The organism is Caulobacter sp. SRI_008, from assembly GCF_057586355.1.
The window spans coordinates 335834-387397 of sequence record NZ_JBYCZS010000001.1; the positions used below are offsets into that span (position 1 = coordinate 335834).

Below are 51564 nucleotides of genomic sequence, written 5' to 3' on the forward strand. Positions count from 1 at the left end.
GGTGATGTTCTTCTCGGGATCCAGGCCCGGATAGCTGTTGCCGGCCGCGTCCTTGACCAGATAGCCCCAGCCGCCGTCGTTGGTGGCGGCCATGACGCCGGCCATCTCGCTGTTGGCGTAGCTGCGCTTGTCGTAGAAGGCGCTGGCGTAGACGCCGAAGGTCTGGTCCGGACCGAAACGATGGGCCCACTCGGCCGACAGGCCGCCGCCCAGGCCTTCGTCGCCATAGTCGCGGGCGCGGCTCTCGATGCGGCCCGAGGCGGTCATCGAGCCATTGAAGTCGTTATGGAAGTTGAAGGCCGAGGGCGTGCGGAAGTCGACCGTGCCGCCGATGGCGTCGCCGTCCATGTCGGCGGTCGAGGTCTTGTTGAGCACGATGGTGTGCAGGCCCGACGGCGGCAGCAGGGAGAGCTGCACCTGGCGGCTGTAGGGCATGCCCTGGGCCACGTTGACGCCGTTGATCATGTTGACGTTGAACTCGGCGTTCATGCCGCGGATCGAGACGAACATGCCCTCGCCGCGCGAGGCGCCGTCGATGCCGCCGAAGAACGACGAGCCAGTGTTCATGACGTTGACGCTGGGCATCATGCCCAAGGCCTCGGCCACGTTGTGCACCGCCGTGTGCTCCAGGTCCTCGGCCGACAGCATCGAGACCGCGGTCGCGGACTTCAGCTGCGCCTGGGCGGCGTCGTTGCGGTTGGCGACGATGACCACCGAGTCGATCTCGGTGGGATCGGCGGCGGCGGTCTCGGCCGCTTGCGCCTGAGCCCCGGCGGCCACGGCCGCGCCCAGGACGGCGCTGGCCAGCAGGACGCGCTTGAAGCGGTGCGGCGCGGCAAGGCGCGAAAGGTTGAAACGTTGCATGAGGCCCCTCTCGACGTCGCATCGGGCGACGGGGGCCTAGTACGGGGGCCACAACAAGATTCTGTGACGATTCTGCGGAAAATTCACAAAACGCAAAGTTCAGACACATCAATCTCACATTTATCTCGCACAAATCCCACGAACCCAACATAATCCCTCTCAGCCATCGCATCGAAGGAAGCCAGGCTTGAAACGCGAAGACCGCCAGCGCGAGATCCTGAGCCGGCTGCGTCCGGGCGAAAGCCGGGCCCTGGCCCAGATCGCCCACGAACTGGAGGTCTCCGAGGAGACCATCCGCCGCGAGCTGCGGGTGCTGGAGGCCCAGGGCTCGGTGCTCTGGACCCACGGCTCGGTGCGCCTGGCCGCCGCCACGGCAGAGGGGCCGTTCGACCGCCGCCTGCAGGAGAACGTCGCCGAGAAGACCCGCATCGCCGAGGCGGCGGCCCGCTTCGTCGGCGACGGCGACACCATCTTCATCGACGCCGGCACCACCGCCTGCTTCGTGGCTCGGGTGCTGGCCGGCGTGCGCCGCGACCTGACGGTGATCACCAACTCGCTGACCGTGGCCCAGACCCTGGGCGGCCGCAACGGCAACACCCTGTTCCTGGCCGGCGGCGAGCTGGACTACGACTACAAGGCCTTTTCCGACCACGCGGCCCAGGCCTATCTCGCCCAGTTCACCCCGCACCTGGCGATACTGACCGTCAGCGCCATCCACGCCGACCACGGCCTGATGGACCGCCACGCCCGCGAGGCCGCCATGAGCCGCATCGCCTATGGCTGCGCCGACCGGGTGCTGCTGGCCGCCGACCACACCAAGTTCGGCCGCCTGGGCCTGATCCGCACCGCCAGCGCCGACGACGTCGACATCCTGGTCACCGACCAGGCGCTCGACGAAGCCTATGCGGCGATGTTCGCCGGTTCGACCGTGGTGGTCGCGTGATGCGCGCTCTGGGTCTCGCCGCCCTGCTGCTGGTCCTTGCGCCCGCCGCCGTCCAGGCGGGCGCGCTGCGGGTGATGAGCTACAACATCCGCTACGACAATCCCGACGACGTTCCCGACTGGCGCGCCCGGCGAGGACCGATGGGCGAGCAGATCCGCCGCGTCGCGCCCGACGTGCTGGGCGTGCAGGAGGCCCTGCTGCCGATGGTCGACGACCTGGCGCGCGCCCTGCCCGGCTACGACCACTACGGCGTCGGCCGCGACGACGGGGCAGCGGCCGGCGAGAGCACGACGGTGTTCTGGCGCGCCGACCGCTTCGAGAAGGTCTCGGCCCAGACCCAGTGGTGCTCGCCGACGCCGGACGTTCCGGGCAAGGCCTATGACGCCGCCCTGCCGCGCACCTTCACCCGCCTGGTGCTGCGCGACCGGACCAGCGGTGCGCTGCTGGACGTGCGCAACGCCCATCTCGACCACCGCGGCCCGGTCTCCCGCGAGCGCTGCGCGGCCCAGATCCGCGACCTGCCGGCCTGGCCGGGGGCGCTGCTGGTGACCCTGGGCGACTTCAACAGCGGCCCCGCCGACGCCCCGCACCGGCTGCTGACCGCGCCCGACGCCCCCTATGTCGACGCCCGCGCCGTCAGCCCGACGGTTTCGGGACCCGAAGGCACGTTCAACGACTTCTCGCCGAGCCCGCCGCCCGCGCCGCCGATCGACTTCGTTTTCGCCGACCGCCGGCTGGCGGTGCGCAGCTTCGCCACCCTGACCGACACCGCTTCGGGAAAGGTGATCTCGGACCACTTCCCAGTCGTCGCCGACCTGGTCACGCGCTGACGTTCCGCATAACCCCCTTGGGGGGACAACCCAGGATGTTTCGGCTATGACTGCGGCGTGACCCGCCCGAACACCCTTGCGAGATGGCTTGCGCGCGACGCCTTCATGGCGCTCGCGGTGCTGGCGATCGTGCTCAAGGTGCTGATCCCGGCGGGCTTCATGCCGGGCGCCGAGGCCCGCAACGGCCTGCCCTTCGCCCTGGTGCTCTGCACCGCCGACGGGGCCAAGACCGTTTCGCCGGGAGAACTGCTGGACGCTCGCCAGGGCGACCAGCAGCACGACCAGAACGACGGCAAGCAGCAGCATCACGACGGCCCCTGCCCGTTCGCGACCCAGGGTCCGGCCGCGCCGCCGGTCGAGATCGCGCTCGCCGCCGAGACGCTGGTCGCCACGCAATCCGAAGCGCCCACGGCGCTGGCCCGCACCGTCGTTCCCGGCCGGGGCCTGGCCGCCCCGCCTCCGCCGGCCACCGGCCCTCCGTCCCTGCTGATCTGATCCGGCCGCATTCGGCCGGCTAGCGCCCGCGCGTCCTTTGCGACGCGCGCAGATCATCACGGCCGCCGTGCGCGGCCGAAGGACGAACAAACCACCATGAAGTCCCTTTTGCTGGCGTCCGCCGCCATGCTCGCCGTCGCGCCCGCCGCCTTCGCCGCTGACGCCGCTCCAGCCGACGCGGACACCGACGTCTCGTCGGTCATCGTCACCGCCCGTCCCAATCCCGAGGAGCCGGCCGTCGTGGCCGCCGCCCGCCGGCGCCTGTCGGAAACCCCGGGCGCGGTGTCGGTGATCTCCCAGGAATCCTTCGCTTCCCGCCAGTCGCTGGCCCTGGACGACGTGCTGCGCGACGCCCCCGGGGTCTACGCCCAGCGCAAGTGGGGCGGCGACATCCGCATCTCGATCCGCGGTTCGGGGATCGGCAACGCCAGCCACAACCGCGGCCTGCTGCTGGCCCAGGACGGCGTGCCGCTGAACGAGGCCGACGGCTACGGCGACAGCCAGGTCGCCGACCCGCTCAACACCCGCTACGCCGAGGTCTATCGCGGCGGCAACGCCCTGCGCTTCGGCGGCGCCCTGCTGGGCGGGGCGATCAACATGGTCACTCCCACCGGCAAGGACGCCGGCTACGGCGCCCAGCTCCGCGTCGACGGCGGCTCCTACGGCCTGATCCGCGAGCACGTCGCCCTGGCCCGCCAGTCCGGCGACTGGGACGTCTACGCCGCCGCCACCAACCAGACCGCCCAGGGCTGGCGCTCGCAAAGCCAGCAGAACATCCAGTTCGGCAGCCTGAACGTCGGCCGATCGTTCGGCGAGGACCGCGAGGTGCGGTTCATCCTCAACGGCTCGAACGTCAATCAGGAGATCCCCGGCGCCCTGACCCTGGCCCAGTTCGAGGCCAATCCGCGCCAGACCGCCGCCGCCAGCGCCGCCGCCGACCAGGGCCGCAACCAGCGCGGCCTGCGCGGCTCGCTGCGCACCAGCTGGCGGCTGAACGAGCAGCTGGTGTTCGAAGGCGCGGTCTATGCGGTGTGGAAGGACCTCGACCACCCGATCTTCCAGGTCATCGACCAGCAGAGCCGCAACTACGGCGCCTTCGGCCGCTTCGACTGGGACGGCCAGCTGGGCGGCCTGCGCGCCGACGCCTTCTTCGGCGCCTGGTGGCGCCAGGGCGACATGGACTCCAACTTCTACGTCAACAATCGCGGCGCCCACGGGGCGCCGACCTCGCGCACCCAGCAGAACGCCAAGGCCATGGACCTGTTCGGCGAAGGCCGCCTGTTCGTGACCGAGCAGCTGGCCGTGGTCGGCGGCGCCAGCTGGGGCCGGGCCGAGCGCGACTATGTCAGCTTCGCCGTGCCGGGCGTCTCGACGACCTTCAACCTGACGGCCGACAAGACCTATGACTGGTTCTCGCCGCGCGTCGGCCTGCTCTGGCAGAATTCGGCCGGCGACCAGGTGTTCGCCAACGTCACGCGCTCGGTCGAGCCGCCGAACTTCAGTTCGATGAGCCCGACCAACGCCGGCTTCACCCCGGTGCAGGCGCAGGAGGCCTGGACCGGCGAGGTCGGGACGCGCGGCCATCGCGGCCCGCTGACCTACGACCTGACCTTCTATCGCGCGAACCTGAAGCACGAGATGCTGCAGTACACGGTCAGCAGCACGATCCCGGCCACCACCTTCAACGCCGACAAGACCATCCACCAAGGGATCGAGGCGGCGCTGGACTGGGCCGTGGCCCCGCGCTGGCGCATCCGCCAGACCTGGACCTGGTCGGACTTCCGCTTCGACGGCGACGCCCAGTACGGCGACAACCGCCTGCCGATCGTGCCCGAGCACTTCTATCGCGCCGAGGTGCGCTACGACGGCCGGGGCGGCTGGTTCGTGGCCCCGTCGGTCGAGTGGTCGGCCAGCGACCAGTGGATCGACTACAAGAACACCAAGGCTGCGCCGGCCTACGCGATCCTCAACCTCAACGCCGGTTGGAAGGCCACCGACAAGGTCTCGCTGTTCCTCGACGCCCGGAACCTCACCGACAAGGCCTATGTCTCCAACACCCAGGCCGCCACGGTGTGGACGGCCTCGAGCGCGGTGCTGTGGCCCGGCGACGGCCGCTCGGTCTATGGCGGCGTGACGGTGGCGTTCTGAGCATGGCCGCGATCGAACCAACCCCAGCCGGCGAGGTCTACCGCGCCTTCTGGCGCTGGCACTTCTACGCCGGCCTGCTGGTGCTGCCGGTGCTGATGCTGCTGGCCCTGACCGGCGGGCTGTACCTCTTCAAGGACGAGCTGACGGCGATTGTCCACCGGCCGCTGGTGGTGGTCGCCGACGGCCCCGCGACGACGCCGGTCGCGACCTGGATCGCCAACGCCGAACTGACCTCGGGCGGCAAGGTCCGGCGGCTGGTCGTGCCGGCGCGGGGCGACCGCTCGGTCCAGCTGGAGGTCGACACCGACGAAGGCCCCCGCACGGCCTATGTCGATCCCCACACCGGCCAGGCCCTGGGCGTCACCGCGCCCGGCGGCCTGATGGGCCTGGTCAAGCGGCTGCACAGCCTGGATATCGCCGGACCGGTGGCGAACCTGCTGGTCGAGGTCGTCGCCGGCTGGGCCATCGTGCTGGTGGCCACCGGGGTCTTCCTGTGGTGGCCGCGCGGCCAGGGCGGCGGAGTGGTGACGGTGCGCAGCCGTCCAGCCAGGCGCCTGTTCTGGCGCGACCTGCACGCGGTGACCGGCGCCTTCGCGGGGTTGGTGATCGTGTTCCTGGCCGCCACCGGCATGCCGTGGTCGGCCTTCTGGGGCAAGGAGGTCCGCCAGATCACCACACAGGCCGGCTGGGGTCGTCCCAAGCCGCCGGTGGCCGAGGGCCATCACGCCGGCGCGCCCGCTCCCGCCGCGCCTGCGGAAGGCGTACCCTGGGCGCTGCAGGTGCGCCCCGCACCTGTTTCCATGGCCCATCACGCCAGCCTGGACGTCGACACGATCGTCGCCAGGGCCCGCGCCGCCGGCCTGACGGGAGGCTTCACCCTGACCCTGCCCAAGGGCCACGGCGGAACCTGGACCGCCGCCTACATGCCCGACAAGGTGGAGGCCACCCGCGCCGTGTATCTCGACGGCGGCGACGGCCGGGTGCTGGCCGACCTCGGCTACCGCGACTTCGGACCGGCGGCCAAGGCCATCGAATGGGGCATCGCCGTGCACCAGGGTCAGGAATTCGGCCTCGCCAACAAGCTGGTCATGCTGGCCGGCTGCGTCGCCGTCTGGCTGCTCGGCGTCTCGGCCGTGGTGATGTGGTGGAAGCGGCGACCGAAGGGTCGCTTGGCCGCCCCTGTTCCGCCGGCCCGTCGCGGCGCCTATCTCGGACTTCTCGCGGTCGTCCTGCCGCTGGCCCTCCTCTACCCGCTCGTCGGCGCCTCGCTGGCGGCGGCGCTGATCCTCGATCTCGTCCTGCGGCGGCTGTCCCCCGCGCCGCGCCTCGGAGCCTGACTGATGAAAGCCTTCCTCCTCCCGCTCGCCGCCCTGACCCTGGCGAGCCCGGCCCTGGCCGCCCCCGCGCCGAAAGTGACCGTCGCCGACGCCTGGTGCCGCGCCGCCCCGGCCGGGGCCATGGCCGGCGGCTGCTACGTGACCCTGACCGCCAGCGCCGACGACCGCCTGGTCGCCGTCGAGACCTCCGCCGCCAAGCGCGGCGAGATCCACACCATGTCGATGGACGGCGGCGTCATGCGCATGCGCAAGCTGGCCGACGGCCTCGCCCTCCCGGCCGGCAAGGCCGTGGCCCTGAAGCCCGGCGCCGAGCACCTGATGATCATCGGCCCGAAGATCGCCCTGACGGCCGGGGCCAAGGTTCCCCTGACCCTGAAGTTCGCCAAGGCCCCGCCGGTGACGGTCCAGGCCCCGGTCCGCGCCGTGGTGAAGCATTGATGCGCGCGCTGTTCCTGGCGGCCGCGCTCGCCGCCGCCCTTCCCCTCGCCTCCTGCGGCCAGAAGGACCCGGCGCAGGCTCCGCGCTCGACGATCCAGATCGGCGGGCCGTTCAACCTCGTGGACACGAACGGCAAGCCGGTCACCGAGAAGAGCCTGCTGGGCAAGCCGACGGCGATCTTCTTCGGCTTCACCTACTGCCCCGAGGTGTGCCCGACGACCATGGCCGACATGACCGCCTGGCTGAAGGCCCTGGGTCCCGACGCCGACAAGCTGAACGTGGTGTTCGTCTCGGTCGATCCCGAGCGCGACACCCCCGCCCAGCTGAAGCTCTACCTGTCGAACTTCGACCACCGCATCCAGGGCTTCACCGGAACACCCGACGAGATCGCCAAGACCGCCAAGGCCTATCGCGTCTATTACAAGAAGGTCCCGCAGGAGGGCGGCGAGTACACGATTGACCATTCCTCGGCGATCTACCTGTTCGACGCCAAGGGCGGCTTCGTCGAGCCGATCGCCTACCAGTCGCCGCCCGACCGGGCGGAGGGCCAGCTGCGCAGGCTGCTGGGAAGCTGAGTCCTTACGTCGGCGGCCACGGCTTCCTACCTGCGCTTGGAACAAGACGGGAGGACGTCATGGCCGCCTTCGAACTGGCCCAGGTCAATATCGGCCGCCTGCGGGCGCCGATCGACGATCCGGCGATCAAGGACTTCGTCGACAATCTCGACCGCATCAACCAGCTGGCCGAGGCCTCGCCGGGCTTTGTCTGGCGGCTGAAGGGCGACGGGAACAACGCCACCGATCTTTCCGTCGGCGGCGATCCGCTGGTGATCCCCAACCTGTCGACCTGGACCGACATCCCCTCGCTGGGCGCCTATGTCTACCGCTCGGCCCATGTGGAGATCATGCGGCGGCGGCGCGAATGGTTCGAGCCGGCGGAAGGCCCGCACCTGGCGCTGTGGTGGGTTGCGGCCGGCCATCGCCCCACCGTCGAGGAGGCCGTCGAAAAGCTGGCCCTGCTGGCCGCCCATGGTCCGACGCCCGCCGCCTTCACCTTCCGCCAGCCCTTTCCCGCCCCGGCGGGCGAAACGGTCGAACCGGTGCTGGACGAATGCGCGTGAGGTTTCGGCCTTCCGGCGCCTGACATTCGATCCGAACGGTGCTACAGGCCCGCGCCATGAAAGCCGCCGTCGTCGTCTTCCCGGGTTCCAACTGCGATCGTGACTGCAAGGTCGCCGTCGAACGCTCCACCGGCGCTCGCGTCGAGATGGTCTGGCACCAGGAGACGGCCCTGCCGGACGACCTGGACCTGATCGTCCTGCCCGGCGGCTTCTCCTACGGCGACTATCTGCGCTGCGGGGCCATGGCCGCCCAGAGCCCGGTGATGCGCGAGGTCGTCTCGGCCGCCAACCGCGGCGTGGCCGTCGTGGGCATCTGCAACGGCTTCCAGGTGCTGACGGAAGTGGGCCTGCTGCCCGGTGCCCTGCTGCGTAACGCCAAGCTGAAGTACATCTGCAAGCCGGTCGATCTCGACATCGTCAACGGCCAGACCCGCTTCACCGCCGCCTTCGGCGAGCAGCGCGACGCGGTCATGACCGTCGGCAACGGCGAGGGCAACTTCTTCGCCGACGAAGAGACCCTCGACCGCATCGAGGGCGAAGGCCAGGTGGTGTTCCGCTACAAGGAAAACCCCAACGGCTCGGCCCGCGACATCGCCGGCATCGTCAACGCCGGCGGTAACGTCCTGGGCCTGATGCCCCACCCCGACCGCTCGTTCGACGCCGACCTCGGCTCGGAAGACGGCGCGATCCTGTTCCGCAGCGTCTTCCAGAGCGCCTGAGGCTACAACTGCCCGCCGCCCACGAAAAAGGGCCGGCGGAGCGAACGCCGGCCCTTCCTCCGATGGAGCGCTGCTAACGCTCAGTCCATTCAGCGTTCGCGGTCGCGATCCGGCTGATTTTCCTGGCCGCCCGGGTTGCGGCCCGGTTCATTCTGGCGCTGCTGTTGCTGCTGGCCCGGGGCCTGTCGCTGCGGGTTCTGCTGCTGTTGCTGCGGATTGCGGTTTTGGTCGCCCATGGGCTTCTCCTCTTCGGTCCGCGCGCTGGCTGCGCACGAGACAGAAAACGGGCCGGGGAGTCACCGCGTTCCTCCGGCGGAGCTGCCTTAGTTCCTGCTTAGCTAATGTTTTCGCAGGTGTTTTCGCGCCATGCGTCAGAGCGCCGAGCGGATGTCGGTATGGGCGAAGTCGTCGCCTTTGTAGAGCAGCGGCGCGTTCAGCGACTTGGCCAAGGCGTAGGAAAAACAATCGCCCAGGTTCAACCTCGCCGGATGACGGCCCTTGCCGAAGGTCATTGCCGCCTCGATCGCCAGACGCGCGTGCGGCCGATCGACATCGACGACCTCGATCCCGAGCATCTGCAAATCCCTGTCGAGCTCGTGCGAGACGATCTCCGGCACGAAGACCTTGGCGTAGACGTGGGCGGCCTCGACCACGCTGGCGGCGGACATCGCCTTGCGCGGCTGTGCGAGCAGGACCGAGAGAAACGTCTCGCGCTCGGGCTCTTTCAGAACGATGGCCGCCAACGCCGACGTATCGACGACGATCAACGGGGCAGGCCCTGCTCGTCATAGAGTTCGGCGTCGATCTCGGCGGCTGTCTTGTCGGAGATTCGAGGCCGCGCATCGACCTCGCGCAACCAGGCCTCGATCTCGGCATATCGATCGGTCTGCGCCTGCGGCTCCAGCCCCAGCGCCTTCAGCGTATCGGCCAGCGCATTGTGGATCGCGTCGGTCAGACTGACGCCCGTGGCCTCGGCCACCTGGCGCGCGAGCTGCTCCGTCTCGGCCCGCTTGATGCTGATGCCCATTCTAGAACCACCTTCAGCTTTCTAGAATATAGCGGAATCCCCCCAGCCGCGCTAGAAGGCGCGCCCATGAGCGCACCCTCCACCGCCCCCGCCAAGTCCATGGCCGATACGGCCGCCGAATTCGGTTTGAAGCCCGAGGAGTACGCGGTCGTTCTCGACCGCCTGGGCCGCGAGCCCAACCTCGTCGAGCTGGGGGTGTTTTCGGTGATGTGGTCCGAGCACTGCTCGTACAAGTCGTCGAAGAACCAGCTGAAGAAGTTCCCGATCAGCGGCCCGCGGGTGATCTGCGGCCCGGGCGAGAACGCCGGCGTCATCGACATCGACGACGGCGACGCGATCATCTTCAAGATGGAGAGCCACAACCACCCGTCCTACATCGAGCCCTATCAGGGCGCGGCGACGGGCGTGGGCGGCATCATGCGCGACGTCTTCACCATGGGCGCGCGTCCCATCGCCCTGCTGAACGCCCTGCGCTTCGGCGAGCCGGGCCACGCCAAGACCAAGCGCCTCGTGGACGGCGTGGTCGCCGGCATCGCCGGCTACGGCAACTGCGTGGGCGTGCCCACGGTCGCCGGCGAGACCAACTTCCACAAGGGCTACAACGGCAACATCCTGGTCAACGCCATGTGCGTGGGCCTGGCCAAGTCCGACAGCATCTTCTACTCGGCCGCCCCGGGCGCTGGCCTGGCGGTCGTCTATTTCGGCTCCAAGACCGGCCGCGACGGCATCCACGGCGCGACCATGTCGTCGGCCGAGTTCTCGGAGGACTCCGAAGAGAAGCGCCCGACCGTCCAAGTCGGCGACCCCTTCGCCGAAAAGCTGCTGATCGAGGCCACCCTCGAACTGATGGCCACCGGCGCCGTCGCCGCCATCCAGGACATGGGCGCGGCGGGTCTCACGTCTTCGTCGGTCGAGATGGCCGGCAAGGGCGGCGTCGGCATCGAGCTGAACATGGACATGGTCCCGCAGCGCGAGACCGGCATGTCGGCCTACGAGATGATGCTGTCGGAAAGCCAGGAGCGCATGCTGGCGGTCCTGAAGCCCGGCCGCGAGCAGGACGGCCACGCCATCTTCGAGAAGTGGGGCCTGGACGCCGCCGTCATCGGCTACACCACCGACACCGGCCGCCTGGTGCTCAAGCACCACGGCGAGACGGTCTGCGACGTGCCGCTGGCTCCGCTGTTCGACGACGCGCCGCTCTATGACCGTCCGTGGACCGAGCCCAAGGTCGACGCCCGCCTCGACCCCGGCCACGTGCCCGCCCCCGAGAACTGGGAAGAGGCCGTGCTGAAGGTCATCGGCTGCCCCGACATGGCCTCCAAGCGCTGGCTGTGGGAGCAGTACGACCGTCACGTCATGGCCGACACCCTGGAAGACAGCGCCACCGGCTGCGACGCCGGCATCGTGCGCATCCACGGCACCGGCAAGGCCGTGGCCGTGACCAGCGACTGCACCCCGCGCTACGTCCAGGCCGACCCGTACGAGGGCGGCAAGCAGGCCGTCGCCGAAGCCTGGCGCAACCTGACGGCCGCCGGCTCGCTGCCCATCGCCATCACCGACAACCTGAACTTCGGCAGCCCCGAAAAGCCCGAGACCATGGGCCAGATCGTGCGCGCCACCGACGGCATGGCCGAGGCCTGCCGCGCTCTGGACTTCCCGGTCGTGAGCGGCAACGTCAGCCTCTACAACGAGACCAACGGCGTCGCCATTCCGCCGACCCCGACCGTCGGCGCCGTCGGCCTGCTGACCGATTTCGACCTGCGCACGGGCTTCGGCAACGTGGCCGAAGGCGACACCCTGGTGCTGATCGGCGAGACGCACGGCGAACTGGGCGCCTCGATCTATCTGCGCGAAATCCTGGGCCGCGAGGACGGCGCCCCGCCGCCGGTCGACCTGGCGGTCGAGCGCAAGAACGGCGACTTCGTGCGCGGCCTGATCGGCTCGGGCCTGGTGGCCGGCGTGCACGACCTGTCGGACGGCGGCCTGCTGGTCGCCGCGGCCGACATCGCCCTGGCCAGCAAGGTCGGGATCACCCTGAACGCCTCCAGCCACGCCCACGCCCATCCGTATCTCTTCGGTGAGGACCAGGCCCGCTACCTGCTGGCGACGCCCGATCCGGACGCCCTGCTGGAAGCGGCCAAGGAAGCCGGCGTGCACGCCAACATCGCGGGCGTGGCCGGCGGCGAGGCCTTCGCCTCGACCGGCCTGTTCTCGATCCCGCTGGCCAAGCTGCGCGAGACGAACGAAGCCTGGCTGCCGGCGTTCATGGGGTGAGGTGAAAACCTCGCCCTTCACCAAAGGAACGCCATGCGCCTGCCGCTGATCGCCGCCCTCCTGCTCTCCATGACCGCCTGCGCCCCGACGGCTCCGCCGCCGGGGCCAGCGCCCGTCGCTCAAGGCGACAGCGTCGAGGCCTGCTCGGCCCGGGGCGGCCAGATCGAGACCGTCGGCCGCCGCGGCCTGCCGACCTGCGTCGTGCCCTATGCCGACGCCGGCAAGGCCTGCACCAGCGGCTCGCAATGCCAGGGCGGCTGCGTGCTGGAAGGCAATCTGGAGAGCCGCGACGAACCGGTCACCGGCCAGTGCCGCCGCTCCAACGTGCAGTTCGGCTGCTACGCCAAGGTCGAGAACGGCCGCGCGACGGCGACCATCTGCGTGGACTGACGCGCCCGATCTTCGGATCGGTGTCTATTTCCACTTCAAATGGAAATTCGGACGGCTACGCTCCAGCCTGACCGCGCGCGATCTTCTCGCGGCCGAGTTTCGCAGGAGCGTGATGACCGATCTGCTGACGCCCACCAAGGTCGCTCCGCTGGACGCGGACCTGGCCGCTCTGCTCGACCACCAGGGCTATCTGCTGCTGCGCGGCGCCGTGCCCGAGGCCTGGCGCGAAGCCATGCGCGCGGCCTTCGACGCCGGCGTCGGACCGCCGGAGCAATGGGGCGCGCCCCGCGCCTTCGGCTGGCGCCACGCCCTGGTCGATCTCGACCCGACGGTGCAGAAGGCCTGCCGCGTCCCGGCCCTGCTGGGCGCCGTCGCCCGGATGATCGCCGGCCCGTTCTTCCTCAGCCAGGTCGAGGGCCGCGAACCGCTTCTGGATAACGGTCACCAGCCCCTGCACCGTGACGGCGCGGGCCTGAAGACCGTCTCGGCGATGGTCTATCTCGACCCCTACGGCCCCGAGAACGGCGCGACGCGGGTGATGTCGCGCCATCTCGACGACGGCCAGTTGGACGAGAGCCATGCCCAGGTGCTGTCGGGTGAGGCGGGAGACATCCTGGTGTTCGACGCCGACCTGCCGCACGGCGCGACCCTCAACCGCTCGGGCGCGCGACGGCGCTCCCTGCTGGTGAGCTTCATGCACGAGAGCCACCGCGCCGGCGAAGACGCCTGCCGCGCGGTCCGCACCGTGCGCATGGACACCAGCGAGATGTTTGTCCCCTAGAGGCCTCTAGGCCTTGGCGGGACGGCGGCGACGCGGGACGCGGACGGTGGCTTCGCCGTCCATGACGACGTCGTCGCCGACCAGGGCGGCGCAGGTCAGGGTCACGCGCGCGCTTTCCTGGTCGATGGCCGAGACGGTGATCCGGGCGGTGACCACGTCGCCGATGCGCACCGGCCGGTGGAAGGCCAGGGTCTGGCTGAGATAGATCGCGCCCGCGCCCGGCAGGATGGTGCCGACCACCGCCGAACCGAACGACGCCGACAGCAGGCCATGGGCGATACGGCCGCGATAGGCGGTCTTGGCTGCGAAGGCCTCGTCCACGTGCACCGGATTGAAGTCGTCCGACGCCTCGGCGAACAGCTGGATGCGCTCTTCGGTGACGGGCACGAGCTTTTCGGCCGTCATGCCGACGAAGAGCTCTTCGAGGATGTATCCGCCGGAGGGATGTTGTTCGATCATGACGCGGCGTTAGCACGGGTCGCGCCGCGTCGCAAAACCCCTACCGGCCTTCAGGTTCAGAAGCGCTAGGGGGCTGGCCGATCAATCGGGCGCAGATCGACTCGGCGAGGACGGCGTCTCTAGCGGCGATCGCGTCGGCCATCCGCCGGTGCAGGACCACGTCGATCAGCTGGTCGTCGGGCGCCTGCTTCTCCATCTGCCAGATCCAGAAGCGGGTGGCGGTGTTCTGCAGGCTGACGACGAAGCGGGCCAGGGTCGGGTTCTGGGTGGCGAAGGCCACGGCGCGGTGGAAGGCCAGGTCCATGGCCAGCATGGCCCGGAAGTCACCGGCCGCGATCGCCTCCTCGGCCCCGTCGAAGGCTTCGAGGATCGCCGGCAGGTCGGCCGGGCGATGGTTGCGGGCGGCCAGGCCCGCGGCCTTGGCCTCCAGCATCAGCCGCACCTGGAAGGCGTGCTCGATCTCGGCCACGTCCAGCGGCGCGACGATGGTGCCGACACGGGGGCGGCGCACGACCAGCCCCTCAATGGCCAGCCGTCCGAGGGCGTCGCGCACGCCGGCCAGACCTCCGGCGTAGCGCACGGCCAGCGCCTTCTCCTCCAGCACCTGCATGGGCGCCAGATCGCCCAGCAGGATGTCCTGCAGGATCAGCTCGTACAGCCGCGCCTTCTGCAGCCCCGGCGACCAGGCGCCGTGCGGCTCGACGCTGTTGCGCGGCCCCTTCATCGCGGCGGTGGCGGACGGTCGGTCATGCTTCGCAGTTAAGCCAAAAGGCACCGAGCGTCATTCCCGACGGGGTCTAAAATGTAAGAGACGCGAACGGCGATGCTGGCTTGGAAAGCCGCCGATCCCGTCATCTATAGGCGGCCGATGACGGCCCCCTTCCCCTCCCCCGACCAGATCGCGACGGCCTTTCGGCTGGCGCTGGACGCCGCCGACCGCTTCGTCGGCGCCACCGCGCCCAACCCGCCGGTGGGCTGCGCCGTGCTGGCGGCGGACGGGTCGGTGCTGGCGAGCGCGGCCCACGAGGCGGCGGGACAGCCCCACGCCGAAGCCGCCGCCCTGGCCGCCTGCCGCGCGGCGGGACGGCTGGACGCGGTCCACACCGTGGTCGTCACCCTGGAGCCCTGCAATCACCACGGCGCCACCCCGCCCTGCGCCGAGGCGATCCTGGCCAGCCCGGCGCGAGCGGTCTGGTACGGCGCGGGCGATCCCAATCCGACGGCCGCAGGCGGGGCGGCGCGGCTGGAGGCGGCCGGCCTCGCCATCCAGCCGATCGCCGCCCTAGCCCACCCCGACGCCGCCGACCTCTCCGCCCGCGCAGCCCGACTGATCGCCCCCTTCGTCACCCGACTGACCAAGGGCCGGCCGTGGCTGACCATCAAGCAAGCCCTCGACATCAAGGGTTCGATGATCCCGCCGGCCGGTGCCAAGACCTTCACCTCGGAAGCTTCCCTGACCCTGGCCCATGACCTGCGACGGCGGGCCGACGCGGTGATCACCGGCTCGGGCACGATCCTGGCGGACAGGCCGCTGTTCACCGTCCGCCGGGTTCCGGACCCGCGCAGCAAGCCGCGCCGCCTGGCGATCCTCGACCGCCGGGGCCGCACCCCAAGCGCCTATCTCGACGCCGCCCGCGCGCGGGGCTTCGTCCCCAGCCTGCACGGCGACATCCCCCAGGCGCTGGCCGCCCTCGCCGAGGACGGGGTCATGGAGGCCCTGGTCGAGTGCGGCCCGCCCCTGCTGGCCGCCTTCCTCGAAGCCGGCCTGTGGGACGAGCAGATCATCATCCGCCAGGGCGCGGACGGCGACGCCGTCACCCGCGTCCTGGCCTGAAGGAGGAGACCCGATGTTTTCCGGAATCGTCGAGCGCCTGGGCGAGGTGACGGCCATCGAAACGGTCGCCGACGGCGCCGTGCGCCTGACCTTGCAGACCGGCTTCCCCGACCTGGCCCTGGGCGAGAGCGTGGCGGTCAACGGCGCCTGCATGACCATCGTCGCCAGCGACCAGACCGGCCGCGCCGAGGTGTTCGTCAGCGCCGAGAGCCTGGCGCGCACCAATCTCAAGGCCCTGGTGGCCGGCGGTTTCGTCAATCTGGAGCGGGCCGTGACCCTGGCCACGCGGCTGTCGGGACATCTCGTTCAGGGCCATGTGGACGGCGAGGCGCGCGTGGCCTCGATCGTCCACGAGGACGGCGCCTGGAAGACCCGCTTCGACCTGCCGGCGACGCTCGCTCCCTACTGCGTCGAGAAGGGCTCGATCGCCCTGAACGGGGTCAGCCTGACCCTCAATGCGGTGGAGCCGGTCGAGGACGGCCGCTTCGCCGTCGGGGTGACCCTGATCCCCCACACCTGGACCCACACCAACCTGCAGCACGCCGCGCCCGGCGACCCGATCAATGTCGAGGTCGACGTGCTGGCCAAATATGTGGAGCGGCTATGTCACGCCTCCCTGAACGCCTGAGCGTGGCGCTGGAGCGCCTCAAGTCCGGCGGCATGATCATCCTCGTCGACGACGAGGATCGCGAGAACGAGGGCGACCTGGTGCAGGCCGCGCAGTTCGCCGACGCCGCCGCAGTGGCCTTCATGGCCAAGCAGGCCAGCGGCCTGATCTGCCTGGCCATGGACGCGCCTCTCATCGACCGCCTCGGCCTGCCGCCGATGGTCGCCGACAACCGCACGCGGCGCAGCACCGCCTTCACCGTCTCGATCGAGGCGACGCAGGGCGTCGACACCGGCATTTCCGCAGGCGACCGGGCGCGGACCATCCAGGCGGCGGTGGCGGAAGGAGCCTCTCCCGCCGACATCGTCTCGCCGGGCCACGTCTTCCCGCTGCGGGCCGTGCCCGGCGGGGTGCTGGCCAGGGCCGGCCACACCGAGGCCTCGGTCGAGCTGGCGCGGATGGCCGGCCTGACCCCGGCGGCGGTGATCTGCGAGATCATGAACGACGACGGGACCATGGCCCGGGGCGACGACCTGGCCGCCTTCTCGGCCCGCCACGACCTGCCGATCCTCAGCATCGCCGAGCTGTGCGCCCACCTGATCGCCGCCGATCCGCCGGTCGAGGCGGTGGCGAGCGCCCGCCTGCCCACCCGCCACGGCCTGTTCGAGGCCCGCGCCTTCCGCAGCCGCCTCGACGGCGGCGAGCACCTGGCCCTGGTGCGGGGACCGCTGACCGACGCGCCGCTGGTGCGGGTGCATTCCGAGTGCCTGACCGGCGACGCCTTCGGCTCGCGTCGCTGCGACTGCGGCGCCCAGCTGGACGCGGCGCTGGCCGAGATCGACGCGTCCGGCAACGGCGTGCTGGTCTATCTGCGCGGCCACGAGGGTCGCGGCATCGGCCTGGCCAACAAGATCGCCGCCTACGCCCTGCAGGACCAGGGGCTGGACACCGTAGAGGCCAACCACGCCCTGGGCTTTCCCGACGACGCCCGCGACTACGGCCCCGCCGCCGCGATCCTGCGTTCGCTGGGGGTCGGCGAGGTTCGCCTGCTCAGCAACAACCCGCGCAAGGCCGCGGCCCTGGAAAGCCTGGGCGTCACCGTGCGCCAGACCCTGCCGCTGGTCGTTCCGCCCGATCCGCTGAGCGCCGGCTACCTGGCCACCAAGCGCGCCAAGCTCGGCCACCGTCTTTCCGCTCCGCCTTCGAGGATCCCCGCATGACCGCCGCCCGCTTCGCCGTAGTCATCAGCCGCTTCAATCCCGAGGTCACCGGCGGCCTGCTGGCCGGGGCCCTGGCCGAGTTCGCCAAGCGCGGCGCGCCGGTCGCGGAGGCCGACGTCTTCGAGGCCCCCGGCGCCTTCGAGCTGCCGCTGATCGCCCAGGCCCTGGCCCGCACCGGCCGCTACGCCGGGATCGCCTGCCTCGGCTGCGTCATCAAGGGCGACACCGCCCACTTCGAGTTCATCAGCGCCGGCGCCGCCTGGGGCCTGGTCAGCGCGGGCCTGGCCACCGAGACCCCGATCGCCTTCGGGGTGCTGACGACCTACACCGATGAGCAGGCGGAACTGCGCAGCCGCGACGACGCCGGCAACAAGGGCCGCGAGGCCGCGGCGGCCTGCGTCGAAGCGGCGGCGACGTTGCGGGCGATCCGGACGGCGGCGTGACGACCGCCGCTCAGCGGCGGCGGCGCTTGCCCAGTTCGGGGATTCGCCCCGCCAACCGCGCCTGCAAGGCGGCGAGATCGGCGTCCGGCGTCCCGGCCGTCGGGATCGAGAACCACAGCGACTTGTCGGCCACGATGACCAGGGCGTCGTTGGTCCTGTGATACCCCTGCAGCTCGGCCCAGCCATAGGTCGCCTGAGTGTTCGTCGACAGGAAGCTCACCCCGTCTTCGCGCACCACGACGCTGGAGTGGGCGTAGTAGGCCGCGTGCTTGCGCAGGATCGTGCGCGCCAGCACCGGAAACAGCATGAAGCGTAAGTAGGCGAACAAGGCGCCCGCCATGCCCAGCCCCTCGAGCACGCAGCCGATCAGCGACCCACGCACGGCTTCCGGCGTGCTCCAGTCGAAGATCGTGAAGCCGAAGAAGACGGCCATCGCCGCGCCGCCCGCCGCCGCGGTCCCATACATCGCCGGGAAGTTGGCGACGCACAGCATCGCCGCGACGATGGATTTTTCGGTCGGCGCGTAGGGAATGACGAGTCTGTCGGCGTCCGGGCTCATGCGCGCCTTCTACGAGATCGGCGAAGCTTGGCAACTTCCGATCGACGCGGCGCGGAGCCTTGCCGCCTCAGGCGTAGGTCACGTTCTCCAGCGTGAAGATGAACGGCTTGGCGTCGGGACCCTCGCCGCCGCCGGTCATGACGATGTCGGCGCCGGCCATGCCGATCAGGTTGATCTCGGTGTTGACCTGCTGGACGACGGCGCTGGTCAGCGGCTCGCCCTCGCGCACCTGCGAGACCGCGCCGATCCAGATCGTCGGCCTGAAGGTGAAGATCACCTGGCTGCCGGGGAAGAGGGCGCGGGTCTGGACGTAGGGCTTGCCGGCCCGGAACACCGTGACCCCCACCGAACCCTGGGCCAGCTGGTTGATCACCCCGAAGGCCTCGGGCGAGGTGGCTTGGTCGGTGAGCTGCAGGCTCTCGCCCGAGGGCGTGCTGGTCACCGTGGCCACCTGGCCGTTCTCGATCGCCAGCTGCGGCGAGACGTTGCCCCAGGCGTCGATCACCCCGATCGTCACCGCCGCCGGCCAGACGAAGGGGTGGCTCCAGCCGGGCGCGCAGTTCTGGATCACCAGCCAGGCCGACGAGGCCTCGTCGGCGGCCGGGGTCACCGGCTTGCCGAACACCAGCACCTGGGTTCCGGGGCCGCCGTTGGAGCGGTTGATGAAGTTGAGCTTCACCTCCGGACCGCTCGAAGACGCGGCCGCCGTCAGGGGCGGCGACTGAGCCTCGGGCTCGGCGGTCACGGTCGGTGCGGGCGGCGCGGCGACATCCTCGGCCAAGGCCGAGACCGGGGCCGGATCGGTCGCGCCGTTGGCGCTCTTGGCGGTGATGGTGTCCATGGTCGTGCCTCCCCGGCGGCGTCTTCACAATCGAGGATAGCATACAACCAAGGCGAAAGCCGTTGGCAAGATCGCCGTTTCAGCTTCGCGCGCTCAAGATCTCCATCAGCGCCAGGCGTGCGAGCACCGCCTCGCCCGCGGCCGGGCCGGCGGCGTAGGCGAAGTCCGCCCCGTCGATCGGCTTGCCGCTGCGGGCGTCGATCACCACCGGCTCGGCGGTCTGGCCCGTCTCGCGGTCGACCAGGCAGCTGGCGATCCCTTCCTTGGCGAGATGGCGGTTGCCGAAGGCCAGCAGGGCCGTCAGCACCGGTCCGAAGTCGCGGCCCATCTGCGTCAGCACGTACTCGTGGCGCACGGGCCGATCCTGATAGGGCCGCCGCTCGAGAAAGCCGGATTCTACAAGCGCTCCGAGACGCTTGGTCAGAATGTTCGGCGCGACCCCGAGGCTCTTTTCGAACGCGTCGAAGCGGGTGAGGCCGTGGAAGGCGTCCCGCAGGATCATCAGGCTCCAGACGTCGCCGACGCGTTCGAGCGTGCGGCCGACGGGGCACTGTCCGGGATCGAAGGCGCGCGTGGTCATGGACGAAAGATAGGGCTTGGCTAGCAAAATGAAAGCCGGTCACTTGCAATTCGAAAGTAACTTGCCATCTGCAAGTCACGCCGGGCCGAGCGCCGAGGCGACAACCATCCCGAGGGGATAGAGACCATGAGCAAGCAACAGTTTCCCGGCGCGGCCCTGGTGACGGGCGCCTCCACCGGCATCGGCGCCACCTATGCCGACCGCCTCGCCAGGCGCGGCCACGACCTCGTGCTGGTCGCCCGCGACGCCAAGCGCCTCGCCGACCTGGCCGAACGCCTGAAGGCCGACACCGGCGTGAAGGTCGACGTCATCCAGGCCGACCTGACGAACGCCGCCGACCTGGCCCGCGTCGAGGCCCGGCTGCGCGACGATGCGTCCATCGACCTCCTGATCAACAACGCCGGCGCGGCCCTGGCCGGCGACTTCGTCGACCAGGACCTCGACAAGGTCGACAACCTGATCCAGCTGAACGTGGTGTCGGTGACCCGCCTGGCCCACGCCGCGGCTGGCGCCTTCAAGGCCCGCGATCGCGGCGCGATCGTCAACATCTCGTCGGTTGTCGGCCTGGTTCCCGAGTTCCGCTCGCCCGTCTACGGCGCGACCAAGGCCTATGTGACCTACTTCACGCAGGGCCTGCGCAGCCAGTTGCCGGAGAGCGTGAAGCTGCAGGCCGTGCTGCCCGGCGCCACACGCACCGAGATCTGGGACCGTTCGGGAAGCGGCGGCGCCGACGCGCTGGATCCCTCGACCCTGATGGAGGTGGGCGACCTGGTGGACGCGGCCCTGGCGGGCTTCGACCAGGGCGAGCTGGTGACCATCCCCTCCCTGCCCGACGCCGCCGACTTCGCCGCCTATGACGGCGCGCGCCTGAACCTGGCCCCGAACCTGTCGCGCGACCGCCCGGCGGCCCGCTACCGGGTTCCCGAGCACGCCTGAGCCCAGGACGGCGACGGCCCGGAACGAAAGCCGCCGCCGTCCGCTCCCCCTTCGCAAGCAGGGAGGCGCGCCATGTCCGTCATCGCCAATCTCGACGAGTTCATCCTGGAGGAGTCCGAGCACGGCATCTTCCTGACGCTCACCGCCGACGACGACCAGACCCTGCGCGTGCGGGTGACCCTCGACGATCTCGAAGAGATCATGGAGGTCATCGACGAGGTGTTCGGCGTCGAGGTCGAGGCGGCCAACGACGAGGTGGACTGATCCCCTTCTCCCCTTGCGGGAGAAGGTGTCGACGAAGTCGACGGATGAGGGGTCGCACCCACGAAAAACGCTGCGGCGGCCGATCGGCTGCCGCGGCGTCTTGCTTCTGAGAGACCCCTCACCCGGCCCCACGCTGCGGGGCCACCCTCTCCCGCAAGGGGAGAGGGACGCTGCTAGGAAGCTTCCACCGTCAGGTGCCGCAGCTCGTGCACCGGGACCAGCCGGCCGCGCACGGCCTCGGCGGTCAGGCCCGCCACGCTGACGATGGCGGCATGGGCCTGGGGCCCGACCTTCCAGACATGCAGGTCCAGGATCCGGGCGTCGCCGGGGCCTTCGACCAGCTCGCGCACTTCCTGCGCCACGTGGTCGTCGGTGGTGTCGAGCAGGACGGCGGCGGTGTCGCGCATCAGGCCGATGGCCCAGCGGCCGATGACCACCGCCCCGACCACACCCATGATCGGGTCCAGCCAGGTCCAGCCGAACTGCCGTCCGGCGACCAGGGCGACGATGGCCAGCACCGAGGTCAGGGCGTCGGCCAGCACGTGCATGTAGGCCGAGCGCAGGTTGTTGTCGTGGCCGTGCCCATGATGACCATGGTCGTGGTGTGCGTGGTCATGACCGTGGTGGTGGTCGTGGCCATGATGGTGGCCGTGGTGATGTCCGCCCGACAGCAGGGCGGCGCTGGCCAGGTTCACCAGCAGACCGACCACCGCGATGACGATGGCCTCCATGAAGGCGATCGACGACGGCTCGAACAGCCGGCGTACCGACTCCACGCCGACGCCGATGGCGATCACCGCCAGCACCAGGGCCGAGGCGAAGCCCGACAGGTCGCCGACCTTGCCGGTGCCGAAGCTGTAGCGGGCGCTCGTGGCGTGCTTGCGGGCATAGGCGTAGGCGGCGGCCGCCACGGCCAGGGCGCCGGCGTGGGTGGCCATGTGGAAGCCGTCGGCCAGCAGGGCCATCGAACCGGTCCACCAGCCGGCCAGGATCTCGACCACCATCATCACGGCGGTCAGCGCCACCACCCACAGGGTGCGACGGGCGTTGGCGTCGTGGTCGGCGGCCAGGAAGACGTGGTCGTGCGGAACCGGGGCGGCGGTCATGTCGGATCTCATTTGGAATAGCGGCGGAAGGCCTCGATCACCTCGGCCGCGCCCTTTTCGCGCTCGGCGTCGGTGAGGCCCGGAGCGGCCACGTGCTCGCGCAGGTGGGCCTCGACGATCTCGTCCAGCAGGCCGTTCAGCGCGCCGCGGGTGGCGGCGACCAGATGCAGGGTCTTGGCGCAATCGTGGTCGTCGGCGATCGCGCGTTCGATCGCCGCGACCTGGCCGGCGATGCGGCGGACCCGCTTGAGCAGGGCGTCGTTGTCGGTGGAGAGGTGAGCCATAGCATACCCCCCTATAGTATGTGAGCGATCGGAGGAACCCGCTCTCTTCCGTAAAATCCCCGCGAAAGCGGGGACCCAGGTGTTTTATCGTCGAGCGCGGCGGGTTGCAGAAAAAGCCTGGGTCCCCGCTTTCGCGGGGATTTTACGGATTTGGGATCAGCGGCCCGAGGCCTTCACGATCTCCCCCAGCCGCTCGTCAAACGCCCGGGTCGCCTGGACCACCGTCGCCACCGAGCCCTTGAAAAAGGCTTGGGGGATGGTTTCGAAGTCGTCGGTGGGCTGGTGGTATTCGGGGTGGTCCTCGACGCCGAAATAGACCCACGGCACGCCCTTCTCGGCGAAGGCGCCCTGGTCGGACTGGAAGGTCCAGTTGTTGTCCTTGCCCTGGGCGTCGGTGTCGTGGCCCTGCCTGAGGGTCACCGGCGCGGTCTTGGCGACATCGTCGAGAATGGGCTTGAGGAACGGCTGCGGCGAGGATCCGGAGACGTAGAGCTCGCCCTTGGCGTTCTTGCTCAGCATGTCGAAGTTCACCGTCAGGCCGATGCTCGCCAGCGGGACCGAAGGTGCGGCGGCGAAGGCCTTGGCGCCCTTCAGGCCGCTCTCCTCGGCGTCGAGGGCGACGATCAGCACGTCGTGCTTCGGCGGTTTTTCCTTGAAGGCCTCGGCCACCGCCAGCAGGCCCGCCACGCCCGAGGCGTTGTCGTCGGCGCCGTTGTAGATCTGACCGTTTTTGACCCCGACATGGTCGTAGTGGGCGGTGACCAGCAGCGCCTTGCCGCCGCCTTCCGTCCCCTGGATACGGGCCACGAGATTGACGCCGGTGACCGTCACGCCGTCCTTGCGCTTGAAGCGGAACGGCCGCTCGAAGCCCTCGCCGATCGGCGCCAGGCCGATCCCTTTGAAGCGTTCGAGAATGTAGGTGCGCGCCAGCTGCGAGCCGGGCGAACCCACCGCCCGTCCCTGCATGGCGTCGGCCGACAGGATCTTGACGTCGTCCAGCGCCAGGTCGCCCGGACCGGCCAGGGCGGGCGCGGCGAGGCCGGCGAAGACAGCGGCCGCGAGCAAAAGCGCGGAGGGGGCGGCGAGAACCTTACGCATCGAAACTTTCCCGTTCGGCCCGATCACAGCCCAGTCACAGCCAGGACACGAGCCACTGATCGAAGGTTTGATCATCAGGCCTGTGTTCGCGCAACCAGCGCAAAGGCGGCGAAGCGGCGACGGCGAGCGCTTCGCTGCGCCGCGCGGCGTCACGCAGTCCAGCGACGTCGCGCGCCCAGCACCCGTCGCTTCGGCTCTCGACACCGGGCCACGGCGCGCTGGTCTTGCGACGGTAGTGATGCGCCTCCTCGACCGGCGGCTCCAGCGGTCCGCAGACCACCGCCCAGTGGCGGATCTCGATCACCCGTCCTTGGGCGTCCTTCACGGTCGGCCGAACAGCCTTGTAGAGGTGGACGACCGGGCTCCCGCCGCTCTGTGCCTGCGGCGACAGCAGCGACAATTGCAGGATCATCGGCTCGCCGGCCGCCAGCAGGTAGCCCACCCTGGCCGTTTCGGCGTCAGGCTCGTCGCCGGTCCTCACCAGCCGCTGGTACGAAAGCCGTTCAGGCATGAGCACGGCCTTGGCGCACGACGGCCACTGCCCGCTCGGCAGGGCCGGATCGACATCGCATCCGGGCGTCCGCGCCACCCACCAGCCGGCCTTCAGCGTTCCTTCCGGCACGGTGTCGCCGGCCTCGAACAGCGAGGTCTTGGACGCGACGAGGTTCTCGCAGCCGCCCAGCAGGGCTGTCGTCGCCAGGGCCAGCGCTGGCCAGATCCTCGGAAGTCTCATCGCGCCCTGCTCCGAAATCGCGCTACACGCCTCCCTTCGCTCGGAAACACTTCCCGGTCGAGGCCCGCCTAGCGCGGCTCCTCCTCCGGGCCAGCATCGCGGATCCATTGATAGGAAAAGAGGTCGCCATAGAGATCGCGATCCTCGGCCGAGGCCGCGCGGATGGCGTTTTTGCCCTCGACCAGACAGGCGTGACGGACGGGGTCCCAGCGCACGCCAGGCTGCTTCGACGTCTTGCCGTCCTCGGGGACCTCGCACCAGATCGGCCAGAAGCGGAGACGCGTAACCCGCCCCCGCGCGTCACGGGCCGTAATCCCCACGCCGACATAGCTGCGCCAGTGGGTCGAATAGGCCTCGTCCAGATCTATGAAGCCACCGAACTTTTCGTCGTAGTCATGGTCGAGCCGCAGCATCGGCGGATCACCGGGCACGAAATGAAGCGGCATGCGCAGGATCTGGCCGTCGACCCGGCTCAGCACCTCGCCGCCGCGCACGAGCACCGTAGAACAGCCGGCTTCGTTCTTCGAGCAGCCCATCCCCCAGACCCCCTCGCGCACCACCAGCGGCGGCGGGGTCGCGGCCACGGCGGCGGCGGCCAGCAGGGCGGCGATCATCGGCGCGCCTTGGCGAAGTCGTCGGGACGAGGCTCGCGGACCCAGCGCATCTCGCGCGGGTGTTCCTTGTCTTCCCGGACTCCGACCGCGGCGGCCGCCATCAGCGCCGCCTCGCTGTCGGCGACGCAGGTCACGCCCTCGCTCTTCCAGCTCAGGCCGGGCTTGAGCGGCCGTCTTTCGTCAGCCCCCTCGGGCGCATCGAAATCTTCGCAGAAGAGAAACGAGAAGCGCAGAGCGACCACCTGCCCCGCCGCATCAAACGCCGTGGGCGTAACGGTTCGGTATGCGTATGCGCCGGACGCCTTCTCACGGTCGAAGCTCTGCAGGATCAGGGGGTTTCGAACCGCCAGCAGTGTCTCAAGCTGTCGCCAGACCAGACGGGCGTCCTTGTCCAGCTCGAGCACGACATGGTCCTGGCTTCGAACCAGGACGATCCCGCAGCCTTCCCAGCGTCGGAGCGACCGATCCGCCCGGGCCCGGCAACCCTCGACCGACACGACCCATAGCCCGGGTTTCAGCGCCGGCGCGCCACGCGCGTCCTGCGCACCGAACCAAGGCGTGTCCGACACCACCTCGGCGCAACCGCCCAGCCCCATCGCGACCGTCGCCGCGACCACAACCCCCAACCACCGCATCACGCCCACCTCACGCAAGATTCACGGATACGTGATCGTTACGTGAGATCGCGTTATCGTCAAGCGCGATCGACGGCGCTCGCTCGCCCCTGCGTCGATTGCACCTGAGCGCGACACCCGCCATATGCGCGATCTTAAGGTTTATCGGGCATCTAGCCCTTCCAAGGATCGGAGACTCCGCCCCATGCCCATGGCGCCCGACGTGCTCGAAGCCCGCCTGAACGCGGCTTTCCCGGACTCCGAGATCGTGCTGACGGACCTCGCCGGCGACGGCGATCACTACAAGGCGCGCATCGTCTCGCCCGCCTTCCGCGGCCTGAACCGCGTCAAGCAGCACCAGATGGTCAACCGCGCCCTGGCCGACGTGCTGGGCGGCGAGCTGCACGCCCTGGCGCTCGAAACCGCCGCCCCCACGGAGTAAGGCCCTTGCGCTATCGTCCGTTCGGCAAGGAAGGCATGGCGATCTCGGCGATCACGCTGAGACTGGCCGACCATCCGCGCATGGGCGGCAAGGACTGGCGCAACCTGATCTTCACGGCCCTCGAAGCCGGCATCAACAGCTTCGAGGTGCACGGCTCGTCCAACGCCCTGCTGGAGGGCGTGAGCGAGTCCCTGACCACCATCGAGCGGCGGCTGCTGTTCGTGGGCTGGCGCCTGCGCAGCGGCGGCGAGTTGCTGAGCGCCCAGGCCGCCCACGACACGGTCGACCTGGCCGTCGAGCGTTGCGGCCTGTCCTATGTGAACCTGGTCACGGTCGACGACCCGGGCTCGGCCTTCCCGCCCTCGGCCATGGCCGCCCTGCTGGGCCTGCGCCAGTCGGGCCTGATCCAGTCCCTGGGCCTGGCCAGCCGCGGCGACAGCCAGGAGCGCCATCTGGCGACCGGCGTGTTCGACGCCCTGGCCGCGCCGTTCAACCTGTCTTCGGGTTGGGCGGATCGCCACCGCGTCCGTAACGCCTTCGGCCGCGACGTGGCGGTGATCGGCGAGGACTTCTGGCCCCAGTCGATCCGCGACCGCGAAGCCAGGCCGATCTTCAAGAAGCCGTCGCTCTGGCGGCGCCGCACCGACCCGCTGGCCAATCTGGGCGGCTACGACTTCCTCGACAGCACCCCCGGCTGGACCGGCCAGGAGCTCTGCCTCGGCTACGCCCTGACCGAGCCGTCGCTGGCCACCGTGCAGGTGATCACCCACAAGCGCGACAAGCTGGAAGCCCTGGCCCGGGTGACCGAGCGCGACCTGCCGACCGGCTGCGCCGCCCAGATCGAGATGGCGCGGTTTTCGGCCGAACAGGCCGCTGGGGCCAAGCGCCGCGCTTGACCCGGGGCCTTGCGGCGCCTAGCTGAGAGGCTACGCCCAAGGAATTCCCCGTCATGACTGAAGTCGCCGCCTCTCCCGCCATCGAATTCATCGCCAAGACCGTGGCCGAGCACCCGGTGGTGCTGTTCATGAAGGGCGTGCCCGACCAGCCGCGCTGCGGCTTCTCGTCGGTGGCCGTGCAGATCCTCGACCACCTCGGCGTCGAGTTCGTCGGCGTCGACGTGCTGCAGGACGACGAACTGCGCCAGGGCATCAAGACCTTCACCGACTGGCCGACCATCCCGCAGCTCTACGTCAAGGGCGAGTTCGTCGGCGGCAGCGACATCGTCCGCGAGATGTTCCAGTCGGGCGAGCTGAAGACCCTGCTGATCGACCAGGGCGTCATCACGGCGTGAGCCCCCAGCCGAAGTGCGAAGCGGTTCGGCGCCCGGGGGGCTCACCTCCTAAGAAGAACGCGCGTCCCTTCCCCGAAACCGCTCACACTTTCGGGGGACGCGCGTGAGCCGCCTCTTCGTCCCGCCCGGCGACGCCTATCCCCTGACCTTCGAGCCGAAGGCGTCGGACATCGACGCCAACGGCCACGTCAACAACGTGGTCTATCTGGGCTGGGCTCAAGATCTCGCCATCGCGCACTGGGAGGCCTGGGCTTCGGAAGAAGAACGGGCCCCCTGGAGCTGGGTCGCCCGCCGCCACGAGATCGACTACCGCCGCGAACTGCTGCCGCATGAGATCGCCACCGGCTACACCTGGGTGGGCGAACTGAAGGGCCCGCGCTTCGAGCGCTATGTCCGCATCGACGGCCCCGACGGCGAAATGTGCGCCCAGAGCCGCACCGACTGGGTGCTGATCGACATCGCCGCCAAGCGTCCGGCGCGGGTTCTGCCCTGGATGATCGAGCGCTTCACGCCGAAGGGCTGAGGTCTACCGACCGCACGCACCTTGCTTTCTTCCCGTCATTCCCGCCCTTGTGGCGGGAACCCCTGGTTCCGCCCGCACGTGAAGAGCAAGCGGATCGCCAGCGATCCGCCCCATTCTCCCTTGCGGCTGACAGAGGGGTTCCCGCCACAAGGGCGGGAATGACGGGAGGTTATGGGGTGTTGACGGGATTCAGCACCCGCACCGCTGAGACGCCGCTCAAACCCAGCTCACCCCAGCCGAACCGCACCTCGACCGTCTCCGGTCCGCCGCCCTTGCAGGTCTCCAGCCTACGCCGGGCGAAGGCCACCGACGGGACGCCGCCTTTCCGGTCGACGAAGAAGCGCAGGTCTTCCTTGCGCAGGCAGCCGGCCGACTTCAGGCGCACGATCAGGCCATCGGCGTCGACCCGCACGCCCAGCAGCGGCTCCAACTCGCCCGGTGCGTCGGCCCCGGCCGGCAGCAGGCGCGGCGGGGCTGGCGGCACGGCGGCGCAGCCTGAGAGCAAGAGCCCGGCCAGCAGCACGCGGCGGTTGAAAAAGACGCCCATGGCCGCCAAGGTCGCCCGGCGCGAGGGTGCGCGCAACTGTGGGGCCTGTGGAAATGCGTGGAAAGTCTCTGGCGTGGGCGGCGGCGAGCTTGTGTCTGGCCGCGGGATCGGCGCACGCCGAAAATCCGAAACTGGATGATGAAATCGCCCGGCTGACGACCGTGGGTAAGATCCCCGGCGTGGCCGTGGCCGTGATCGAGAACGGCAAGGTCGTCCACGTCACGGCGATGGGCGTGCGCAACCAGAAGGGCGATCCCCTGACCCCGCAGACGGTGATGTACGCCGCCTCCCTGACCAAGACGACCTTCGCCTATTACGTGATGATGCTGGTCGACGAGGGGAAGCTCGACCTCGACAAGCCGATCGCGGAAATCCTTCCCAAACCCCTGCCCGACTACAAGGCCTATGCCGACCTCGCCGCCGATCCGCGCTGGCGCAAGATCACCCCGCGCATGCTGCTCACCCACTCGGCGGGATTTCCGAACTTCCGCTGGCTGAACCCCGACGAGAAGCTCGACATCAAGTTCGAGCCGGGCAGCCGCTACGCCTATTCGGGCGAGGGCCTGAACCTGATGCAGTTCGTCATCGAGCAGGGCCTGGGCCTGAAGGTCGGCGAGGACATGGACAGGCGCCTGTTCAAGCCGCTGGGCATGAGCCGCTCGGGCATGGTCTGGCGCGACGACTTCGCGACCGACCTGGCCGACGGACGCCAGGCCGACGGCAAGTGGGAGGGCCACGACGACCGCTCCAGCGTCAAGGCGGCCGGCTCGCTCGACACCACGATCGACGACATGGGCAAGCTGGCCGCGGCCATGGCCAGCGGCTGGGGCCTGTCGAAGAAGGCCCGGGCCGAGTTCTCGCGCGGCAGCCTGGCGATCCCGGCCGCCTATCAGTTCCCGCCCTTCACCGAGGACAAGAACCCCGACAACGCCAGGATCAAGCTGGCGGCCGGCGTCGGCGTCGTCACCTTCGACGGGCCGCAGGGCCACGCCTTCTTCAAGGGCGGCCACAACGACATCACCGACAACATGCTGGTCTGTGTCGAGAAGCGCCGTCGTTGCGTTGTGGTGCTGACCAACGCCGGCGACGGCCAGCGGATCATCCCGTCGATCGTCAAGGCGGCCCTGGGCGAGACGGGCCTGCCGTGGGGTTGGGAATACACCCGGCTGCTGCCGGTGGAAGCGCCCTAGCCGCCCGGTCGCTCCAGCGCCTCGGCGTCATCGACCACCGCGCTCTCGGGCGTGGTGGTGAGGATCGCGCCGGCCGAGGCGGCGACGATGCAGGCGATGGCGCCCCACTGCTGCAGCGACAGGTGCTCGGCCAGCACGAAGAGGCCGGCCAGGGCGCCGATCGCCGGCTCGACGCTGAGCATCACGCCGAAGGTGCGCTTGGGGATGCGCTTGAGGGCGATCATCTCCAGCGAATAGGGCACGGCGCTGGAGCAGACGGCGACCACCAGGCCCAGCAGCATCAGACGCGGGTCGAGCAGGGCCGCGCCGGCCCCGGCGACGCCGAACGGCACGACGATCAGGGCCGCCACGCTCATGCCCAGCGCCACCGAGCGGCCGCCGTGCAGGTGGCCCAGGCGCTTGCCGGCGACGATGTAGAGCGCCCAGCAGACGGCCGCCGCCAGGGCGAAGGCCACGCCGACCGGGTCCAGCGCCGGCCCGCCCAGCTTCAGGGGCAACAGCAGCATCAGGCCGAAGGCGGCCAGGCCGATGCACAGGAAGTGGCTGGGCTTGCGCGCGTGCAGCAGCGACAGGGTCAGCGGCCCCATGAACTCGATGGCCAGGGCCACGCCCAGCGGGATGGTGCGCAGGGCCATGTAGAAGCTGAGGTTCATCACCCCGGTGGCCGCGCCGTAGAAGACGACGCCCATGACGTCGCGCCGGCTCAGCGGAAAGCGCCAGGGCCGCCACAGGACCAGCAGCAGCAGGGCCGCGAAACCGACCCGATAGGCGCTCGTGCCCTGCGCTCCGACCAGCGGGAACAGGCTCTTGGCGAACGAGGTGCCGCCGGCCAGCGTCACCATGCCCCCGAATAGAGCGGCATAGGGCAGCAGCGCGTCGAGCGCGGGACGGCGGAGGGCGACGGAGGACATGCCCGGAAGATAGGCGTCGATCCTCGACGCTTCTCGCCGAAATTCGTCGTATACCGCCTGAAACAGGCGATATCGGAGGCCCGAATGACGAAATCCGTCACGCTCGACAATTTCGACCGCAAGCTTCTGGAACTGGTACGCCGCGACAACCTCGAGCCGGCCCGTAGTCTGGCGCAGAAAGTCGGCCTGTCGGAAAGCGCCGTGCTGCGCCGCCTACGGCGGCTGCGCAAGGAAGGCGTGATCGTCGCCGACGTGGCCATCGTCGATCCGGCCCGGCTGAACGCGGGCCTGACCATGCATGTGCTGGTGGAGATGGAGCGCGAGGGCAGCGCCCTCTTCAACGCCTTCGCCGCCGGGGTGGCGGCCCGCAAGGAGGTGCTCAGCGCCTGGCACGTGACCGGCAGCACCGACTTCCTGCTGACCGTCACCGTGCCGACCATGGAGGCCTATGAGGCCTTCACCCACGAGGTGCTCAACGACGACCGCCGGGTGCGCTCGTTCATCACCCTGGTCGGCATCCGCGAGATCGTGCGGCTGGATCCATCGCGCGCGCCTCTGGTGGAGTGAGAGCCGCCAAAAACATCCCAAAGGTGGAATGCGACCAAACCACATCCGCAAAGGTTGTTGACGACAACGTCGGATGGATGTCGAAATCGATGCAACAAATGTCGGGAGGCGAACTCATGAAGGCGCATGTCATCGCGATCGGCCTGGCCCTGGCTTCGGCGCTCGCCGCGGCCGGCGGCGCGGCCGCCAGCACCTGGCACTGGGCTCAGGCCTCGACCAAGGAAGACGCCATGGCCGCGGCCACCGCCGAAGCCCAGGCCAAGGCCACGCGCAAGGGCACCTGCTACAAGCCCGCCGTCACCCTCGACAAATGCCGCCAGACCGCCGACGGCTTCAGCTGCCGCGCCGACAGCGCCGACATCAGGGGCACCTGCCTGGCGTGGGACGACTGGGTGGCGATGCCGATGCGCCTGCCGCCCGCGGGGCCGGCGGCTCCCTTCCCGGGCATGTCGTATCCCGCCTACCAGACCATCTCCGCCCCCGACTATCCGGGCTCGCCGTTCACGCTCGGCGTGTACGTCCCGCCGCCGCCGTTCCCCTCGCAGTGAGCCCGAACGCCTGACCGCGGGATCCGCGCATGCTCGGCGACGCCGCCCCGATGGGCTTTCTGGCGGTCAGCGACGTCGGGAAAGCGCGCGCCTTCTATGAGGGCGTGCTGGGCCTTGCCTTCGTCAGCCAGGACGACTTTGCCCTGGTGCTGCGGGCCGGGCCGATCTTCGTCCGGATCACCACGCCGCCGCAGCCGGTCATCGCGCCCTACACCGTGTTCGGCTGGCGGGTCGACGACATCGAGGCGGAGGTCGCTGACCTGACGGGCAAGGGCGTGGCGTTCGAGCGCTATCCCTTCTTCGGCGACGACCAGCGGCCCGACGGCGTCTGGACCGCGCCCGGCGGCGACAGGGTCGCCTGGTTCAAGGATCCGGACGGCAACCTGCTGTCGCTGTCGCAGCACGGCTAGGAGCGCCTGGCCCAACTCCACTGCAACGCGACGACCCCGACCGCTCCGACGATGAACGATACGGCGCGTATCACCGGCGTTTTGTAGGTGCTGTCGGCGCCGACGACGCCGTTCACCGCAAACACGACCAGCACCGCCGCGCCGAATATCAGCGCGAGCCAGCCGCAAGTCTGCAGAATGAACCTAAGAACCCGCATGGCGCCCCCGCTCGAGCCGTAGCCTAAGCGGGCACGCGCGGCTCAGGCAAGTTTCGGCTTGTCAGCTCCAGGGGCCCGGCTTGCGGCTGGGCGCGCTGGTCGGCACGGCCGTCTCCAGGCGCTGACGCGTCCCCTGCCCGATCGCCAGCTTCAGCAGGGCCTCGATCCGATTGCGGGTGGCCGGGTGGGTCGAGAACAGGTTGTCGGCGCCGCGGCCGGCCAGCGGGTTGATGATGAACATGTGGGCCGTGGCCGGATTGCGCTCGGCCTCGTGGTTGACCACGCCGCCACGGGCATAGGCGTCGATCTTCTCCAGAGCGCGGGCCAGACCCCGGTTGTCGCCGGCGATTTCGGCCCCGACCCGGTCGGCCTCGTATTCGCGCGAGCGGCTGATGGCCATCTGCACCAGCATGGCGGCGATCGGCGCCAGGATCGCCAGGGCGATGGCCCCAATGATCCCGCCCGGCCGCTCGTCGTCCTCGCGCGAGCCGCCGAAGAAGAAGGCGAAGTTGGCCAGGGCCGAGATCGCGCCAGCGATGGTCGCCGTCACGGTCATGGTCAGGGTGTCGCGGTTCTTCACGTGGGCCAGTTCGTGGGCCATGACGCCGCGGATCTCGTCGCGGTCGAGCATGGCCAGCAGGCCCGTGGTGGCGGCCACGGCGGCGTTTTCAGGGTTTCGGCCGGTGGCGAAGGCGTTGGGCTGGTCGCTGTCGATGATGCAGACGCGCGGCATGGGCAGGCCGGCGCGCTGGGCCAGGTCCCGCACGTCGCGGGCGTAGTTTCGCACCAGCGGCTCGGGGTGGCTCTCGTCGACCTCGACCGCGCCATAGGCCCGCAGCACGATCTTGTCGGCGTTCCAGTAGGAGAAGACGTTCATGCCGGCGGCCAGCACGAAGGCGATCAGCATGCCGGTCGCGCCGCCGATCATGTAGCCGGCCCCGACGAACAGAGCCGTCAGGCCGGCGAGCAGGGCGAAGGTCTTGAAGTGGTTCATGGCCTTTGAGGGTTATGGATCAGTCGAAGATGTCGAAGAGGTCGAAGCGCTTCTTCTTGTGATGGCCGTGACGGCGATGGTCGTCGTCATGGTCGTAGCGCTTGTGGCCGTCGTGGCGCTTGTGGTCGCCCCGCCAGGCGTCGTCGTAGCGACGCGGCTCGGGGCGCTGTTCATAGGTCGGCTGGGCGCGGTTGAAGGGCGACGGCTGCGGCGCGGGCGCGGCTTGCGCGTCCTCGCGCTCCAGGGCCATCAGCTTTTCCAGTTCGCCGCGATCAAGCCACACGCCCCGGCACTTGGGGCACATGTCGAACTCGACGCCGGCGCGCTGCACGGCCTGCATGGAGCCGTCGCAGTTGGGGCACATCAGAAGGGGCATGGTCGGTCGGGTCCCTGTTCCAAGAGTGGACGGGTGTTCCCGACGTCAGGTCCGGCACGAGGGGGGAGGGAAACCCGGACCCAGACATCGAGAACACCCGATGCGGTCCGACATCACGCGCGTTGTGTCCCACAACGCTGCGCCAGAGGGGCCCGGCCCGCGACTTTGAGATAGGGAGGGGTTTTCGGGTTTCAAGGGCCGCCTTCGATCCTTCTCCCCTTGCGGGAGAAGGTGGCGGCCGAAGGCCGTCGGATGAGGGGTCTCTCAAACATGAGACGCCTCATCCGGTCGAACTGTCTTAGCGGCTGATGGTTCTGAGAGACCCCTCACCCGACCTCGCTCCGCGAGGCCACCCTCTCCCGCAAGGGGAGAGGGATCCTGAAAACAAAAAAGGCCCCGGATCGCTCCGGGGCCTTTTCCGATCTCTTGCGAGTTCGACGCGTCTTACGAAGCGTAGAATTCGACGACGAGGTTCGGTTCCATCTTCACCGGGTACGGAACTTCCGACAGTTCCGGAGCGCGGACGAAGGTGGCCGACAGGCCCTTGGCGTCGACCGAGACGTACTCGGCGAAGTCACGCTCGTTCGAGGCGACGGCTTCGAGCACGAGAGCCATGTTGCGCGACTTTTCGCGGACCGCGATCACGTCGCCCGGCTTGCAGCGGTACGAAGCGATGTTCACGCGCTTGCCGTTCACGGTCACGTGGCCGTGGTTCACGAACTGGCGGGCGGCGAACACGGTCGGCACGAACTTGGCGCGGTAGACGATGGCGTCCAGGCGCGACTCGAGCAGCGCGATCAGGTTTTCCGAGGTGTTGCCCTTGCGGCGGGCGGCTTCCTCGTAGGTGCGCGAGAATTGCTTCTCGGTCAGGTTACCGTAGTAGCCCTTCAGCTTTTGCTTGGCGCGCAGCTGCAGACCGAAGTCCGACACCTTGCTCTTGCGACGCTGGCCGTGCTGGCCCGGGCCGTAGGACCGCTGGTTGACCGGCGACTTGGGCCGGCCCCAGAGGTTCTCGCCCATACGGCGATCGATCTTGTACTTGGCGCTATGGCGCTTCGACATAGGTCACTCTTTATATCGATCCGGGCCGGTCCTCCCTAGGGAGGGCGATTGCAACGGCGGCGTCGGGTCATTCCGTCATAAGGTCGTCGCGCCGCGCGGCGAGCCGGCGGCGTGAAGGCGCGGTTTATGACGGAGGGGCGACGGGGAGTCAACGGCGGGCGCCTATCCCCCCGGAGCTCTAATGGATGTCCTCGTTGAGGATCCTGGGCCTCAGGCCCGCGTCCTCGACGGCGCGGACCACCTCGAACACCTCGGCATAAGGCGTGTCGGAGTCGGCCCGCACCTCGACCAGCGACCAGCCGGCCGTCTGGGACGTCTCGTGCAGCGCGTCGGCGAACCGTTCGCGCGGTACGGCCTGGTCACCGACGAACCAGCGGCCGTCATGAATGGATACGTAGGTTCCTTCGCGCGGGAACGCATCCATCACCGGTGGTAGCGCGGCGGGAATGTCCAGCCGCAGCTGTCGGACCGCCGTCCCGCCAGCCGCGCCATCAGTGGATTTCCTCGTTGATGAAGCCGGCCTTCAGTCCGGCGTCGTCCAGGCCCCGCACCACGGCCGCCACGGCCTCGTAGCGCACGTCGGCGTCGGCGCGGATCATCACGAACCTGAGACCATGCTCGCGCGCCTCCCGGGCCGCGTCGGCCACGGCGGCGTCCGCACCGGCCATACGAGTCGCCCCCACATAGGTCTGACCGTCACGCTGGATGGAGATGTAGACGCCCTGCGGCCAGTCGATGCCAGGCGGCGGTCCCATGTTGCACCCTGGAGCGTCGATATTGACGCCCTTCTCGAGACTCACGGCCGAGGCCGCCACCACCGCGAACACGGCCAGCAGCACGCCGATCATCGGCGCCAGGTTCATCGCCTTCAGCGGCTCGCCCGCGAACCGTCCCGCCAGCCGCGCCATCAGCTTGACCTCTCATTGATCAGGTCGACGCCGACCCCGGAGCGTCCCGCCGCCTCGACCAGCGGCCAGATGGAACCATAGGCGGCGTCGGGGCCGGCCCGCACGGCCAGCCGATGGTCGGCGGCGGCGAGCCTGGCCAGCGCCGCATCAAGGTCGGCGCGCCCGATCGCTCGCCCGTCCAAGCGATAGGATCCGTCCGCCTCGACGACCAAGGCGGCCGCTGGCCGGAAAGGGCCGCAATAAATGGAGGCAACTGGCGGCAGCTCCAGGCTCGTCGCACTTTTGGTAGCGCCGGCCAGGCTGGCCACTCCAGCGAACAGAGTCAGCAGCACGCCCGCTAGCGGCGTCAGATTGACCGCCGCGATCGGCCTTGCCTCGAACCGTCCCGCCAGCCTCTGGGCCATCCGCGCCTCTCTCTCGAAACGAGAGTGGCGCGGCGGCGAAAGGCTGACAAGCGTAATTTACGGCCGCTGCAGCGGGTTGCGCACGCGGATGCGGTCGTTGCGCTGCACACCCAGGCCGTCGAGGTCGAAGCGCACGTCCTTGCCCTCGGGCACCAGGGCGCGGCACAGGTCGGGACGCTCGCGGACCAGGGTGATGGCGACGACGGAGTCGCGGCGGTTGGCCTCGACCTTGAAATCCTCGGCCTTGGTGCAGCCGTTCGACGACACCCGGGCCACCAGTTCGCCCTTTTCCAGGCCGACGGCGTAGATCGACTCCAGGTCGTCGCTGTCGTTGATCTTCACGGTGACGTCGCGCTTGCCGCCGTGGTCGGCGTCGATGATGACGCAGGCCGAGGTCGACAGGCCAGCGGCCATCACCAGGGCCAGGACGGCCAGTTTCTTCTGCATGTTCTTGAACCCCTCAGCGGCCGAACTTGGCCTTGGCGGAGAGGAGCGTTCGGCGGCTGAACCCGGGATGAATTACCGAAAGTTCACAACCGGGCGGCGTGGCGGATGCGGATGATGGTCACGACATCGCCGCCGACGTGATAGCGGATCAGATACGGCGGCACGATCGTCAGTTCACGCAAGGTCGCCGTGGCTCGCCGTCCACGAAAGGCATGGTCGGCGAGGCTATCGCCCGCGTTCTTCAGGCGAATGGCCATGCGCTGAGCCGCGAGCGGGCTGAACTGACCTATATAGGATCGGATCGCCGACAGGTCGGCGAGCGCTCGCGAAGTCCAGACTACTTGCGCCAAGCCGCCGGAGCCGGCTGCTCGCCCGGCTTGCCCCAGGTGTCGAGCCAAGCCGCCACCTCTTCATGAGGCACCACTCGGCCGGCCGCCATGTCAGCCAGCCCTTCGGCGTCGGCCGCAGCCTCGGCTTCGTCATCCAGCTCGAAAATGGACGCTTCGATATCCATGACCGAAGTCTACCACAGGATAGCCAGCCTTCAACGAGGGCTCAAAGCCGCGCCGCGTGCCAGTCGATGTGGTCGCCGATGAACGTGGCGATGAAGAAGTAGCTGTGGTCGTAGCCTTCCTGGCGGCGGACCGTGACCTTCAGCCGGGCCTCGGCGCCGGCCTCTTCCAGCAGCTGCGGCTTCAGCTGGTTTTCCAGGAAGTTGTCGGCCAGGCCCTGGTCGACCAGGATCTCGTTGAAGCTTTCGCCGAAACCGTCCTCGATCAGGGCGCAGGCGTCGTGGGCGCGCCACGCGGCGCGGTCGGGGCCTAGATAGGCGCTCAACGCCTTGTCGCCCCACGGGCAGTTCAGCGGCGAGACGATCGGCGAGAAAGCGCTGACCGACTTGAAGAGCTGAGGGTTGCGCAGGGCGATGGTCAGGGCGCCGTGGCCGCCCATCGAGTGGCCGAAGATCCCCCGCCGGGCCGGATCCAGCGGGAAGGCGCCGTCGACGGCCTCCAGCAGGTCCCGGGTGACATAGGAATACATGTTGAAGTGCGGCGCCCACGGAGCCTGCGTGGCGTCGACATAGAAGCCCGCGCCCTGCCCCAGGTCATAGGCCGGATCGTCGGCGACGCCTTCCCCGCGCGGGCTGGTGTCGGGCGCGACGATGGCGATCCCGTGTTTCGCCGCCCAGGCATAGGCCCCGGCCTTGGTGGTGAAGTTGTCCTCGGTGCAGGTCAGGCCCGACAGCCAGACGAGATAGGGGAACGGCCCCTCCCCGCCCTTGCTGTCTTTGGCAGGAACCCAGACGCTGAACTTCATCGGCGTGCCGGTGCTGGCGCTGTCGTGCCGGCAGTAGCGCAGGGTCCCGCCCTGGGTGCGGTGGGTGGCGAGGATTTCGACCATCTTCAACTCCTCCCCTCCCCCTTGCGGGGAGGGGTTGGGGGTGGGGGTGTCGGCGCATGCGTTCGACGCAGAGCCGACACCCCCTATCCGACCGCTTCGCGGCCACCCTTCCCCGCAAGGGGGAAAGGATCAAATCAGAACGTCACCACGGTGCGGATGCTCTCGCCCGCGTGCATCAGGTCGAACGCCTCGTTGATGCGCTCCAGCGGCAGGACGTGGGTGATCATCGGGTCGATCTGGATCTTCCCGTCCATGTACCAGTCGACGATCTTGGGCGTGTCGGTGCGGCCGCGGGCGCCGCCGAAGGCCGTGCCCTTCCAGACCCGGCCGGTGACCAGCTGGAACGGACGGGTGGCGATTTCCTTGCCCGCCTCGGCCACGCCGATGATGATGCTCTCGCCCCAGCCGCGATGGCAGGCCTCCAGCGCCTGGCGCATGACCGTGGTGTTGCCGGTGGCGTCGAAGGTGTAGTCGGCGCCGCCGTCGGTCAGGGCCACCAAGTGGGCGACCAGATCGCCCGAGACGTCCTTCGGGTTCACGAAGTGGGTCATGCCGAACTTGCGGCCCCATTCCTCGCGGTCCGGGTTCAGATCGACGCCGACGATCATGTTGGCGCCCACCAGCTTCAGCCCCTGGATGACGTTGAGGCCGATCCCGCCCAGGCCGAAGACGATGGCGTTGGCGCCCGGCTCGACCTTGGCGGTGTTGGTCACCGCGCCGACGCCGGTCGTCACGCCGCAGCCGCAGTAGCAGGCGGTCTTGAACGGGGCGTCCTTGCGGATGCGGGCCACGGCGATCTCGGGCAGCACGGTGTAGTTCGAGAAGGTCGAGCAGCCCATGTAGTGATGGATGGTCTGGCCCTTGTAGGAGAAGCGGCTGGTGCCATCCGGCATCAGCCCCTTGCCCTGCGTGGCGCGGATCGCCGTGCAGAGGTTGGTCTTGCCGGAAAGGCAGCTTTTGCACTGGCGGCATTCAGGCGTGTACAGCGGGATCACGTGATCGCCGACCGCCAGGCTGGTGACGCCGGCGCCGACCTCGACCACCACGCCCGCGCCCTCGTGGCCCAGGATCGACGGGAACAGGCCCTCGGAGTCGAGGCCGTCCAGGGTGTAGGCGTCGGTGTGGCAGACGCCCGTGGCCTTGATCTCGATCAGGACTTCGCCGGCCTTGGGCCCTTCGAGGTCGACCTCGACGATCTCCAGCGGCTTCTTGGCTTCGAAAGCGACGGCGGCGCGGGTCTTCATCGTGGGGCTCCGATCGAACTTGAGCGCCTGTGGTACGCCGATGCGCGGGCTTCGATAATCCCAATTGATGCAAAACATTGTTGCCAATGAGGGACAATGAGCGCACCACCACCGCCATGGGCGCCTGGGACGGCATCGACGAATTCGTGGCCACGGCCGAGGCCGAGAGCTTCTCCCAGGCCGCGCGGCGGCTGGGCCTGTCCACATCGGGCGTCAGCCGCGAGGTGGCCCGGCTAGAGGAGCGTCTCCAGACCCGCCTGCTCTATCGCACCACCCGCCGCGTCAGCCTGACCGACGCCGGGCGGGCGTTCCTGGCCCGCTGCCGCCAGCTGGTCCACGACCGTGACGAGGCCCTGGCCGCCGTCGGCGAGGAAGACGGCGAGGTCAAGGGCCTGCTGCGCATGACCTGCTCGACGGCCTATGGCGAGCGCTACGTCGTCCCGGCGGTCAACGCCTTCGTCCTGGCCCATCCGCGCCTGTCGGTGCACATCGAGCTGGACGACGCGGTGCGCGACATCGTCAGCGAGGGCTTCGATCTGGCCATCCGCTTCGGCCGCCTGACCGACAGCCGCCTGATCGCCAAGCGCCTGGCCTCGCGCACCCGCCGCCTGTGCGCCGCCCCGGCCTATCTGGAGCAAGCCGGAACGCCGCGCACCATCGCCGAGCTGGAGGGCCATGCCTGCGTGCTGGGCGCGGTCGACGCCTGGCCGTTCCGCGACCCGGGTCCGGAAGGCGACCGCGAGATCGTCTTCAAGCCCCAGGGCCGCTGGCGCTGCAACAGCGGCCAGGCGGTGCTGGACGCCACCCTGCAAGGCCTGGGAATCTGTCAGCTGCCCAACTTCTATGTCGACGCCGCCGTCGCCGAGGGCCGGCTGGTCCCGCTGCTGGAGGACTGCCTGCCGGCCGACGAGGGCGTCTGGGCGGTCTATCCGCACCTGCGCCTGCTGCCGGCCAAGGTGCGGCTGCTGGTGGAGCATCTGGAGCGGGGGTTGGGGTGAAGACCCCCTCCGGCCCTCTGGGCCACCTCCCCCAGAGGGGGAGGATCTACGCCGCGGATGCTCCCCCTCTGGGGGAGCTGTCGCGGAGCGACTGAGGGGGTCCTCTCCGACCTCAGAACGCGATCCGCGCCCCGCCGCCGATCACGATGCCTTTGCCCTCCGAGCGCCCGCGCAGGGACAGTTCCATCGGGAAGGCGGTGCCGTCGTACAGCGTCTGGTCGGCGTGGATCACGCTGTCCTTCAGCTTGATGTACGAGGCGCCCAGGTCGAGGTTGATGTTGCGCTTGGGCGCGACCGTCGCGCCGAGGCTGTAGATCATCCGGTCGCCGTCGGGCACGCGGGCGTCGCGGTACTGGTCGTTGGTGGGGGTCGGGTCCTTCTGGACGCCGGCCCGCAAGGCCAGCCACTTCGTCGCCTGGTAGTCGACGCCGACGGCGACGTTGGTGGTGTCCTTGTAGAACTCGTTGACGACGATCTGCTTGGGCAGCAGGGCGCCCGGCAGCAGCTGGCCCGCGCCCTTCAGGTCGACGGTCACCGTGTCGAAGTCGCTCCAGCCGAAGCGCTGCACCTGGGCGTGGACGGCCAGCTTGCGCGTCGGCTTCGCCGTCACCCCGGCCGTGGCGATCCAGGGCGTGGAGAAGCTGGTGGTGGCCTCCTGCTGGCTGGTGACCAGCGAGAATGGCCCCTGGAAGCCATAGATCGCCACCGTGCCGTCCAGTTCATGCTTGTAGCCGGAGCGGTAGGAGCCGGCGACGACCAGGCGGTCGCCCGGATGCACCTGGAAGCCGGCGTTCCAGCCATAGCGGATGTCCTCGCCTTTGACCTCGATCTTGCCGTCCGGGAACGGCGCGGTCAGGTCGGGGCCCATCTGGCTGAAGGTGGCGTCGAAATAGTCGATGTTGCCGCCGCCACCGACGCTGAGCCAGTCAGTGACCCGGTAGGCCAGGGCCGTCTGCATGTTGATGTTCAGGAACCGCGACTTGATGGCGTTGTAGCGCACCCAGCTGTCGCCGTCGTAGGTGGTCACGGCGTTGAACGGAGCGTTGATCCCCACGCCCAGCGACAGGCGGCTGGTCAGCGGCATGGCGAAGGCGAAGTTGGGCACGATCGACTTGGGGATCGGGTTCTTGGCTGTCGAATTGCCGCCCACCGCCAGGGCCGGCTGCAGCGGGATGTTGGGCAGGCTTTCCAGGGTCGGGATCAGCACGCCGTTGGTCAGGCCCGGCAGCACGCCGCTGAGCAGGCCGGTGACCCCGTTCGGCAGGCCCGGGATCGACGTGCCCAGCACGGCGGGAATGTTCAGCGTCGGCCGTTGCAGGGTCGAGCCCTCGTCGGTCACCTCGCCGGTGACGAAGATGCCGGCCGCGCCGGTGTAGAGCTCCTTGTCCTCGATCCGGCCGATGGCGGCCGGGTTCCAGAACATCGCCGAGGCGCCGACATCCGTGGACTCGCCCGAATAGGCGCGGCCCATGCCCTTCACCGACTGCTCCTGGATGTAGAAGGCGCCCGCGAAGGCGTGTCCGGCGCTGACGACCGCGCACACGGCCGCGCTCACGGCGAGCCGTGTCTTCAGGTGCTTGCTCACGCTGTTTCCTCCCTGCGACTCCCGCATTTTCAGGAGCTCAGCCGGGCAACGCAGGTCACCGCCGAAGAGTTCCGGCGATTTACGTTACGTCATTACTCACGAAGACTGGACACATTTATGCCATCATCACGAAATGTGCACCTTCACCATTTCAGGAGAGATCAGAGCACCTTGCGCAAGCTGAAGCGTACGGTGCGGCCGACGGGGTCCATATAGTCTTCCTGATAGGCCTGCGGCGTCACGCCCTTGTCGTTGACCACCTGCTGCTTGGTGTCGAACAGGTTGTCGACGCCCAGCGAAACGCGCGAGCCCTTCAGCCAGCCGAAACGCTTGGTCCAGTCCTTGTTCCTGTCGAGGTCGACGAAGCCCTGCAGGCCCAGCGTCGGAAGGTCGGAGAAGTAGAGGTCGTCGCCTTTGGAGCCGCCGTCCACCCAGGTGGACGAGCGCCAGTTGCCCCGCAGGGTGGCGCCCATGCCATTACGCGCCAGGATAGCCTGCAGATAGACCTCGTGCTGCGGCGTGCCGCCCCGGCGGCCCAGCGAGGCGCCGTCCAGCAGGTTCAACGGCGCCATGCCCTCGCGGATCACCACCTCGTCCTTCAGCCGCCAGGTGTGGTTCATCGAGATCTGCAGCCGGGTCTGGCCGGGCGGGATGGCGCCGCCGCCCATGCGGGACATCATGCCGCCGCCGGTGACCTGCACCCCGCCACCCGGACGCGTACCGCCCGAAGGGCCGCCGGAGGTCGTCGTCCGCGACGGCGCGCCCATCGCGACCGCCCCGCCCACCGGCGCTGGGACGGTCGCCCCCGTGGTCGTTCCAGCCCCTTGGGCCGGCCTCGGCGCCGGACCGGGCGCGGCCGGAGGCGGCCCGCCCCAGCGCAAATTGTAGTTCACGCCCCAGCGCAGGATCTGGTTGTCGGCGTGGGCGAAGTTCACCGGCCGGCTGTCGACCGACAGCAGGCGCCCCAGCTTGGTCGGGTCGTCCGGATCGGGATCCTCGCGCACGAAGCGCAGGGGAAACGCCGCCTCGAGCTCCGGCGAGATCGACGGGAACGAGGCGATCTGGTCGTCGATGCGGCTGGCGGTGTAGTTGCCCCAGAAGAACAGGTCGCGCTTCTCGAACGGCTTGTAGAAGAAGTTCAGCTTCACGACCTGGCGGCTGTCGGGCTTCAGGTCGGGGTTGCCGCCCTCGATGCGGGTGACGGCCACCGTCTGGCCGGTCGCGAAGTCGTACATCGAGACGTTGGGCGTCAGCAGCATCGGGTCGTTGACCTGCTGGGGCGTCGGCTCGCCCTCCTCGGCGCTGTAGTTCAGGCCCAGGCTGACGCCCTTCATCGGTTGCCACGACACCCCGCCCCCGGCGGTGACCAGCCCGCCGATGTCGGAGAACTGCTCGTAGAGTCCGTTGCCGTTCAGCGACACCGAACCGATGAAGCCCAGCGGCCCCTCGCCGCGCTCGAGCAGCGGCAGGTCGAGGCTGGCATAGGCGGTGGCGCGGTCGCGGGTCAGGTCGCGCTGCGCGGCGACGCCCGAGCGGACGCTGTCGGCGTCGACCCGGCGGCTGTCGACCCCGGTCTTGAAGGTGGCGCGCAGACGGCCCGTCGGCAGCTGCGCCAGGGCGCCGGACGCCGTGAACTCGGCCTTGGCGTTGGTGGTGACGGAGTCGGCGGTGTCCTGCGCCTTGTAGTTCAGCAGCGACTTGGGAACCGGGCCGAACGGATCGACCGTAGGGTCGTTGGCCGCCACCGCCGCGGCATAGGCCGCCGTGTCCAGCCCCCGGCCGGTGCGCGTGGCGCTGTCGGTCAGGTCGAAATTGCCCGACAGGCTCCAGCGCCAACCGCCGAGCATGCCCAGGGCCGTCGTCGCCAACTCGACCTTGTCGGTGTCGACCTTGCGGCGCAAGGCGTCGCGCTCGTCGAGATAGCGATAAAGGGCCACGTCGTTTGCGAACGGCGAGAACGGGTTGTCGTCGTAGAGGTCCAGCTTGACGCCGGTCAGGCCCAGATAGCTGATCCGGCTGGTGCTCTCGAGATTGCCGCTGAACGACACCGTGGTCTTGCCGAAGTTGCGGCTGTAGGCGCCCTGGATCGATCCCTCCTCGCCGCGCGGCTGCAGGGTGCGTGAAGCGGTCAGATCGTCGGTCGCAAAACCGCCCGCGCCTGCGACGAAATCGGCCAGGCTGGGCGCGGCGCCCGCGAAGGCGCCCGGAACGGCGGCCTTGGTCACGGTCGAGCCGACCAGGGCCGACAGGGCCGGGTCGATCTCGGTCGGCGTCGCCAGCGGCGGGCCGACGATGTTGCCCTGCAGGTCGTAGGGCGAGGTGCTGGCGCGGACGATGTCGCGCTCCTGCTCGTAGAGCGGGGTCTCGCGGCGATAACGGACATTGACCGTCCAGCGGGCGTCGGCGTCGACCTTGAATTGGCCGCCCCGCTGCTCGGAGAAGGTCCGGCCGCCTTCGGTGGCGAAGCGACGTTCGTCCTCGATAGTGCGCTGGTGGAAGTTCTTCTTGAGGACGAAGTTCAGCACCTTCTGGTCGGCGCGGTAGCCGTAGGCCAGGGCCTTTTCCTCGGGATAGATCTCGGCCTTCTCGACCGCCTCGGGCGGGATGCCGTTCATCTCCTGCGGACCCGAGATGCGCTGGCCGTTGATGACGATGATCGGCGGCTCGTCGCCGCCGCGGCCGCGCGACGAGGCGGTCAGCGGCGCGAGGGCGGTCACCAGTTCGGACAGGCTGCCGGCGCCGTAGGCCTGGATGTCGGCCTCGTCGAGCACCTGTTCGGGCTCGATGGGGCCTTCGGTCTTGCCGCGCGGCGCGGCGTCGACCGTCACGCCGGCGACGCTGTCGATATCTTCGGTGGTCGTGCTGGCGGGCGAGGTCTCGACGGGCGTGATTTCAACGGGCGCGGTCGCCGAAGAGGTCGTCGAGGATTTCGTATCCGACGCCTTGGCGTCCGAAGCGGCGGCCTCGGCGCTCGCGGGCTCGGCGGACTTGGTCTCGCCCGGCTGGCCGCTTCCCACGGCCAAGGCGGCCGCCAGACCTTGCAGCAGCGTTCCGCCCAGCGCCATCGCCCCTACTCCCCACGCTCGCCCCGACGCTCAACCGTCGAGTGCCGCCCACAACCGAACCTTGGCCATGGATTTTGGCTGGATAGCGGCGTTTTCGCGGATGCGAAAATTAAAGCCCTGTAAGGTGGGAAACCGGTTTCTCTGGTCCCGGAACGTGGGAGTTTCTACTCCTCCTTCGCCGCTTTCTGGGCGGCCAGCTTGGCCAGCACCCGGCCGCGTCCCTTCGACAGGGCGGTGATCACGCCACGGAAGGTGCGGACCTCTTGGTCGGTCAGGCGCGCGCGGGCCAGCGGGACGCGCAGGTTGCGCACCATCGACGGCCTCTTCTCGGGCGGATGGTAGAAGCCGGCCTTGTCCAGCTCGCCTTCCAGATGCTCGTACAGGCCCTGCATCGCGGCCTGGTCCGCCGGCCCCTCGACGTTCAGCTCGAACCTCTTCCAGGGGCGGTCGTCGACCGTCATCTTCCATTCGTAGGCGTTGATCGAGACGGCCTGGGCCAGGTTCAGCGACCGGAAGCGCTCGTCGATCGGGATCGAGACGATGGCCCGGCACAGGGCGATGTCGTCGGTCTCCAGCCCCGCGCGCTCGCCGCCGAACAGCAGCCCGACCTTGCGGCCCTGCTCGACCTCGGTCGCCAGGTGGCCGGCGGACTCGCGCGGGGTGTAGACCGGCAGGCGCGTCTCGCGCGGACGGGCCGTGGTGGCGTAGACCAGATGCAGGTCGGCGATGGCCTCGGCCAGGCTGCCGAACACCTTGGCGTCATCCAGCGGCCAGCTGGCGCCCGAGGCGCTGGCCCAGGCCCGCTCCTGGGGCCAGCCGTCGCGCGGATTGACCAGCCGCAGCTCATAGAGGCCGAAATTGGCCATCACCCGCGCCACCGCGCCGATGTTCTCGGCCAGCTGCGGGGCGCTGAGGATCACGCACGGCGGCGTGCGGACGACGTCTTCGGGAGCAGTTTCGGTGGTCATGGGCGTCCCTTTGCCGCCGCAGCGCGCCTCCGCGCAAGTCCGAAGCGCGTTCTGGCGCGTTTAGCCCCCGCTCACGCTTGTTCCGACCGGAGGCTCCATGCACCGCCGCGCCCTGCTCGCCGCCCTCGCCGTTCCCGCCTTGCCGGCGGCGTTGACGGCCTGCCGCGGCCGCTCGCGGACGGGGCAGGACGACCTGGCCTTCGCCCCCGAGACCCTGAACCCCAAACTGGCGGCCCTGGCCGAGCGGGCCCGTCCCGGGATCCTCGGCGTCGCGGCCCAGGACCTGACCACCGCCCAGCGCATCGCCGTGGCCGGCGACCGCCCCTTTCCAATGGACGGGGTCTGGAAGGTGGCCCTGGGCGCGGACGTGCTGTCGGAGATCGAGGCCAAGGCCCTGTCGCCGTCCGAGACCCTGGCGATCGAGGATGTCGACCTGTCGCCGCCGCCCGGCGCCGTGGCCGACGCCTGGCCCGCCCATGGCCGCTATACCGTCGAGGACCTGCTCAAGCGCGCCGTGGCCCTGTCCGACAACACCGCCGCCGACGTGCTGCTGAAGCGGATCGGCGGCCCCGGCGCGGTCACCGCCTGGCTGGAGCTGAGGAAGGTCGAGGGCGTGCGTCTCGACCGCTACGCCCGCCAGTTGTTGCCCGAGCGATCGGGGACGGCCTCGTTCCGCGCCGACTGGAAGGGCCAGGCCTGGCGCAAGGCGGTGCTGGCGACGCCGGAGACAGAACGCCGGGCCGCCCGGCAGCGCTACCTCGCCGATCCGCGCGACACCGCCACGCCCCTGGGCGCGGTGCGCTTCCTCGAAGCCCTCAACCAGTTCGAACTGACCAGCCAGGACGGCCGGGGCCGCCTGCTGCGCCTGATGGAGGCCGCCGCCGGCGATCGCCTGCGCCCCGCCCTGCCCGCCGGCGCGCGCCTGGCGGCCGTCACTGCCTCCGCGCCCTACGACCTTGGTCTCTGCGCCGCCGACGCCACCCTGGCCATGGTGCAGCTGAAAGACGGCCGCCGCTTCGCCCTGGCCATCTTCCTCAAGGCCTCGCCGCTGGAAGACGAGGATCGAACCGCGCTGATCGTGGACGTCGCGCGGACGGTGCTGGCGGCGGCGCAGCAATCGGGCCGATAGCGGAAGGCAAGCACGACCTGACAGCGATCCGCGCCATCGGCTATGCTTGCACCTCACTCACGCGAGCGACCGCCATGTCACCAGCCGCCCCGCCCGACACGCCGCCATCCGCCCTCAAGGTGACGCCCGGCCCGGACGGGCTGGCCATGCTGGGGCCCGCGGTGCGGATCGACTGGCGCCGGCCGCCGGGCCATGACGCCACGGTCGATTGGCGGATATTCTGGCTGGATGCCGAGGTGGCGGCGGGAACCCTAACCCGCGCAAACCCCACGACCGACGTGTCGATGGTCGTGGCGACGCTCGCCGGCTCGATGAACCTCAGCTTCCTTCCGGACATGACGCTGTGGTGCGAACTGCGGGGCCCGAACCTGCCGCTGACGCGGAAGACCCTGCAGGTCTGGCCCGCCCCGGTCGAGCTCGCCGAAACGCCGGACGGTTGCGCCCCGGAAAGCCTGGCGCCCCCTACTCCGCCGCGCTGACCTTCGTCGTCAGGCGCGTGCGGGCGCCGGCCAGGGCCTGGACCAGCAGGCCCGGATTGAGCGGCTTGGCCACGTGCAGGTCGGCGCCGGCGGCGTGGGCGGCGGCGATGTGTTCGTCCATGGCGTTGGCGGTCAGCATGATCACCAGCATCCGCCGCGCGCCCTGGGCCGCCTCTCGGGCGCGGATGGCGCGGGTGGCGGTCAGGCCGTCCATCACCGGCATCTGCATGTCCATCAACACCGCGTCGAAGGGCTGCTCGTCCAGCGCCCGCAGCGCCGCCTCGCCGTCCTCGACCATGGTCAGGTCGACGCCGAACGGCTCCAGCACGATCTCGACCACCTTGCGGTTGCCCGGATGGTCCTCGGCCACCAGCACCCGCAGGCCCTCCAGCGAGATCGGCCCGTCGTCCTCGTCGTCCTCGTGGCCGAGGATCTCGGTCGAAGGCTGCAGCGGCAGGTCGACGATGAAGGTCGCACCCCGCCCGGTCACGGCCCGCGCGTCGATCGAGCCGCCCATCATCTCGGCCAGGGCCGCGCAGATCGACAGGCCCAGGCCCGTGCCACCGAACTGGCGGGTGATCGACTGGTCGGCCTGGACGAAGCGCTTGAACAGGCGCTCGCGCACGGCGTCGTCGAAGCCCACCCCGGTGTCGCTGACGCTGAAGCGGACCACGTCGCCGATCCGCTCGACCGACAGGTCCACCCCGCCGACGCTGGTGAACTTCACCGCATTGCCCAGCAGGTTCGACAGGATCTGGCTGATCCGCCCGGCGTCGCCCTCGTAGCGGCCGATCGCCTCGGGAGACACCGACCACGAGAAGGTCAGGTTCTTGGCCTCGGCCGAGGCGCGGTGCAGCTCGGCCATGCCCGCGACCAGGGTCTCCAGGTCGAAGGGCGCGAAGGTCATCTGGAACTGACCCGCCTCGATCTTGGAGACGTCGAGGATATCGCCCAGCACCTGCTCCAGCAGGCGCCCCGACGAAGCGACCAGGGCGGCCAGCTCGCGCCGGCGGGCAGGATTGCTCTCTTCGGCCAGGCGATCGCCGACGGCGATAACGCCGTTCAGCGGCGTGCGCAGCTCGTGGCTCATATTGGCCAGGAACACCGACTTGGCCTGGTTGGCCTTTTCCAGTTCGTGGGTGCGGTCGGCGACCCGGTCCTCGAGCGAGCGCAGCAGGTCGTCGTGCACTTCCCGCTGCTTGCGCAGCGCCCTGGCCAAGGCGCCGATCTCGTCGCCGCGGGCCTCGATGCGAGCAGCCGCAACGCCGTCGTCCTCGCGATGGGCCTCGGCCAGGCCCCGCAGCGGAGAAACCACCTCGCGCGCCATCAGGCGATAGAGCAGCAGCAACTGGGCGATCACCCCGACCACGCCGAACAGCAGCACCCACGAGGCCGTCTTCACCGCGTTCCAGACGATCTGGTCCGAGCGGAAGGTCATCAGGAAGTACCAGTCCGGCTCCTTCATCCGGCCGTAGGCCACCACCCGGTCGCCGCCCCGGTCGCGCAGGGCGCCGACGTCGCCGCCATGCTCGCGGATCTGGGCCACCAGGTCGGCCACCCGCTCGCTGGACTGCACCCGCGCCAGCTGGGCGGCGTCGACCACCCCGTCCTTGGCCAGGCCAGGCGCGGCGATCAGCTCGCCGTCGGACGAGACGATCAGGTTCTGGCCGCCCGGGAGGGCGTCGCCCACCGCCCGCAGCAGGAAGGAATCCAGCGACAGGCTGGTGCCCCAGGCTCCGACATGGCGTCCGTTGAGGTCGAAGGGCGTCATGCAGGCCGCGTTCAGCCCGCGCCCGCTGGGATTGGAGATCAGCTTGCGCAGCTTGGTGCACTTCATCACCCGCTGCGGATTGGCCTCCGGCCGGGTCAGCAGGGTCATCTCCTCCTTGGAGATGTCGAGCGTCGGCGGCGCGTCCTGCCGGTAATAGAGCAGCCGGTCCTTGCGCTTGGGGCCGAACATCACCAGCCGGGTGTCGGGCGTGAAGAAGTAGAAGTTGTCGTAGTGGCCGATCTCGGTCTCGCCGGCGTTGGCCACCACCTCCATGGCGCCCACCAGCAGGGCCTTGTCCGCGCGGGTCAGGTCGGCGGCGTGGGGCACGAAGCCGCCGATGCCGTAGACATAGTGGTTGCCCGTCCGGCCGCCGTCATAGAGGCGCGAAGCGGTGCGGCGGGTGCCGTCGCCGTGGTCGGGGAACAGCAGGTCGAACTGGCGGTCGATGTCGGGCTCGATCTCGCGCAGGCGGCGCAGCAGGGCCAGGCTGGAAGCGTCGTGCACCTTGACGAGGTCGGAAAACAGCCGGTCCTCGGTCTTCACCCGCTCGCCGACATATTCGGCCAGGTGGCGCATCTGGGTCTCGGCCGCGCTCTGCTGGACGAAGTAGAAGGTGACCGCCGTGACCAGCCCCGTGACCGCGATCGACACCAGGGCGGCGAAGGCCAGGAGCCGTCGCGCCAGGGGCGATTTCACGTCCGTATGGCGCCACAGGCTGCTCACGCATCTCCCCCAAACCGTCCCCCGCCAGGGACCTTCCGCACGATCTCAACCCATTAGGGCGCTGCGGGGGTGATGTCGCCTGCGGTGGAATGCCGCGCTCCCGCGCGAGGCGCCGCCACGCAGCCTTTCCCCAGCGGCCGCAACAGTCTATAGGGCTCGCCGTCCGCGCCACGTTCCGGCCCTGTGCGCCGAGCGTCAGAGCGCGCCACCGCGAGAGGAAGACCCCGCAATGGCCAAGATTAAAGTCGCCAATCCCGTCGTCGACATGGACGGCGACGAAATGACCCGGATCATCTGGAAGCTCATCAAGGATAAGCTGATCTTCCCGTATCTGGACCTGGAACTGGACTACTACGACCTGTCGGTCGAGAACCGCGACGCCACCGACGACCAGGTGACCATCGACGCGGCCAACGCGACGAAGAAGCACGGCGTGGCCGTGAAGTGCGCCACCATCACCCCCGACGAGCAACGCGTCGAGGAATTCAGCCTGAAGAAGATGTGGAAGTCGCCGAACGGCACCATCCGCAACATCCTGGGCGGCGTGATCTTCCGCGAGCCGATCATCTGCCAGAACGTGCCGCGCCTGGTGCCGGGCTGGACCCAGCCGATCATCGTCGGCCGTCACGCCTTCGGCGACCAGTACCGCGCGACCGACTTCAAGTTCCCGGGCAAGGGCACCCTGTCGATCAAGTTCGTCGGTGAAGACGGCGAGACCATCGAGCACGAAGTCTTCAAGGCTCCGGACGCCGGCGTCGCCATGGCGATGTACAACCTCGACGACTCGATCCGCGACTTCGCCCGCGCCTCGTTCGCCTACGGCCTGAACCGCGGCTACCCGGTCTACCTCTCCACGAAGAACACGATCCTCAAGGCCTATGACGGCCGCTTCAAGGACATCTTCCAGGAGATCTTCGACGCCGAATACGCCGACCAGTTCAAGGCCAAGGGCATCCACTACGAGCACCGCCTGATCGACGACATGGTCGCCTCGGCGCTGAAGTGGTCGGGCGGCTACGTCTGGGCCTGCAAGAACTACGACGGCGACGTGCAGTCGGACATCGTGGCTCAAGGCTTCGGCTCGCTGGGCCTGATGACCTCGGTCCTGATGACGCCGGACGGCAAGACGGTGGAAGCCGAAGCCGCCCACGGCACCGTCACCCGCCACTACCGCCAGCACCAGAAGGGCGAGTCGACCTCGACCAACTCGATCGCCTCGATCTTCGCCTGGACCCGCGGCCTGGCGCACCGCGCCAAGCTCGACGACAACCAGGAACTGGCCAAGTTCGCCGCCACCCTGGAAAAGGTCTGCATCGACACCGTCGAAAGCGGCTTCATGACCAAGGACCTGGCCCTGCTGGTCGGCGACAAGCAAGGCTGGCTGACCACCGAGGGCTTCCTCGACAAGATCGACGAGAACCTCCAGAAGGCCATGGCCGCCTAAGCGGTCCGACCTTTCGGAACAGAGAAGGCCCTCCCTCGCGGGAGGGCCTTTTTCTTTGGCGCGAAGGGATGTTAGCGCCTGCGTCCGCTTAGCGGCGCCGCTCGCCACGATCCTGACGCGGGGGAGTGTTCACCTGCACGGGCGTCGGCGTTCCGGCGCTCGCCACGGACGCGTGATGCCAAGACCGCTGATCGACCAACCCGCCCGCCGCCGCCCCTCGCGCGCGACGCAGCTGGCGGCCGGCCTGGTCAGCGTCGGCGCCCACGGCCTGGCCCTGCTGGCGGTGCTGATGGCGCAGCCGGAACCGCGTCCGCCCGAGCCCGAACCGATCGCGGTCGATCTCGTCCAGCCCCCTCCCCCGCCGCCGCCCGAGCCGGAGCCC

The 51564-nt window shown here is 69.4% G+C and carries 64 protein-coding genes (2 of these 64 only partly in view); 31 read left to right on the plus strand and 33 right to left on the minus strand.

The features are described from left to right. Positions 1–864, minus strand: partial view of a TonB-dependent receptor gene (locus tag AC2YHT_RS01560; RefSeq protein WP_487287838.1) — the 5' portion only. Its footprint begins 1929 nt before the window's first position; 864 of the gene's 2793 nt are visible here — the first part of the coding sequence; it begins with the start codon at positions 862–864; its stop codon lies off the left edge, out of view. A 187-nt stretch (positions 865–1051) separates the two neighbouring features. Between AC2YHT_RS01560 and AC2YHT_RS01565 the strand changes: the two genes are divergently transcribed. From AC2YHT_RS01565 to purQ, 9 genes are all read left to right on the plus strand, one after another. Beyond that, positions 1052–1807: a DeoR/GlpR family DNA-binding transcription regulator gene (locus AC2YHT_RS01565; RefSeq protein ID WP_487287839.1), complete on the plus strand. Its 756-nt coding sequence runs from the start codon at positions 1052–1054 to the stop codon at positions 1805–1807. Further along, positions 1807–2637 (plus strand): endonuclease/exonuclease/phosphatase family protein, encoded by an 831-nt coding sequence (locus AC2YHT_RS01570; protein ID WP_487287840.1) that lies wholly within the window; start codon positions 1807–1809, stop codon positions 2635–2637. The genes AC2YHT_RS01565 and AC2YHT_RS01570 overlap by 1 nt, the downstream gene beginning before the upstream one ends. Positions 2638–2742: 105 nt before the next feature. Then, the gene (locus AC2YHT_RS01575; protein WP_487287841.1) at positions 2743–3132 is read left to right on the plus strand and encodes a DUF2946 family protein; all 390 of its coding nucleotides are present in this window, start codon (positions 2743–2745) and stop codon (positions 3130–3132) included. Between the two features lie 96 nt (positions 3133–3228). Continuing rightward, a complete protein-coding gene (locus AC2YHT_RS01580; protein WP_487287842.1) occupies positions 3229–5280 on the plus strand; it encodes a TonB-dependent receptor family protein in 2052 nt (683 codons plus the stop codon). A gap of 2 nt (positions 5281–5282) precedes the next feature. After that, complete coding sequence (locus AC2YHT_RS01585; RefSeq protein ID WP_487287843.1) at positions 5283–6617, plus strand: PepSY-associated TM helix domain-containing protein; 1335 nt, start codon at positions 5283–5285, stop codon at positions 6615–6617. A 3-nt stretch (positions 6618–6620) separates the two neighbouring features. Continuing rightward, complete coding sequence (locus tag AC2YHT_RS01590) at positions 6621–7055, plus strand: copper chaperone PCu(A)C (protein WP_487287844.1); 435 nt, start codon at positions 6621–6623, stop codon at positions 7053–7055. After that, a complete protein-coding gene (locus AC2YHT_RS01595; protein WP_487287845.1) occupies positions 7055–7630 on the plus strand; it encodes an SCO family protein in 576 nt (191 codons plus the stop codon). The genes AC2YHT_RS01590 and AC2YHT_RS01595 overlap by 1 nt, the downstream gene beginning before the upstream one ends. A 59-nt stretch (positions 7631–7689) precedes the next feature. Further along, positions 7690–8175, plus strand: coding sequence for a DUF3291 domain-containing protein (locus tag AC2YHT_RS01600; RefSeq protein WP_487287846.1), 486 nt, complete (start codon positions 7690–7692; stop codon positions 8173–8175). A 56-nt stretch (positions 8176–8231) separates the two neighbouring features. Further along, positions 8232–8894 (plus strand): phosphoribosylformylglycinamidine synthase subunit PurQ, encoded by a 663-nt coding sequence (gene purQ / locus AC2YHT_RS01605; RefSeq protein ID WP_487287847.1) that lies wholly within the window; start codon positions 8232–8234, stop codon positions 8892–8894. An 89-nt stretch (positions 8895–8983) separates the two neighbouring features. Here the strand turns inward: purQ and AC2YHT_RS01610 are convergent, their stop codons facing one another. The 3 genes from AC2YHT_RS01610 to AC2YHT_RS01620 all read right to left on the minus strand — a co-directional run bounded on the left by AC2YHT_RS01610 (position 8984) and on the right by AC2YHT_RS01620 (position 9921). Further along, positions 8984–9130, minus strand: coding sequence for a hypothetical protein (locus AC2YHT_RS01610; RefSeq protein WP_487287848.1), 147 nt, complete (start codon positions 9128–9130; stop codon positions 8984–8986). A 135-nt stretch (positions 9131–9265) separates the two neighbouring features. Continuing rightward, a complete protein-coding gene (locus tag AC2YHT_RS01615; RefSeq protein ID WP_487287849.1) occupies positions 9266–9661 on the minus strand; it encodes a type II toxin-antitoxin system VapC family toxin in 396 nt (131 codons plus the stop codon). Beyond that, positions 9658–9921, minus strand: coding sequence for a type II toxin-antitoxin system VapB family antitoxin (locus tag AC2YHT_RS01620; protein ID WP_487287850.1), 264 nt, complete (start codon positions 9919–9921; stop codon positions 9658–9660). The genes AC2YHT_RS01615 and AC2YHT_RS01620 overlap by 4 nt, the downstream gene beginning before the upstream one ends. Before the next feature lie 66 nt (positions 9922–9987). On the opposite strand from AC2YHT_RS01620, the gene purL reads away from it, so the two are divergent. The 3 genes from purL (at position 9988) to AC2YHT_RS01635 (ending at position 13366) form a co-directional block, all read left to right on the plus strand. Then, positions 9988–12195, plus strand: a complete 2208-nt coding sequence (gene purL, locus AC2YHT_RS01625) for a phosphoribosylformylglycinamidine synthase subunit PurL (RefSeq protein WP_487287851.1) — start codon at positions 9988–9990, stop codon at positions 12193–12195. Positions 12196–12228: 33 nt separating this feature from the next. Then, the gene (locus AC2YHT_RS01630) at positions 12229–12585 is read left to right on the plus strand and encodes a hypothetical protein (protein WP_487287852.1); all 357 of its coding nucleotides are present in this window, start codon (positions 12229–12231) and stop codon (positions 12583–12585) included. A gap of 112 nt (positions 12586–12697) precedes the next feature. Continuing rightward, entirely contained in the window at positions 12698–13366 is a 669-nt protein-coding gene (locus tag AC2YHT_RS01635) for a phytanoyl-CoA dioxygenase family protein (RefSeq protein ID WP_487287853.1), read from the plus strand. Between the two features lie 6 nt (positions 13367–13372). On the opposite strand, the gene AC2YHT_RS01640 is transcribed toward AC2YHT_RS01635, so the two are convergent. Beyond that, positions 13373–13825 (minus strand): MaoC family dehydratase, encoded by a 453-nt coding sequence (locus AC2YHT_RS01640; protein ID WP_110121286.1) that lies wholly within the window; start codon positions 13823–13825, stop codon positions 13373–13375. A gap of 40 nt (positions 13826–13865) precedes the next feature. Next, complete coding sequence (locus tag AC2YHT_RS01645) at positions 13866–14549, minus strand: GntR family transcriptional regulator (RefSeq protein ID WP_487287854.1); 684 nt, start codon at positions 14547–14549, stop codon at positions 13866–13868. A 99-nt stretch (positions 14550–14648) separates the two neighbouring features. Here AC2YHT_RS01645 and ribD point away from each other — a divergent pair, with 99 nt between their 5' ends. Genes ribD through ribH form a run of 4 tightly spaced genes read left to right on the plus strand, consistent with a single transcriptional unit; the run spans position 14649 to position 17929 of the window. Further along, positions 14649–15659, plus strand: a complete 1011-nt coding sequence (gene ribD, locus AC2YHT_RS01650) for a bifunctional diaminohydroxyphosphoribosylaminopyrimidine deaminase/5-amino-6-(5-phosphoribosylamino)uracil reductase RibD (RefSeq protein WP_487287855.1) — start codon at positions 14649–14651, stop codon at positions 15657–15659. Between the two features lie 13 nt (positions 15660–15672). Beyond that, positions 15673–16287, plus strand: a complete 615-nt coding sequence (locus AC2YHT_RS01655) for a riboflavin synthase (RefSeq protein ID WP_487287856.1) — start codon at positions 15673–15675, stop codon at positions 16285–16287. Continuing rightward, on the plus strand, positions 16263–17486 hold the full coding sequence (gene ribB, locus AC2YHT_RS01660; RefSeq protein ID WP_487287857.1) for a 3,4-dihydroxy-2-butanone-4-phosphate synthase: 1224 nt from the start codon (positions 16263–16265) through the stop codon (positions 17484–17486). The genes AC2YHT_RS01655 and ribB overlap by 25 nt, the downstream gene beginning before the upstream one ends. After that, positions 17483–17929: a 6,7-dimethyl-8-ribityllumazine synthase gene (ribH, locus tag AC2YHT_RS01665; protein WP_487287858.1), complete on the plus strand. Its 447-nt coding sequence runs from the start codon at positions 17483–17485 to the stop codon at positions 17927–17929. The genes ribB and ribH overlap by 4 nt, the downstream gene beginning before the upstream one ends. 10 nt (positions 17930–17939) lie before the next feature. Here the strand turns inward: ribH and AC2YHT_RS01670 are convergent, their stop codons facing one another. The 3 genes from AC2YHT_RS01670 to AC2YHT_RS01680 form a co-directional block, all read right to left on the minus strand. Then, on the minus strand, positions 17940–18488 hold the full coding sequence (locus AC2YHT_RS01670) for a YcxB family protein (protein ID WP_487287859.1): 549 nt from the start codon (positions 18486–18488) through the stop codon (positions 17940–17942). Between the two features lie 67 nt (positions 18489–18555). Next, positions 18556–19329 (minus strand): hypothetical protein, encoded by a 774-nt coding sequence (locus AC2YHT_RS01675; protein WP_487287860.1) that lies wholly within the window; start codon positions 19327–19329, stop codon positions 18556–18558. A 79-nt stretch (positions 19330–19408) separates the two neighbouring features. Then, positions 19409–19909, minus strand: a complete 501-nt coding sequence (locus tag AC2YHT_RS01680; RefSeq protein WP_487287861.1) for a winged helix-turn-helix transcriptional regulator — start codon at positions 19907–19909, stop codon at positions 19409–19411. 126 nt (positions 19910–20035) lie between these two features. Here AC2YHT_RS01680 and AC2YHT_RS01685 point away from each other — a divergent pair, with 126 nt between their 5' ends. Both AC2YHT_RS01685 and AC2YHT_RS01690 read left to right on the plus strand, forming a co-directional pair. Next, positions 20036–20845 (plus strand): SDR family NAD(P)-dependent oxidoreductase, encoded by an 810-nt coding sequence (locus AC2YHT_RS01685; RefSeq protein WP_487287862.1) that lies wholly within the window; start codon positions 20036–20038, stop codon positions 20843–20845. A gap of 72 nt (positions 20846–20917) precedes the next feature. Then, positions 20918–21109, plus strand: coding sequence for a hypothetical protein (locus tag AC2YHT_RS01690; protein WP_487287863.1), 192 nt, complete (start codon positions 20918–20920; stop codon positions 21107–21109). Positions 21110–21282: 173 nt separating this feature from the next. On the opposite strand, the gene dmeF is transcribed toward AC2YHT_RS01690, so the two are convergent. From dmeF to AC2YHT_RS01720, 6 genes are all read right to left on the minus strand, one after another. Beyond that, entirely contained in the window at positions 21283–22215 is a 933-nt protein-coding gene (dmeF, locus tag AC2YHT_RS01695) for a CDF family Co(II)/Ni(II) efflux transporter DmeF (RefSeq protein ID WP_487287864.1), read from the minus strand. 8 nt (positions 22216–22223) lie between these two features. After that, the gene (locus AC2YHT_RS01700; RefSeq protein ID WP_487287865.1) at positions 22224–22499 is read right to left on the minus strand and encodes a metal/formaldehyde-sensitive transcriptional repressor; all 276 of its coding nucleotides are present in this window, start codon (positions 22497–22499) and stop codon (positions 22224–22226) included. 156 nt (positions 22500–22655) lie between these two features. Further along, entirely contained in the window at positions 22656–23597 is a 942-nt protein-coding gene (locus tag AC2YHT_RS01705; RefSeq protein ID WP_487287866.1) for a M20/M25/M40 family metallo-hydrolase, read from the minus strand. Positions 23598–23631: 34 nt separating this feature from the next. Further along, positions 23632–24330 carry a hypothetical protein gene (locus AC2YHT_RS01710; RefSeq protein ID WP_487287867.1) on the minus strand — a complete coding sequence of 233 codons (699 nt, stop codon included), beginning with the start codon at positions 24328–24330 and terminating at the stop codon, positions 23632–23634. A gap of 68 nt (positions 24331–24398) precedes the next feature. Then, positions 24399–24944, minus strand: coding sequence for a hypothetical protein (locus AC2YHT_RS01715; RefSeq protein ID WP_487287868.1), 546 nt, complete (start codon positions 24942–24944; stop codon positions 24399–24401). Then, positions 24941–25582, minus strand: a complete 642-nt coding sequence (locus AC2YHT_RS01720) for a hypothetical protein (RefSeq protein WP_487287869.1) — start codon at positions 25580–25582, stop codon at positions 24941–24943. The genes AC2YHT_RS01715 and AC2YHT_RS01720 overlap by 4 nt, the downstream gene beginning before the upstream one ends. Positions 25583–25763: 181 nt before the next feature. Here AC2YHT_RS01720 and AC2YHT_RS01725 point away from each other — a divergent pair, with 181 nt between their 5' ends. From AC2YHT_RS01725 to AC2YHT_RS01740, 4 genes are all read left to right on the plus strand, one after another. Further along, positions 25764–26000: a BolA/IbaG family iron-sulfur metabolism protein gene (locus AC2YHT_RS01725; RefSeq protein ID WP_487287870.1), complete on the plus strand. Its 237-nt coding sequence runs from the start codon at positions 25764–25766 to the stop codon at positions 25998–26000. Positions 26001–26005: 5 nt separating this feature from the next. Beyond that, complete coding sequence (locus AC2YHT_RS01730) at positions 26006–26896, plus strand: aldo-keto reductase family protein (RefSeq protein ID WP_487287871.1); 891 nt, start codon at positions 26006–26008, stop codon at positions 26894–26896. A 53-nt stretch (positions 26897–26949) separates the two neighbouring features. Then, positions 26950–27291, plus strand: a complete 342-nt coding sequence (gene grxD, locus AC2YHT_RS01735; protein WP_487287872.1) for a Grx4 family monothiol glutaredoxin — start codon at positions 26950–26952, stop codon at positions 27289–27291. A gap of 103 nt (positions 27292–27394) precedes the next feature. Then, the gene (locus tag AC2YHT_RS01740) at positions 27395–27814 is read left to right on the plus strand and encodes an acyl-CoA thioesterase (RefSeq protein ID WP_487287873.1); all 420 of its coding nucleotides are present in this window, start codon (positions 27395–27397) and stop codon (positions 27812–27814) included. A gap of 169 nt (positions 27815–27983) precedes the next feature. Here AC2YHT_RS01740 and AC2YHT_RS01745 read toward each other — a convergent pair whose 3' ends face one another. Beyond that, complete coding sequence (locus AC2YHT_RS01745; protein ID WP_487287874.1) at positions 27984–28361, minus strand: hypothetical protein; 378 nt, start codon at positions 28359–28361, stop codon at positions 27984–27986. 53 nt (positions 28362–28414) lie between these two features. Between AC2YHT_RS01745 and AC2YHT_RS01750 the strand changes: the two genes are divergently transcribed. Continuing rightward, positions 28415–29551, plus strand: coding sequence for a serine hydrolase domain-containing protein (locus tag AC2YHT_RS01750; RefSeq protein ID WP_487287875.1), 1137 nt, complete (start codon positions 28415–28417; stop codon positions 29549–29551). Here the strand turns inward: AC2YHT_RS01750 and AC2YHT_RS01755 are convergent. After that, positions 29548–30462: an EamA family transporter gene (locus tag AC2YHT_RS01755; protein WP_487287876.1), complete on the minus strand. Its 915-nt coding sequence runs from the start codon at positions 30460–30462 to the stop codon at positions 29548–29550. The genes AC2YHT_RS01750 and AC2YHT_RS01755 overlap by 4 nt on opposite strands. 84 nt (positions 30463–30546) lie before the next feature. Here AC2YHT_RS01755 and AC2YHT_RS01760 point away from each other — a divergent pair, with 84 nt between their 5' ends. The 3 genes from AC2YHT_RS01760 to AC2YHT_RS01770 all read left to right on the plus strand — a co-directional run bounded on the left by AC2YHT_RS01760 (position 30547) and on the right by AC2YHT_RS01770 (position 31987). Next, entirely contained in the window at positions 30547–31029 is a 483-nt protein-coding gene (locus AC2YHT_RS01760) for an Lrp/AsnC family transcriptional regulator (RefSeq protein ID WP_110121498.1), read from the plus strand. 116 nt (positions 31030–31145) lie between these two features. Next, on the plus strand, positions 31146–31577 hold the full coding sequence (locus tag AC2YHT_RS01765) for a hypothetical protein (protein ID WP_487287877.1): 432 nt from the start codon (positions 31146–31148) through the stop codon (positions 31575–31577). A 29-nt stretch (positions 31578–31606) separates the two neighbouring features. Beyond that, entirely contained in the window at positions 31607–31987 is a 381-nt protein-coding gene (locus tag AC2YHT_RS01770; protein WP_487287878.1) for a VOC family protein, read from the plus strand. On the opposite strand, the gene AC2YHT_RS01775 is transcribed toward AC2YHT_RS01770, so the two are convergent. The 12 genes from AC2YHT_RS01775 to AC2YHT_RS01830 form a co-directional block, all read right to left on the minus strand. After that, on the minus strand, positions 31984–32184 hold the full coding sequence (locus AC2YHT_RS01775; protein WP_487287879.1) for a hypothetical protein: 201 nt from the start codon (positions 32182–32184) through the stop codon (positions 31984–31986). The genes AC2YHT_RS01770 and AC2YHT_RS01775 overlap by 4 nt on opposite strands. A gap of 61 nt (positions 32185–32245) precedes the next feature. After that, a complete protein-coding gene (htpX, locus tag AC2YHT_RS01780) occupies positions 32246–33178 on the minus strand; it encodes a zinc metalloprotease HtpX (RefSeq protein WP_487287880.1) in 933 nt (310 codons plus the stop codon). A 19-nt stretch (positions 33179–33197) separates the two neighbouring features. Beyond that, a complete protein-coding gene (locus AC2YHT_RS01785) occupies positions 33198–33554 on the minus strand; it encodes a TFIIB-type zinc ribbon-containing protein (RefSeq protein ID WP_487287881.1) in 357 nt (118 codons plus the stop codon). A 444-nt stretch (positions 33555–33998) separates the two neighbouring features. Further along, positions 33999–34616, minus strand: a complete 618-nt coding sequence (gene rpsD, locus AC2YHT_RS01790) for a 30S ribosomal protein S4 (protein ID WP_110121502.1) — start codon at positions 34614–34616, stop codon at positions 33999–34001. A gap of 178 nt (positions 34617–34794) precedes the next feature. Next, a complete protein-coding gene (locus tag AC2YHT_RS01795) occupies positions 34795–35040 on the minus strand; it encodes an ExbD/TolR family protein (RefSeq protein ID WP_487287939.1) in 246 nt (81 codons plus the stop codon). 67 nt (positions 35041–35107) lie between these two features. Continuing rightward, positions 35108–35524 (minus strand): biopolymer transporter ExbD, encoded by a 417-nt coding sequence (locus AC2YHT_RS01800; RefSeq protein WP_487287882.1) that lies wholly within the window; start codon positions 35522–35524, stop codon positions 35108–35110. Then, positions 35524–35928: a hypothetical protein gene (locus AC2YHT_RS01805; protein ID WP_487287883.1), complete on the minus strand. Its 405-nt coding sequence runs from the start codon at positions 35926–35928 to the stop codon at positions 35524–35526. The genes AC2YHT_RS01800 and AC2YHT_RS01805 overlap by 1 nt, the downstream gene beginning before the upstream one ends. Before the next feature lie 57 nt (positions 35929–35985). Further along, positions 35986–36375 (minus strand): hypothetical protein, encoded by a 390-nt coding sequence (locus AC2YHT_RS01810; protein WP_487287884.1) that lies wholly within the window; start codon positions 36373–36375, stop codon positions 35986–35988. An 83-nt stretch (positions 36376–36458) separates the two neighbouring features. After that, positions 36459–36773, minus strand: a complete 315-nt coding sequence (locus AC2YHT_RS01815) for a type II toxin-antitoxin system RelE/ParE family toxin (RefSeq protein WP_487287885.1) — start codon at positions 36771–36773, stop codon at positions 36459–36461. Further along, entirely contained in the window at positions 36713–36889 is a 177-nt protein-coding gene (locus AC2YHT_RS01820) for an antitoxin (RefSeq protein WP_487287886.1), read from the minus strand. The genes AC2YHT_RS01815 and AC2YHT_RS01820 overlap by 61 nt, the downstream gene beginning before the upstream one ends. A gap of 41 nt (positions 36890–36930) precedes the next feature. Beyond that, positions 36931–37776, minus strand: a complete 846-nt coding sequence (gene fghA / locus AC2YHT_RS01825) for an S-formylglutathione hydrolase (protein ID WP_487287887.1) — start codon at positions 37774–37776, stop codon at positions 36931–36933. Positions 37777–37910: 134 nt separating this feature from the next. Then, positions 37911–39020: an S-(hydroxymethyl)glutathione dehydrogenase/class III alcohol dehydrogenase gene (locus AC2YHT_RS01830; protein WP_198577627.1), complete on the minus strand. Its 1110-nt coding sequence runs from the start codon at positions 39018–39020 to the stop codon at positions 37911–37913. A gap of 116 nt (positions 39021–39136) precedes the next feature. Here AC2YHT_RS01830 and AC2YHT_RS01835 point away from each other — a divergent pair, with 116 nt between their 5' ends. Then, a complete protein-coding gene (locus AC2YHT_RS01835) occupies positions 39137–40018 on the plus strand; it encodes a LysR family transcriptional regulator (RefSeq protein ID WP_487287940.1) in 882 nt (293 codons plus the stop codon). Between the two features lie 112 nt (positions 40019–40130). Here AC2YHT_RS01835 and AC2YHT_RS01840 read toward each other — a convergent pair whose 3' ends face one another. From AC2YHT_RS01840 to AC2YHT_RS01850, 3 genes are all read right to left on the minus strand, one after another. Then, positions 40131–41603: an OmpP1/FadL family transporter gene (locus AC2YHT_RS01840; protein WP_487287888.1), complete on the minus strand. Its 1473-nt coding sequence runs from the start codon at positions 41601–41603 to the stop codon at positions 40131–40133. 161 nt (positions 41604–41764) lie between these two features. Then, complete coding sequence (locus tag AC2YHT_RS01845; RefSeq protein ID WP_487287889.1) at positions 41765–44668, minus strand: hypothetical protein; 2904 nt, start codon at positions 44666–44668, stop codon at positions 41765–41767. Positions 44669–44832: 164 nt separating this feature from the next. Further along, positions 44833–45636, minus strand: a complete 804-nt coding sequence (locus AC2YHT_RS01850; protein ID WP_487287890.1) for an RNA methyltransferase — start codon at positions 45634–45636, stop codon at positions 44833–44835. Positions 45637–45733: 97 nt separating this feature from the next. Between AC2YHT_RS01850 and AC2YHT_RS01855 the strand changes: the two genes are divergently transcribed. Beyond that, positions 45734–46765 (plus strand): serine hydrolase, encoded by a 1032-nt coding sequence (locus AC2YHT_RS01855; protein WP_487287891.1) that lies wholly within the window; start codon positions 45734–45736, stop codon positions 46763–46765. A 74-nt stretch (positions 46766–46839) separates the two neighbouring features. Beyond that, entirely contained in the window at positions 46840–47244 is a 405-nt protein-coding gene (locus AC2YHT_RS01860) for a hypothetical protein (protein ID WP_487287892.1), read from the plus strand. Here the strand turns inward: AC2YHT_RS01860 and AC2YHT_RS01865 are convergent. Next, complete coding sequence (locus tag AC2YHT_RS01865) at positions 47228–49738, minus strand: ATP-binding protein (RefSeq protein ID WP_487287893.1); 2511 nt, start codon at positions 49736–49738, stop codon at positions 47228–47230. The two genes, AC2YHT_RS01860 and AC2YHT_RS01865, sit on opposite strands and share 17 nt — an antisense overlap. A gap of 229 nt (positions 49739–49967) precedes the next feature. Here AC2YHT_RS01865 and AC2YHT_RS01870 point away from each other — a divergent pair, with 229 nt between their 5' ends. Both AC2YHT_RS01870 and AC2YHT_RS01875 read left to right on the plus strand, forming a co-directional pair. Continuing rightward, on the plus strand, positions 49968–51182 hold the full coding sequence (locus tag AC2YHT_RS01870; protein WP_110121515.1) for an NADP-dependent isocitrate dehydrogenase: 1215 nt from the start codon (positions 49968–49970) through the stop codon (positions 51180–51182). A 175-nt stretch (positions 51183–51357) separates the two neighbouring features. After that, positions 51358–51564, plus strand: the 5' portion of a protein-coding gene (locus AC2YHT_RS01875) for a hypothetical protein (RefSeq protein ID WP_487287894.1). 603 nt of this gene lie beyond the right edge of the window; only the first 207 of its 810 coding nucleotides appear in the window; the start codon lies at positions 51358–51360; its stop codon lies off the right edge, out of view.

What these genes read in the sequence shown, in the direction of transcription:
- AC2YHT_RS01715 (WP_487287868.1), bottom strand. Translation starts at nt 24,944, where the DNA reads ATGATCGCCGCCCTGCTGGCCGCCGCCGCCGTGGCCGCGACCCCGCCG.
- AC2YHT_RS01830 (WP_198577627.1), bottom strand. Translation starts at nt 39,020, where the DNA reads ATGAAGACCCGCGCCGCCGTCGCTTTCGAAGCCAAGAAGCCGCTGGAG.
- ribB (WP_487287857.1), top strand. Translation starts at nt 16,263, where the DNA reads ATGTCACGCCTCCCTGAACGCCTGAGCGTGGCGCTGGAGCGCCTCAAG.
- AC2YHT_RS01635 (WP_487287853.1), top strand. Translation starts at nt 12,698, where the DNA reads ATGACCGATCTGCTGACGCCCACCAAGGTCGCTCCGCTGGACGCGGAC.
- AC2YHT_RS01770 (WP_487287878.1), top strand. Translation starts at nt 31,607, where the DNA reads ATGCTCGGCGACGCCGCCCCGATGGGCTTTCTGGCGGTCAGCGACGTC.
- AC2YHT_RS01670 (WP_487287859.1), bottom strand. Translation starts at nt 18,488, where the DNA reads ATGAGCCCGGACGCCGACAGACTCGTCATTCCCTACGCGCCGACCGAA.
- AC2YHT_RS01750 (WP_487287875.1), top strand. Translation starts at nt 28,415, where the DNA reads ATGCGTGGAAAGTCTCTGGCGTGGGCGGCGGCGAGCTTGTGTCTGGCC.
- AC2YHT_RS01785 (WP_487287881.1), bottom strand. Translation starts at nt 33,554, where the DNA reads ATGCCCCTTCTGATGTGCCCCAACTGCGACGGCTCCATGCAGGCCGTG.
- purL (WP_487287851.1), top strand. Translation starts at nt 9,988, where the DNA reads ATGAGCGCACCCTCCACCGCCCCCGCCAAGTCCATGGCCGATACGGCC.
- AC2YHT_RS01820 (WP_487287886.1), bottom strand. Translation starts at nt 36,889, where the DNA reads ATGGATATCGAAGCGTCCATTTTCGAGCTGGATGACGAAGCCGAGGCT.
- AC2YHT_RS01765 (WP_487287877.1), top strand. Translation starts at nt 31,146, where the DNA reads ATGAAGGCGCATGTCATCGCGATCGGCCTGGCCCTGGCTTCGGCGCTC.
- AC2YHT_RS01675 (WP_487287860.1), bottom strand. Translation starts at nt 19,329, where the DNA reads ATGGACACCATCACCGCCAAGAGCGCCAACGGCGCGACCGATCCGGCC.
- AC2YHT_RS01640 (WP_110121286.1), bottom strand. Translation starts at nt 13,825, where the DNA reads ATGATCGAACAACATCCCTCCGGCGGATACATCCTCGAAGAGCTCTTC.
- AC2YHT_RS01680 (WP_487287861.1), bottom strand. Translation starts at nt 19,909, where the DNA reads ATGACCACGCGCGCCTTCGATCCCGGACAGTGCCCCGTCGGCCGCACG.
- AC2YHT_RS01690 (WP_487287863.1), top strand. Translation starts at nt 20,918, where the DNA reads ATGTCCGTCATCGCCAATCTCGACGAGTTCATCCTGGAGGAGTCCGAG.
- AC2YHT_RS01575 (WP_487287841.1), top strand. Translation starts at nt 2,743, where the DNA reads ATGGCGCTCGCGGTGCTGGCGATCGTGCTCAAGGTGCTGATCCCGGCG.
- AC2YHT_RS01835 (WP_487287940.1), top strand. Translation starts at nt 39,137, where the DNA reads ATGGGCGCCTGGGACGGCATCGACGAATTCGTGGCCACGGCCGAGGCC.
- AC2YHT_RS01760 (WP_110121498.1), top strand. Translation starts at nt 30,547, where the DNA reads ATGACGAAATCCGTCACGCTCGACAATTTCGACCGCAAGCTTCTGGAA.
- AC2YHT_RS01755 (WP_487287876.1), bottom strand. Translation starts at nt 30,462, where the DNA reads ATGTCCTCCGTCGCCCTCCGCCGTCCCGCGCTCGACGCGCTGCTGCCC.
- AC2YHT_RS01655 (WP_487287856.1), top strand. Translation starts at nt 15,673, where the DNA reads ATGTTTTCCGGAATCGTCGAGCGCCTGGGCGAGGTGACGGCCATCGAA.
- AC2YHT_RS01845 (WP_487287889.1), bottom strand. Translation starts at nt 44,668, where the DNA reads ATGGCGCTGGGCGGAACGCTGCTGCAAGGTCTGGCGGCCGCCTTGGCC.
- dmeF (WP_487287864.1), bottom strand. Translation starts at nt 22,215, where the DNA reads ATGACCGCCGCCCCGGTTCCGCACGACCACGTCTTCCTGGCCGCCGAC.
- AC2YHT_RS01855 (WP_487287891.1), top strand. Translation starts at nt 45,734, where the DNA reads ATGCACCGCCGCGCCCTGCTCGCCGCCCTCGCCGTTCCCGCCTTGCCG.
- htpX (WP_487287880.1), bottom strand. Translation starts at nt 33,178, where the DNA reads ATGAACCACTTCAAGACCTTCGCCCTGCTCGCCGGCCTGACGGCTCTG.
- AC2YHT_RS01700 (WP_487287865.1), bottom strand. Translation starts at nt 22,499, where the DNA reads ATGGCTCACCTCTCCACCGACAACGACGCCCTGCTCAAGCGGGTCCGC.
- AC2YHT_RS01705 (WP_487287866.1), bottom strand. Translation starts at nt 23,597, where the DNA reads ATGCGTAAGGTTCTCGCCGCCCCCTCCGCGCTTTTGCTCGCGGCCGCT.
- AC2YHT_RS01685 (WP_487287862.1), top strand. Translation starts at nt 20,036, where the DNA reads ATGAGCAAGCAACAGTTTCCCGGCGCGGCCCTGGTGACGGGCGCCTCC.
- AC2YHT_RS01585 (WP_487287843.1), top strand. Translation starts at nt 5,283, where the DNA reads ATGGCCGCGATCGAACCAACCCCAGCCGGCGAGGTCTACCGCGCCTTC.
- AC2YHT_RS01645 (WP_487287854.1), bottom strand. Translation starts at nt 14,549, where the DNA reads ATGAAGGGGCCGCGCAACAGCGTCGAGCCGCACGGCGCCTGGTCGCCG.
- AC2YHT_RS01800 (WP_487287882.1), bottom strand. Translation starts at nt 35,524, where the DNA reads ATGGCGCGGCTGGCGGGACGGTTCGCGGGCGAGCCGCTGAAGGCGATG.
- AC2YHT_RS01745 (WP_487287874.1), bottom strand. Translation starts at nt 28,361, where the DNA reads ATGGGCGTCTTTTTCAACCGCCGCGTGCTGCTGGCCGGGCTCTTGCTC.
- AC2YHT_RS01860 (WP_487287892.1), top strand. Translation starts at nt 46,840, where the DNA reads ATGTCACCAGCCGCCCCGCCCGACACGCCGCCATCCGCCCTCAAGGTG.
- AC2YHT_RS01775 (WP_487287879.1), bottom strand. Translation starts at nt 32,184, where the DNA reads ATGCGGGTTCTTAGGTTCATTCTGCAGACTTGCGGCTGGCTCGCGCTG.
- AC2YHT_RS01570 (WP_487287840.1), top strand. Translation starts at nt 1,807, where the DNA reads ATGCGCGCTCTGGGTCTCGCCGCCCTGCTGCTGGTCCTTGCGCCCGCC.
- AC2YHT_RS01710 (WP_487287867.1), bottom strand. Translation starts at nt 24,330, where the DNA reads ATGAGACTTCCGAGGATCTGGCCAGCGCTGGCCCTGGCGACGACAGCC.
- AC2YHT_RS01620 (WP_487287850.1), bottom strand. Translation starts at nt 9,921, where the DNA reads ATGGGCATCAGCATCAAGCGGGCCGAGACGGAGCAGCTCGCGCGCCAG.
- rpsD (WP_110121502.1), bottom strand. Translation starts at nt 34,616, where the DNA reads ATGTCGAAGCGCCATAGCGCCAAGTACAAGATCGATCGCCGTATGGGC.
- AC2YHT_RS01610 (WP_487287848.1), bottom strand. Translation starts at nt 9,130, where the DNA reads ATGGGCGACCAAAACCGCAATCCGCAGCAACAGCAGCAGAACCCGCAG.
- grxD (WP_487287872.1), top strand. Translation starts at nt 26,950, where the DNA reads ATGACTGAAGTCGCCGCCTCTCCCGCCATCGAATTCATCGCCAAGACC.
- ribD (WP_487287855.1), top strand. Translation starts at nt 14,649, where the DNA reads ATGCTGGCTTGGAAAGCCGCCGATCCCGTCATCTATAGGCGGCCGATG.
- AC2YHT_RS01805 (WP_487287883.1), bottom strand. Translation starts at nt 35,928, where the DNA reads ATGGCCCAGAGGCTGGCGGGACGGTTCGAGGCAAGGCCGATCGCGGCG.
- AC2YHT_RS01870 (WP_110121515.1), top strand. Translation starts at nt 49,968, where the DNA reads ATGGCCAAGATTAAAGTCGCCAATCCCGTCGTCGACATGGACGGCGAC.
- AC2YHT_RS01580 (WP_487287842.1), top strand. Translation starts at nt 3,229, where the DNA reads ATGAAGTCCCTTTTGCTGGCGTCCGCCGCCATGCTCGCCGTCGCGCCC.
- AC2YHT_RS01810 (WP_487287884.1), bottom strand. Translation starts at nt 36,375, where the DNA reads ATGCAGAAGAAACTGGCCGTCCTGGCCCTGGTGATGGCCGCTGGCCTG.
- AC2YHT_RS01590 (WP_487287844.1), top strand. Translation starts at nt 6,621, where the DNA reads ATGAAAGCCTTCCTCCTCCCGCTCGCCGCCCTGACCCTGGCGAGCCCG.
- purQ (WP_487287847.1), top strand. Translation starts at nt 8,232, where the DNA reads ATGAAAGCCGCCGTCGTCGTCTTCCCGGGTTCCAACTGCGATCGTGAC.
- ribH (WP_487287858.1), top strand. Translation starts at nt 17,483, where the DNA reads ATGACCGCCGCCCGCTTCGCCGTAGTCATCAGCCGCTTCAATCCCGAG.
- AC2YHT_RS01850 (WP_487287890.1), bottom strand. Translation starts at nt 45,636, where the DNA reads ATGACCACCGAAACTGCTCCCGAAGACGTCGTCCGCACGCCGCCGTGC.
- AC2YHT_RS01725 (WP_487287870.1), top strand. Translation starts at nt 25,764, where the DNA reads ATGCCCATGGCGCCCGACGTGCTCGAAGCCCGCCTGAACGCGGCTTTC.
- fghA (WP_487287887.1), bottom strand. Translation starts at nt 37,776, where the DNA reads ATGGTCGAAATCCTCGCCACCCACCGCACCCAGGGCGGGACCCTGCGC.
- AC2YHT_RS01600 (WP_487287846.1), top strand. Translation starts at nt 7,690, where the DNA reads ATGGCCGCCTTCGAACTGGCCCAGGTCAATATCGGCCGCCTGCGGGCG.
- AC2YHT_RS01595 (WP_487287845.1), top strand. Translation starts at nt 7,055, where the DNA reads ATGCGCGCGCTGTTCCTGGCGGCCGCGCTCGCCGCCGCCCTTCCCCTC.
- AC2YHT_RS01630 (WP_487287852.1), top strand. Translation starts at nt 12,229, where the DNA reads ATGCGCCTGCCGCTGATCGCCGCCCTCCTGCTCTCCATGACCGCCTGC.
- AC2YHT_RS01795 (WP_487287939.1), bottom strand. Translation starts at nt 35,040, where the DNA reads ATGGATGCGTTCCCGCGCGAAGGAACCTACGTATCCATTCATGACGGC.